We start from the raw sequence: 57671 nt of genomic DNA, 5'->3' as shown, positions 1-57671 counted from the left end.
GTGCGCCGGGCAGTTCAACGTCTGTGCATGTACGCGGGGTAACTTCGCTTAGCGGAACCAACGAACCCCTGTACGTTATTGATGGTGTGGCCATATCCGGCGACGCCCGCAATCTTTCTACAAGCGGAAGATCGCCACAGCTCAACTCCGTTAACAACGATCAATCGGCAGTGAGCCCTTTAGCGCTGCTAAACCCTAACGATATCGAATCGATAGACATCTTAAAAGATGCTTCGGCGAGCGCCATTTATGGTAACAGGGCATCTAACGGGGTTATCATCATCACTACTAAACGCGGCAAAAACGGCAGCGCCAGGATAGCGTATGATGGCTACGCCGGTTTCCAGGAGCAGGGCAAGTTTTTAAATATGATGAACCTGCAACAATACGCGGTATTGCAAAACGCGCTTGCTGACGCACAGGGGACGCAGAGAAGAGGCGAGTTTGCCAACCCGGATCTGTTGGCTGCCGGTACCAACTGGCAGGACGAGATATTCCGCACAGCGCCAATGCAAAGCCACCAGGTATCCCTATCGGGCGGTAAAGAAGGTGTAGATTACTATATATCAGGCGGGTATTTAAAGCAAACGGGTACTATCCTTGGCAACGATTTCAACCGCTTCAACTTCCGTACAAATGTTAACGGGCAGGTAAAGGATTGGTTTAAAATAGGCGCTGCTATACAAGGCAACCGCTCTATCCAAAATACCTCGATCGGCGATAACAACGGGGTTATTTACGGCGCATTATTGAGCGCGCCGGATCAGGCAGTACGTAATGCCGATGGCACATTTGCAGGGCCATTGCCCGAGGCAAACCAGCAAGGCGGCCAAATAAACCCCGTAGCACGTGCGCTGGATATTTATAACAACTTAATACGCAGTAATTTTAATGGTAGTTTATATGCCGATACCCGTTTTTACAGGGATCTTTCTTTACGGTCTGAGATCAACGGCGACTTTAACTGGTCAAACAACAAGGTATTCCAGCCATCGTACAGGTATGGGCCGCTGTTTGTTAACCCAACAGCAAAACTGAATGTGTACAACGCTAATTCCATTTACTGGGCCTGGAAAGAATACTTAAATTACAACCATACCTTCGGTACCAAACATGTGGTTACGGGCTTATTAGGTTATGAAGTAAACGAATCTACCTGGGGCGGTATTGATGCAGGCGTTCAAAACTTTTTAAGTAACGATTTAATAACCCTTAACCTGGGCGATGCCAAAACTGCAACCAACGGAGAATATGCCGGCAGTGCTTCGCTGGAGTCGGTATTTGCACGTGGTGTATACACCTACAACAACAAGTACAGCATAACGGCTACCATCCGCCGCGACAGGACCTCTAAATTTGCGCTGGGCCAGCAGGTTGGGTACTTCCCGGCGGCGGCAGTATCGTGGCGCCTTTCTGAAGAGCCTTTTTTAGCAAGCATCAAAAAAATTGCCGACAATGTTAAGATACGCGTTGGGTACGGCGAAATTGCCAACCAAAACGTGCCCAATTATCTGTACGGCTCGGCACTTACCGCAGTAACAACCGGTTTGGGTACCGGCTTTGCGGTAGACAAAGTACCTAACAACAACTTAACCTTTGAGCGCGCCGTGCAGAGCGACGTGGGCGTTGACTTTACATTATTTGGCCGGATTGACGGTAGCTTTGACTATTATATTAAAACATCCAAAGGCTTCTTATTCCAGCCAGCCTTGCCTGCATTCCTGTTAGGCCAATCGGCAGAATATTCGGGCACTGGTGTTATTGCACCTGCTTATGTTAACGGCGGTAAAGTAACCAACCGTGGATTTGATATAACCATCAATTCCCGCAATTTAGTTGGGAAGGATTTTAAATGGAATACCACCGTTATTTTCTCCAAATACAAAAACAGGGTAGAGTCTTTGGCAAACGGCATTCCGTTCATCAACAGAAGTGTTGGTGTTAGCTTCCTGAGCCTTCCGGTTACACACACCGTTGCGGGTGGGCCAATCGGCGAATTCTACGGCTACAAAGTTAAAGGCATTTTTAAAACCGACGAGCAATTGCGTAACGCGCCAGTTCAGTTTGGCCGCCCTGTAGCCAATACGCCAGCCGGTACTTTCCTTGGCGACATACAATACGAGGATTTAAACAATGATGGTAAAATAGATGAGGCCGACCAAACTGCGCTTGGCAGCGGTAACCCAACATTTACTTACGGTATCACCAATACCTTTTCGTACAAGTCGGTTGATTTTTCGTTTTTCCTGAACGGTTCATACGGTGCAAAGATATTTAACGTATTGAATTACTCTATCTCGGGTTTGTCGGGCTTATACCAAAACCAGTTGGCCTCGGTATCCAATTTCTGGAGCCCTACTAATCCTAATTCAGACATCCCGGCTCCAAGAGGCGGCGATAACCCCAACCTGAAAAACTCAGACCGGTTTATTGAAAGCGGTTCGTTCCTGCGCATTCAGAATGTGAGCATTGGCTATAGCCTGCCTTCAAAATGGATTAAAAAAGCCAAGCTTAATCGCCTAAGATTTTATGCCAGCGGGCAAAACCTGTACGTGTTTACGCCCTACAAAGGGCTCGACCCGGAGATTGGTGCTATAAATCAGGACGCATTTTTAACCGGCGTAGATGTAGGCAGATACCCCTCTCCGCGTACTATAACTTTTGGCATCAACGCTGAATTTTAACTTTTTAGAAAAATAGAAATGAAAAAATATATAAAATATTTATTAGGGCTAACAGTTGTAACCGGCCTTACAACCAGTAGCTGTAAAAAAGAATTTTTTAATAAGCCACCAAAAGACGCCATTACATTGGATAGCTATTACCAAACAAACGACCAGGTTTTGGCAAGCACCAATATATTGTACAGCGCAACCTGGTTTGGCTGGTGTGGTAAAGCGGGCTGGTCTATCACCGATTTGAGCGGCGGTAACGGCCGTACCTACTCTTCGGATGTGGTAAACTTTTCCAATTTTTCGGTTACGGATGCCAACTTTGAGCTTGGCGGTGCATGGAACTCATTATTTATTACCGTTGCGCAGGCTAATGCGTTGATAAACAATTTGCCGGCGAAAGTACCTGCAACCGTTGATAAAGCAGTGGTGAATAACGCCTTAGGAGAGGCTCGTTTATTTAGGGCGTTGGCTTATTTCCACCTGGTGCGTACATGGGGGCCTGTGCCTATCATCGAGAACAGCCTGGATTATGTAGATAACTACCAGATAAACGCCAACATAGTGCCCGATGTTTACAAATTTATTGTAAACGATTTGAAGTTTGCGGAAGAAAACCTCACCAAAATGGGCCCTCGTTCGGGCAAATCAACCGGGCGTGTTTCCAGCGGTTCGGCTTCAGCCTTATTAGCAAAAGTTTACCTGTACATGCAGGATTATACTAATGCCAAAGCACAGGCGGATAAAGTGATCAACAGCGGGGAGTTTAAATTATATGGGGCAGATGTTGCCGGTAAAACTTTTAACGATCTGTTCCTTACTGCCAATAACAACAACGAAGAATCAATTATTCAGTTGCAGTGGTCTGCCACCGGCGGCTACGGTAAAGGCAACCCGCAACAAGCTTCTTTTGCCTACAACTCCCTCATTACCGGTACGGGCGACGGATACGGCGTTTTAGCGCCAACCTTCGACCTGCAGGATATGTACGAGGCGGGCGATTTGCGCAGGAAAGCCACCATTATGCTTCCTGGCGACCATTACCCCGAGATCAATTCAGATAAAGGCGGTTACACGCTGCCTGCTGATGCCAACTCGCAGGGCACGCATGCACAGGTAAAAAAATATGTGGTAGGCACGCCGGCGGATAATGGCGGCGTAAGCGCAGCCCAATCGGCCCCTAACAATACTTACATGATGCGTTTGGCCGATGTGTACCTGATAAAAGCCGAAGCAGTAATGGCAGGTGCATCAACCAGTTCAGACCCCGAAGCGCTGGCTGCCATTAATAAAGTACGCAACAGGGCAGGCTTGGGGAATTTATCTGTCATCAAACGGTTTTACACCGTAGCCAATCCAAACCTCTCTAAATATGGTGCTACACCGTCATCGGCAGTGCCGCTAACCGTGTTGAGGGACGATATTATAGACGAGAGGCGCAGGGAGTTTGCCTTTGAAGATGATTTTTGGTTTGACATTGGCCGTGTGGACGGTTTCAATGTAACTACACACCCGCGGGGTATTCAAATGATAAAACAACAGGATAGGGGCACATCAGATAACAGCACGCCGCCTGTACGCTACGCCAACGAGTTTAACGCAAATGTAACCGATGCAAGCTTCAGGCTGCCTTACCCGGCTACCGAAGTTGCATCAAACCCTAAGTTGAAAGAAGCACCGGTTCCTTACGTCTTCAAATAACCATAACATGAAAAAGATCTTATATAAATCAAAATTTTACTGGCTGCTGCCGGTGATAATGATGTTTGTTATTGCATCATGCAAAAAAGATAACAACGCTAAAGGCGGAACGGGCGTACCAACTGTTGAGAAAGTGCGCCTGCTAAGCAAAAGCGATACCATACCCAATGTTGAGCATCGGTATACGCTCGATTCGAGCAATTATTATGCGGATATAAAAACCGTGCCGTTCGATTCTACCGTGGCCGCCGGCCGCTTAAACAACCAATATGCTATTATTGGTACCAATCTGGCCAGTACAACATTGGTACAATTTAACGGTGTTACGGCTTACTTTAACCCGGCTTTACTTACTGATAAAAGCATTATTGTAACTATACCGAGTACGGTTCCATTCATTGGCAGCAATAAACTTACGGTTACAACAACCCACGGCACGGTAGATTTTGATTTCCCGATAGTTCAGCCGCCGCCAACCATCACCTCGTTTACGCCACTTGCAGCGGGTGCCGGCGATATTGTAACCATTACAGGTACCGTGTTCGACGGGCTGAGCGCTGTTAAATTTGATGATGCCCCGGCTGAGATTGTTGGCACGCCAACAAAAACCGAGATAAAGGTAAAAGTACCCCCAGGTATTGTACAGGCATATATTTATGTAACCACCCCCGGCGGTACAACCAAATCCCCGGCATCATTCGGTTTTAAGTATGTGATATATGATGATGCATTGGCCTTTGGCTGGGGCGGTAACGGCGGCGGATACGATGGCTATAGCAGCACAAGAAAGTACAACAGTACAGATCACCCTAAACGTGGCGCAAACGCCATAGAGGTTACGGTTGATAACGGCTACGGCGCATTGCAGTTAGGTTACGGCGGCGCTACGCTCGATGCTAAAAAAGCCGGCTTCGCAGCCTTGAAGTTATCCATTTATGGCGGCGCAAATTTTAAAGCAGGCGATAGGGTGCAGATAGTGGTAAACAATGCTTACGGGCATGCCTTTGCTATAGAGGTGAAACCAGGTGTATATACCGATTACACCATTCCTCTGAGCGCATTGGGTGATGATATTGGCCCATTGAGCGAGATCACTTTCCAAACACTTGGTGTGGCCGCGCCGGCAACCTTCTATGTAGACGACCTTGGATTTATATAATTTGATTTAGCCATTAAGCCATCACCAGCTTTTGTATAACCTGGTGGTGGCTTTTTTTTAACCTTAAATGGAATAGCCATGAAAATTTATAAGCTAATCTGCTGTGGCTGGCTGCTGCTGCTTTGCCAAAGCGTATGGGCACAAAAAAACCTGGTGAGCAATGGAGGCTTTGAGGATGATTTAAACGACTGGAATGGTAGCGAAAATGCCAAAATTACACCTTGGGACCTCAAGGCGGGAAAAGGCAGCTGTGCCATCATTGTATCAACAAATGCAAACTGGGTAGGTATAAACCAGGCGGGCCGGGTACCCAAAAACGCGTTGGGCATGGAGTTTTCTGCATGGATAAAAACCAATAACGTTGTTAAAGGGCAAAACGAATGGATGGGTGCTATTTATAGTATTGAATTTTTAGACAGGTATGATAAAAAAATAGGCGACGGCGAAAACCTTGCCCGCCTTACCGGCGACAATGAATGGGCGCAATTTAAAAAAGCGGTAAAAGTACCCGCGGGTGCGGTGAGTTTTAAAATATTGCTGGCCATGGGGTACGCATCGGGTACTATGCTGGTGGATGAAGTTTCGGCCAAAGTATTGAATACTGAGGAAGTAACAAAACTGTAGGCAGTATAGTTGGGGAATAGTCGGGGCGGAAATTATGAAATTACATATGAGATATATTAAAGTATTAAGTGTTACGGCGGTAGTTGTTATTTGTATAATGCAAGCCTGCACAAAAGAAAAAAAACAGGTTGCCCCGGTAGATACAGGTGGCGCTGGCACAACCGGCGGCACTGATGGTTCTACCGTTATACTACCGCAAACCGATGCTGCACTGGCTGCAACGCAGGGCTTTTTTATGGATGCCTGGCAAACCAAAACATTTACAGCGCCCACTGCTGCTGTTAGCGCCGCTAAGCCGGCGGCAGGCAGCATTTTCGCCAATGTGGATTACAGCAAAGTAATAAGCAAAGTATCTAAATACATGTTTGGCAATAATACCAACCCATACATGGGGCAGTACGTAACCGAACCCGTTTTAATGAACAACATAACATCCCTGTCGCCTAATATCCTTCGCTTCCCGGGAGGCAGCTTGTCTGATATTTACTTTTGGGATGGCGTTACCCCGGCAGATGCACCCGCTGAATTATTAGATGCTACGGGGAAATCTTCCCCTGCCGGTTACTGGTACGGCAACAAAACAGACAGCTGGACCTTCTCGCTGGATAATTACTACAAAGTACTGCAGCAAACCAACAGCACAGGTATAATCACCGTTAATTACGGTTATGCCCGTTATGGTACAGGTACAAACCCTGCCGCGGCAGCTGCGCATTTAGCGGCGCAGTGGGTGCGCTATGATAAAGGCCGAACCAAATATTGGGAAATAGGGAATGAAAATTACGGAAGCTGGGAGGCCGGCAACCGCATTAATACTGTTGCCAATAAAGACGGCCAGCCCGAGCGGGTCACCGGCGCTGTTTACGGTACCCACTTTAAGATTTATGCCGATTCGATGCGTAAGGCAGCGGCTGAGGTTGGCAATACGGGTATAAAAATAGGTATTGTTTTAACCGAAGACGATGAAAGGAAAAACACTTCTGTTATCACTCAAAACTGGAATGCCGGTGCATTGGCACAGGCCGGCAACTCGCCCGATTTTTTTGTAGTGCACAACTACTATACGCCCTCGGGCCAAAATTCTACTGCTGATGTGATATTGGCAACACCGGCTTCGGTTACACCAAACATGGTATCATGGGTTAAAACATCAGCCAGCAATGCAGGCGTCACCTTAAAACCTATTGCGCTGGACGAATGGAATATTTTTGCAACCGGGTCGAAGCAAATGGTATCAAATGTAGCCGGTGTGCACGCTGCCTTAACGCTTGGCGAAACCATTAAAAACCAGTTTGGTATGGCTTGCCGATGGGACCTGGCCAACGGGTGGGAGAGCGGCAACGACCATGGACTGTTCAATACCGGGGATGAACCCGGCGCTGCCAAATGGAACGCACGGCCAGCTTTTTATTACCTGTATTTCTTCCAAAAATATTTTGGCGACCGTATGGTGAGTTCAACCGTTACCGGGAGTGCAGATATCATGAGCTATGCCTCATCTTTTACATCGGGCCAGGCAGGCACGGTGTTGGTCAACAAAGGCAGCGCCGACCATGCAGTTACCGTTAAGCTAAGCAACTTTGCGGCAGGCACAAAATATTATTATTATACCTTAAATGGCGGTACCGACAATGGCACCTTTTCGCAAAAGGTTTTTGTGAACGGTACAGGGCCTGCAGGTGCATCCGGAGGGCCGGCAAATTACAGCACTATGGCCGCCAGTAGTGCCGACATTGCAGGTGGCATAACCGTAAATGTCCCCGCACGCGGTGCGGTTTTTTTAATAGCCGACGGTAAATAAAATGGCTGTGGCAACATTTGTTCAGGCCTATTTATAAGGCATTCTTCAAAACAGGGACCCGTTAGCATGGGTAAGGCAGGCATGTGCTGCCATACAGAAATTAATAAGATAGTAAATGTCAATCCTCATTAATAGAAAAAACACGGCTGTATTGCTATGTGTGCTTTTTGCCAATTGTATCTCTCAACAAGTATTTGCCCAGGGCGGAGTAAAGCAGCTGCAGCTAAAACAGTTTCAATTGCAATCTTCAGCGATAGTGAGGGCCGATGGTAAAGCGCTTTCCGGCTCAGGTTATACTTCCAAAGCAAAATGGTACCCGGTAACGGTACCGTCTACCGTGCTAACCGGGCTGGTTGCCAATAAAGTATACCCGAGCCCATACCAGGCTTTGAATAACATGCTGATACCTGATGCATCCGACGAGTTTAACAAGCAATACGGCCTCGAAAAATATAGCCACATTCGCGGTGTTGGCAACCCATGGAAAAAACCTTACTGGTACCGCACTGCTTTTACCCTGCCGGTTGCAGATAAAGGCAAGGTATTTCAGCTGATATTTAAAGGAATAAATTACCGGGCCGAAGTTTGGCTCAACGGCCAGCGCATTGCAGATTCATCGCAAATGGTTGGCATGTTTGCCGAGCACTGCCTTAACGTGAGCAAGCAGGTAATGCCCGGTGGTAAAAACGTGCTTGCCGTGAAAATATATCCCTTAGACTATCCGGGGTTGCCATCAAAAGAACAACTGGCAGCTTTAGGCCCTTTTTATGATAATGGCGGGCCAACGGGCGATATTGGCAAAAATGTAACCATGCTATGTTCTGTAGGGTGGGACTGGATGCCTCCCGTTCGCGACAGGAACATGGGCATCTGGCAGCCGGTATGTTTGCGCACAACAGGTGCGGTAACCATTGGCAGGCCGAAATTAGTAACGGATTTGCCCGCCCTGCCTGATACCGGGAAGGCCACCCTTGCTTTGAATTTATCCTTGTCAAATTATAGCGGCATAGCCAGCAAAGGAAAGCTTAGTATATCCATAAGCCCTGAAAACTTTTCTGGCCCGGCGTTTAGGTTTTCTAAACCGGTAACAGTACAGGCGGGGGAATCGAAAGAGATAAAGCTGAATGCTGCGCAGATAAAAGAATTGACGATTGCCAAGCCCAAACTATGGTGGCCCAACGGATATGGCAGGGCCAATTTATACCGTATCCGTATGCAGTATAGTAACGCCGGGCATATTACAGATGATACCACGTTTGTTTTCGGGATCCGGACGGTAAGCTCTAAAGCGACCGAAGCAAATGGCTTTACCCGCCGGGAGTTTTTTGTTAACGGGCAGCGCGTGCACTTGAACGGCGGCGCATGGGTGCCCGATTTGATGGTGAACCGCGATTCTGCAAGGTATTATGATGAGCTGCACCTGTGCCGGACGGCAAATGTAAACCTGGTGCGTATATGGGGTGGCGGCGTTACCCCACCCGATTATTTTTGGAATGCCTGTGATAAATATGGACTGATGGTATGGTCGGACTTTTGGATCACAGGCGATACGCAGGGGGAATTTAAAGGTTCGCCCGAGTGGCCGCTGGAGGGTAACGTGTTTATCAATAATGTAAAGAGCACTATTTACCGTATTCGTAACCATCCAAGCCTATTAGTTTGGACCGGCGGCAACGAAGGCCATGCACGCAAAGAATTATATGATGCTATGCGTAGTAGTATCATCACGCTGGATGGCACCAGGCCTTATATCCCAAGTTCATCGGGTTTTGCCAAATTACCAGCCGGCTGGGATAGTGCCTGGCCCGATAATAAGCCTGCCGGCGTTTACAGCAGCGGCCCCTATGCCTGGCAGGATCCTAAGGTTTATTACAAATTAGCTGATGCAGGCCGCGATTGGGTTTTTAAAGACGAAACAGGCCTGCCTTCGCAACCGCCCTATAATACCCTGGCTAAAAACATCGCCGACACCACCTGGGACGAAAAACTGCCTTTTCCCCTTAATAATATGTGGGGGTACCACGATGCGGCAACCGGGGCAGCCAAATACGACGAATATTATAAAGACATGGCTACCCGGTATGGCAAACCCACCACCCGGTTGGATTTTTCCAATAAAATGCAGCTGATGAACGCCACCGGCTACCAGGGGATATTTGAAGCTGCAGGCCATAAACTAACCGAGACCGGCGGTGTGATGCTATGGAAATTAAATGCAGCCTTCCCCAGCGTGGTATGGCAAATATACGATTGGTACCTGCAACCCAATGCGGGCTATTACGCCATGCAAAATGCTGTAGAACCCATCCACATCCAGTTTAACCAAAGCGATTCTACGGTGGCTGTTATCAACCGCACGCATCACGCAACAGGCGCGCTTACCCTGCAAGCTGATATTTATGATATTAACTCAAAATTGCTTGCCCACCACGAAACAATGGCAACATTAACCGGAGAGGGGGTGCAAAACAGCATATCCGTTAAAGAGAAACTAAAAGCGGTTAATGAGTTTTGCTTTGTGGTATTAACGCTTAAGGGCCGGGGCAAAGCGGTAGTTTCACGTAACACCTACTGGTTTGCCCCTGGCAACGATTATACTGCCCTAAATAAAATGCCCAAAACAGCGCTTACCGCCACATTGATAAAAGGTGAAGCAGGAAAGCGCGAACACACCTGGACTTTGCAGATAACAAACAACAGCGAGCAGATTGCCTTTTTTATCCGCCCGCAACTGATGCTAAATGGTGATGAAGTAAGGCCGAGTTACTGGAGCGCCGGCTATTTTACGCTTGCCGCACACCAAAGCACCACCGTTACGGTTACAGCCCCCGTTTCGCAATTGGGGCGTAAAACGCCGCTTATGACCATTGAAGGTTGGAATGTAAATAAACAGGTAGTAAATTAGAATTGATTAACGTCAGGCGATGCCATTCCAATTTGATGGGTCGCACGCTCTACACATGGTGGTAGTTTCAGAACGTTGACCATCGACTACAAAGCGAAACAAAATTAAGCTTGCAATCACATCTTCACAAGATGGTGAAATTTAAAACCTTGATTATTAAAGCAATAATCCGTTGTGGTGGGTGGGGGTTTTTAAAACTACTCACCGAATTACGCTCCTTTTTAAGATTTATTTAAGGAGTTTTTTGAATAGTTTGATGCGTAACTACGGGAGAGGGAGAGAACAACTGCGGGTCAGCTGTGTGCTCTAAATCAGTATTTTATAATTTTTAAAGGTCACCGGATAGGTAACCGTCCAAAAAACCAAAAATCGCGCTTATTTATAAAAGTAGGCGACGTATGCGAGGCCGTTAAAAAACAACTGAAGAGGCCTTTAGTTATAAAATAACTACATCAGTCGCCACCAACTTAAACCTTAATCCTGGGTCTTTTTACTCTTGTAGGTGCAGTTTCGATATTGGCCGATGGTCTCGTGAATTTATTTTGAGATGTATTAGTGAATTTATACGGCGTCGGTCCGGTTTGTTGCTTTGACTTTACATTCTCTTCGGGGACGATATTAATAGTTAATACCCGTTCTCCGAGCATAGTGCCATTCAATGCTTGTATAATTTGATTAGCATCGTCCAGAGTGGCTGTTTCAATAAAAGCATATCCTTTACACTTTCGGGTTTGTTTATCGCGCACTATTTTTATGGTAACTACTTCACCATGGTAGCTTAAAATCTGTACCAGGTCAAGTTCGGTAATAGTCAACGGAAAACCGCCCAGGAAAATTTTTGTCATATGTGGGATTTAAAGTATTAATTTATTGTATTTGCATTCAAAAGAATCATATTTTAACCGAAATTGCTATCATACTAAACAATTGCCCCAAATATGTGCATAGTGAGTGCAAAAAAATTACTCGCCCTATAACCGATTGGTAGATTAACATCATGAGGTTTGGGTTAAGATTTAAGATGATCTTTTTGTAATCTGCCAGCTGTGCTTTGCATTTATACATAATGCTTATCAAAAATTGTATACCCTATGACCAAAAAATGGGTAGATGATTTGTACCTGACCTCGTTATCTTTATAGCCAATAAGTATCAAGTTGTGCTACCAATTATAAAAACTAAATCTAAACTTATGAGCGTAATTAATTACAAGCTGGTTTTTGTTAGCGCGTTTATATTGTCATCAGCATGTACCATAAATATTTAGCTGCCGTTTATGATTACTAAAATACACGCAACAGATTTTGGACATTAAAGCCCCGTAATATCATTTCTGTAACGCCGGTGCGGTAGACGGATTGGTGGTGATTAAAAAGACATTATGAAAAAAGTTGTGAAAAGGATACTGATTATAGAAGATGACCGGGAAATTTTAGAAGTGTTAAAAACGATATTAGAAGACCATCATTTTGAAGTGGTAGGCTTAGAGCGATCTGACGATATTTTGCAATTGGTAGAACAACACCATCCCGATTTAATCCTTACAGATTATTTGCTTTGGGGTATGAATGGCGGCAAAATTTGTAGCGTTATAAAAAGTCATAAATATACATCGCACATCAAGGTGGTACTATTAACGGGCTACCAGGATTTAGCCATGTCTTTCGGTAATTTTGGTTTTGATGCGTTTCTCAGCAAACCATTCGAAATAAAAAAATTACTAAAAACCATTAGCAGCTGTTTGGCAGCATAGCACATTTCTTTTATAAAAATAAAACGGCCGAGCAAATTTGTTGCCCGGCCGTTTTAATAAAATGGCTGCTTTTTACAATAGTATCTACTGCAGCGTTATCTTACGAATAGTATTGCGCGTATCTGAAACGAACAAAGCTGTTTCACTATTGGATAATGCTAGATTTGCTGCAACTACATCGGCTGCTGCGCCAACGCCATCTCTGCCATCGGCAGCCGATAATGGGCCGCAAATTGTGGTAATGGTGTTACCAACAATTTTCTTGATCTTGTTTCCTTCTGCAAGGTAAATGGTGTTACCGTCTTTAGTCACCGCTATGCCGCTTATGAAAACAAAACGTTCATTTTGGAAAAGCCTGGTGATTTTGCCATCATTAGTAATTTTAAAAAGTTGGGTGGCGGTACTAACATATTTTACGCCATTTGGCCCAGTTCCTATTCCTCGTAAAGATTCATTGGGCGCCAGTAGCGACGAAAAGTTCACAACATTTCGTTGGATAGTTGTGCCTGTGATTTTGCCGAGGCTAACATCGCTCACAAACCACATAACGCCCTTGCTGTCTTTCTCCAGGTCGAGGTTAGAATCACTGTTGGCGATTCGGTCATAAACATCTATGCCTTTTTCTTTATTGTAAATCCTTATGCCGTACCCTGTAGAAACAATATACAAGGTACCTCCCGGCGAGATACCAACAGCCTCGGGTAATAGTCCGCCGCCGGTGTCTGGATTATAGGATAATGGCTCGGTGTATACGTTGTTTTGCACCGTGATCTTCCTTATCGCACTGTTAAAAAAGTCTGCTACATAAATGCTCCCGTCACCATCTACCGTAATACCATGCGGTTTCCAGAATTTAGCTTTAAGCCCCGGGCCGTTTACGAGATGTGGATCGCTGCTTGATGGTTCAAAAATACCGGCAATAGTACGCACGGTATAAGGAGCAGTCGTTGCGTCGATAGTTGCTTTGCTTAAAGCTAATTCATCAAGGTTGCGTATATCCTTTACAGGGGTGGCTTCTTTTGTACATGAAGCTGCCAAACAGCCGGCTAACAAAATAATTGAAAAAGGTATTTTCATAGTAACAAATTTATTTTCATGCAATTACAGGATTTCTCTTCGTGGATTTGCCCTGAATTTGTGCTTGTATCCTAAATTGTGTAACGGTTTGAAATTGCCGCGTTTCGGGCATATTGTAGTATAACGATTGTGCCATTATACAAATCGGTATACAACTGAGTTTTTGGGAGATGATTGGCTCTCTATGTGCGCATGATTATTAAAACCGTAAAATCATGAAAAAAGCATTTTTTGGAGTAACTGCAGTGGTAATGTTGTTGCAATTTTATAACGCAGAGGGTGCTCCATTCGTAAAACCTCATGGCACCCATAAGGTGTCGAAGAAAAGTAAGCTATCCATTGATGGCCTTACTAAAAACGTACAATTTGCATTTTGTGAGGCAAGCGTGCCAATGATTGACTCAACGCAGTTAAATCAGCTTGCGCAGTTTCTTACAGAGAACAAATATGCAATATCGTTGCGCGGCCATGCAGATGCCATCGGGTCATACTTAGGCAATTGGAAAATGTCTGAAGCAAGGGCGGTAGCGATCAAAGAGTATTTAGTTAAAAAGGGAGTTTTAGAGGATCGGATTGTAACTACTGCATTTGGAAGCACTATCCCAATTGCCGATAACAAAACAAGTAATGGGCGTAAAAAGAATCGCCGGGTTGAAATGAGGTTAAAGGCAATAGGTGCTTAAGAGCCTGGGATTGTATTATAGACTGTTAAAAATAGCTATCTGGGTTGCCGATATGTCCTTTATATGCTGTTCAAAAAACTGAACAATATCATCAGGCTTTTGAAAAAACGGTTCTATGTAACCTGCTGCAATTAGCAGTACCGTTAAAGTACTAAGTAAATTACTTAAAAAAACTTTGTCGCCGGTATAATTTGCAGTGGTGTTTTCAGAACCAAATACAATTGACGAGAAGTATTGATAGATTTCGTTAACCTTTTTAAATGAGTTTTTTACTTGTAAAACCGCAGAACTATCACTAAGATAAGTTAAAGCTTCCTGTAGCGATACTTTATAGTCGTTATAAATGTGAGTGCCATTATTATCGAAATAACCAGGATTATCTTCTTTTAACTCATCAATTTCTCTTTCGATCTCACTTTTAGGCTTGTTAAATTCTCTACCATAAGTGGCAATACTTTCAATGCTGCTTTTTAGGTTTACGGTATTTATGCCTTTGATATTTAGAGATAGCATATCAAGATCTGATGCTTCCTCTATTAAATAAACAACCGTTGCCGCATCTGTGATGGATTTCTTTAGTGATATCAGATCCTGGCCTTCAATCTCGTCTATGGTTCCCAAAACCAATCCTAAAGACGAAAAGCCCTCACTTAAGCCGAAAAAAGAATTAAATAAATAAAGGTAAGGTTCGCCATACCCTGCTTTGTTGCTTGCATCTGCCAGATAGTTCTCAATTAAAAAATTATTAAATTGTGCAGTTTGCAGTCGCAGACTATTTATTAATTCGCTCATTCATTGTAATATGATGAAGCGAAGATAAAAACTTACTTTATTTTTTATTTTATAATTATACTAATTATAAATAAAAATTGTACAACCAATGAGAATAAATAGCAAAGGAATCACTATTTAGTAATACAAACTAATTATGAGACTAATTAGCGATAGCTTTTCCTAAGCCTTGTTTGTCTTCCTCTTGCATATTAAGCCTTTTTAAAAGTGCTTCGTTATAGCTTTCTAAAAGATTAAGATACTTATCTTTCCAGATCTCTTCCGCAATATTATTGGGCGGCATCACTGCTACTACAGCAAGTTTGCTTTGTTTGTAGCTGTATGCAAAGTCCTCCGGAGTAAATAACTCTGGAAATTCTTTGGAAAAATCGTGACGTATCACCCGACCTATTTTAAAGATAATATCACTTTTTAAAAATGGATTTTGAAAATAGTTATAGATAGATCTTCTGTTCACATCTAATTCCGTTGCTAGGTCCGTAATACTGTAACCATTCTTTCTCACCAAATATTCAACAATCTGTCCGTAGTGCTTTTCCATATGCTTATTTGTATTATTTACTAAACAAATTTCAAACCATTCATTTGGCTTGGGTGAATTTCACAGAAGGATAAAAAGTTTCTTTTAATGACAAGCTTAAAAAGCGCTGATTTTCAAGGCAAACGTTTGTTTAAACATTGATTTCTGCTTTTTTTGTCTTTATTTTCGTAATTTCAAATAATGTGTATTTATTACACAGCAGTATTCAAAACTGAACACAAATGAGTTGTATTTAGACACACTTACCTCACTTTTCATACAATTTTTAAATGCCTGTCAACAATCTTGTTGTATTCGTTCAACAGCGACAGGTATTTATCTTTCCAAAAATTTCCGTCGTTGCCCAGCAATTGTTTTTTCTTAGGCATATTAATCACACTGAATTCATCCCTTGAAAACATCTCCGGAAACTGTGTTGAAAAATCATGTCGTATTATGCACCCTATCCTGAATACAATATCCTTTTTAATCGTTTCGTGATTAAACCAATTGTAAAGTGTTCGCCGATTAACATTCATAGATTTAGCCAACTCGCTAATATTATAATCGTTTTTTCTTAGCGTGTATTCTATGATTTTGCCATGGTGTTTGTCCATATTAACTATTTAGTTCAGTAGATTTTTCAACTGTAAAAATACCAAATAGGGATATAAGAAAACGTTGATAGTGTAGAACGTACGCCTCTGCACACATTTTGGCCATCGTGTTTTATTAGCGTTAGCTACTTATTTCAGCCGTTATTAGCGCCATTAACCCATGGGTTAGCAGGATATCCGGTGTTTTCTCGTTAAATTGTAATGCGGATCTTGCTGCTTAAAATACTTTTGGTATTATTACGTGTTATTTTGTAACAAAAGTTGGCATTAAAACGTATAAAACTGTACCTATAATTACTCAAATGAAAAGATTATCAGTAGCCGTTAAAGCCCTTAGGCTTATTATCTTTAACAAAGACATCAGTCTTACGCTCAGATATGACAAAAAAAGTGAGCTCACCTTTGAAAAAGGGTGTTATGCTGACGCTACAGAATTTTTGGATAGCCTAAAAAAACGAGATAACTTTCCAGAATACATCCTCGATCAGTATAAAGAGGTTCTTACAGACTACAATTACAAGCACTAAACTTATATTGTTATAAGCAATCTTTTCATATTTTCTATTCTCCTTTAGCTAAAGCACTTGCAAATTGTCTTTTGCTACTCGCTCTTTGTTTCAGTCCGTATAACTCAACTATTACACAAACTTTGGGCAGTTTAAACAAAGCGTAATACGGCTGTTGTATATACGATATCTTCGTATAAACAAACAACCACCCATGAAACTCAATTACCTAACACATTCAACGCTCGTTATCGGATGTTTATTAACGGCATGTTCAAAAGAAAAATCTTTAGTAACACATCCCCAAGAAGCGCTAAGCGTAAATAATAACACTTCATTAGCTTCCGGCGCTTTAAAGCCGCTCACAGTAATCACTGTAGCAGGTAAAGTAAGTGAAGGTTTTTTTTACGATGGCCAGGGAACTGATGCGCGGCTAAACTCACCAGAGGGGATTGATCTGCTGGAAAACGGTACATTTTATATAGCGGAGAATACGGGAAACGGCACCCGAAAGGTAACGCCAGATTATTATGTAAGTACGGTAAATATACCGCCCAGCAAAAACGGAGAAAAACCCAGCGGTGCCATAAGGGTTAAAGTGCAAAAAGATGGAACGATCAATATCCTTACAAGGGTGGGTGCGTATCCGTTTTCCAATATCAGGGTGTTTATTGTAAAGCCAAACGGTGATGTGATTACGCCTGCTTTTAAAAATGACTATAGATACACTTATCTGGATTTGGAAAAGGACCCTTATGACGACAGGCTTTGGGTGAGCGGAATTGCAACAGATACGGTAAATAATAAGTCTTTTGGGATATTGGAGAGATTTACCGTAAGAAATGGGAAAATAGGTACAGAAACCTTTAAAACACCTATCGATTCTTTAACGGATGACAATAAAGTATCTCCGCAGATAACAGGTTTTTTCTGTGGATATAATGGCGTTAAGTATATAGTTATTAACGGCAATGCTATTTATAAACTTACTCCGTCGGGTGTTTTCACGCAAATATACAAAAGCTTACGGTTTGGCCACGAAACCACTATAACAGGCAGCCTTACCAGTATAGTTGCCACTAAGGACAGCCGTACCATTTATATTGCTGATGTAAGTACGATAAGAAGTATTAGTAATGGCGTCACCAGGACGCTGGTAGGGCCGCAGCCAGGCAGGCAGTATATGGATGGTACGGGCAACCAGGCCGACGTACATGCAAAACAACTGGCTTTATCAAAAGATGAAAGTGCCCTTTATTTTACAGACCGTAATGCGTTAAGGAAATTGATATTAAGGTAACTGCAAAAGCGAAAGATCAAAAGCTTAATATTGTGGCAATAGATTCATTACTGCATCGTCGATATAAATTGATGGTGCAGCAGTGATTTTACACAAGTTACCGGATAACACTGACAGAATTTAACGATTAAATAAAACGCCTTCTAATAAATTGCCTGAAGAAACCGTTACCTCTTTAAACAACAGTTCCTCTATCTCAAATTGCCCTTCAAGCCATTCTTTGGCATCTAACGCTGATTGCCATAAAGCGTTATCAGGATGCTGGTGAAACATTTCTGACACGGATAGGTAGGTCGAGTTGATCCACAAGTTAGACCGGTTATTCCTGATCACATCAAGCATAATAAGAACGAGCTTTTTGTTATCGTTTCCAAAGCAACTATAAGGCACACAAGTGTTTAAATTCCTTTCAAGCTTTGTTATCGCGTTTATGATTTCTTGGGGGTTGCGGGTCATGTCAACATTAAAAATTAGTTTAGTTTTATACGTCATTTTCTTTTTTTTGTTGCGTAAAAAAAATGAAAATTAACGTTTTGTAGAAGATATTAATAAGATGACGATTAAATCACTTTATTACAATAACCTTTGAAACTTTAGAGCCGGTTGCGTATTCCGCTCTGATTAAATAAAACCCAACTGCTTCGCTACCATCAATAGTAAAAGTAGTTTTGTAAGCGCCGCTGAAATCGGCGTTTGCCTTTAATGTTTTTAACTGCCGCCCGTTTCTGTTGTATAAGTATATATTGAACGCTTCGCCGGGCCTTAAATTTTTCAACGCGACAGAAACGGGTTCGCCATGATTAGGGTTTGGATAAACAGTTAGTACAGGAGAGAGGCTTTTATCAGCGTTTAGCTGCGGGGTTATGATATTGTATCGCGATTGCAGGCTGTCTGCCGCTCCAATATTGTCAATCTGTACATCTTTCACCGTGTCATCCATCGTTACTACTCTTAACTTCGCCATAATTGATCTATCAAACGCAGTTGTTGAATTCACCCTAAATGATAGCGAACTGTTTTTATTGATCAACAAGGGTTGTTTGGCAGAAGGTAATGGTAAGCCTGCAATTCTAAATTTGGTAGCTCCTTCTCCGGTAAGGTTTATGTTTTTAACTTTCAACGGTCCGTCTCCCTGGTTGGCTATTGTAATCCAATAGTTTTTGCTATCGTAATCGTTTACCGGGGTTTCTAAATTCGCAGCGACTGCCAGTTTGGCCATGGGAGGGAGGGGCTGCGATTGCGCTTTTAACAGCGTGATCTGGGATGTGAGGTTCGGGTTGTCATTCCAGTTGAATTCAACTACATACAGATTTCCGTTGGTAACATCTTCAACAATATCCAGGGGATTGGTAAATCCCGACATACCCACTAAACCGCTATTGCCCGAGCCCGTGGTTACTTTTGTAATATCATAGATATGGTCGTCGTTATCTAAATACGTAGTTTTGGTAATAGAACCGGGCTCCATAACCACAATATCGCCTCCGCCACTAAAACGGCACACCAATAATTTACCTTTTAAAACACCGTTGAAATTATTGCTTTTATATTCCAATGCTCCGTTTGGTGAGTGGTTTAGTCCAAAATCATACGCGGCCCGGTAGTTAGAATCGGGGTTAACGGAGGGGGAGTAAAGGGGGTTGTCGATATACCCCCGGTTGATCACATATTCGCCTCTTAACGGGTTAGGGTGACCAAAATACCCCGTTGGTTTATCGGGGTTTACGCGGAACAACCAATCGTCCTGTACTTTCACACCTTTAGTGCTTTCAACTATGGGGCCGTTATATAATGTGCCGTTTGGCCGCCTGGTGCCCGGTACTGATGCCGGGGAATTACCGCCCCCACCGGAGCCATTTGCTGGAATGTACAGCTGCCCGTTAGAATGCCAAACCAAATCAAATGCGTTGCGCACGCCCGAGGCATAAATAGTTAACGGCGATGCGGTTCCGTAAGGGTTATAAGTGCCGTCGGACAGGATGAGGGACACGGCAGGTGCAGCGTTAATAACTGCTTGGTTTGACGTAGTTTGTGCGTTTAATGGTAAAATTAGCGCGTTAAGTTTTTTTTTATCTAAACGTAAGACCGTTCCGGATAACAGTGTTTCCTCGCGTTGCCAGTCGGCATCATAATCGCCTGCCGAACTGTTGCTTCCCTGGCAGATATACAGCGCACCATCCGGCCCAAAATTTATGCTGTTTACCATATGATCCCTTGTAGAGCGAGGAAGTTTTGTAACCATTAACTGCTCATTTTGTAAGCTGTCGCCATCTAACCGTGAGATATTACCATCAAAAGACGGGGCGGCCTTTAATCCCCCGGAGGAATGGGATACCCACAGCATCAAATTTGCCGGTGTAGATTGTGGGTCGAAAGCCAGGCCGATGGCAGTGCGCGCTCCATACTTGTTTACCAGGGTAGAAATAGTTTGTTTTCCGGAAAGTGTACCATCGGCGTGGTTAACGGTATAGCGCTCTACTAACCCGTCGAGCCTAAGCGCATAAAGTTTACCATCAGGGCCAAACGTAAGAGAGGAATATTTTATATTCTGCGTACCAGATATGGGGATTTTTTTAAAGTGTGCATTTAAAAAAGTACTCGAGTCCACAACCGCGGCTCCCGTTGTGAAATTAGCTTCATAAGGCGTAAAGGCTGCGCCCGAATATGACTTAACACCCGATGTGACAACAAACTTATATGATGTATAAGGTTCCAAAGAACCCGACGGTGAAAAGCTGATGGCATCGCCGCCGCCCGTACCCTGAACAGTACCCTTAACCTGGTAAAAGGATGTGTCAATTTGTTTAAGTAGTTTAACGGTAGTATCCGTAATGGTTTGGTTATCAACACCGCCCTGGTAGCCGGCTACTGCCGGAATGTGTAAACTGTTAGCGGCAATGCTTACCGTATTCAGGCTTACCTCTTTAGCCCCGTTAGCAGGTGTTGTCGATAGCACATAAGGCCTGGCATCGTCAACTACATTCAGTTGTACAACTATTTCGGCACCGGTGAATGTGGGCGATGTAGCACGTATGGTAGCATAATAGATGCCCACATTAAAATCTTTAGCTAATGAATAATTGAAAATAATTTCAGGTTGTGTGCCGGTGGTCGCAACGTCGGTAGTTAGCCAGGCAGGGCTACTGGTAGGAAAGGTAATGCTAATCTGGTAGGAGCGTGCGAGGTTATTAGAACTACTCAACACCATCGGGAACGACAAGCTTTGACTAACATCTTTGTGAAGCGTTAAATTTTTATTTCCGGCCGCCCAAAATAAGTAAGGGGCGGGTGTAACCGGCATAATGTTGGCAAAATTGATCTTGGTATTGGTGCCGCCATCGGCATTGATAGTTAAATGCTCATCGGCTACGGTTACCCTGATGGTGTTTGATTTGAACCTGCCAATATCGCCCTGCTTACCAATAGGTTTAAAACCGGCTATGGCGTTTGTGCCTTCTATGTTAATGTAATGAATTTCGGGCGCGGTAGACACGTTGCCATCACCGGCTGATACCGTGGCATCATACGTGCCATTAGGTACTTCTAATTCCCAGTAGCCTTCTGTTTTTACGCCCTGAAATGTACCTGTAATACTATTAGCCTGCATGTGCAAAACTGTTGCCAATAAAATGTCTTCGGGAAGTGTGCGCAGCCGGCCGTTACCTACCAAACTTAATAAACTGCCGTCAGATCTTTTTCTCCAGCCATATCTCAATAACGCGCCCTGGCGCTGACCTTTCCGGTTGCCAAAAGCCTGGCCATAATCTATTACATAATCGCTTGGAGGTACCGTTTGGTCGTTTTGGAAATTAACATTAATGGTTTTGGGGATAATATTTTCTACCACATCCAGTGAGATTAGTAAGGTTGCCGGTTTATACCCGTTAGATGAATAGGTTACAAGCGCCTGGTAGTTACCCGCCGGCAAGTTGGAAGAAATATTTTGTGCGCCAAATTTCAAGCTATCTGTTGGGTTTGTTGGCAATGTAAGCCAATCTGCAGTGCTTTTTGTTAAGGTGAATGCAGATGTTGCCGGAGTAGAAAGCAACTTAACAGCTTGCGGTAAAATTTCTGCGCCTTTTAAAACGGTAAAGCTTAGGGTGTCTTTCGAGAATGCTAATTTCGGTTCGGGCGGTGTTTGAATTGCTTGCGAGACCGCCGATATATTAAAATCATCAAAAGTATACGTAACAGCACTCGTGCCGTTACGATACGTGGCAAATATCCCTGCATACAGCATACCTGATGCCAGCCCGGTGTTTTGGATGTTTACGGAGCGGCTTGCGTAGCCTACACTTCCTGTACTTTCATAATTAATGCCATCAATAGAATAAAAGCCTTCTGCAGTTTGTGCAGCAGAATCGATAACCAGCTTTAATAAAACTGCTTTTGTGCTTAAGCCGGTAATAGCGGCAGTTAACCGCTGGTCGGGATTGCTTGTGCCCGTCACCGTGCTGGTAACATCGTTCAGCTCCCTGCGCAACTCTACCTTATTTCCTGTAATTCCTAATTTAATATAGGTTTTATCATTTAGCCCATACCACAGCCCACCTTGTTGTGATTGCGTACCATTATAAGGATTGATAATTTTCACATCCAACTGCACTTTTCCAAATGGCTGAAGCTGTACACCCAGAACGTTAAGTTGGTTGTTATTGGTTTGGTAATCGATACCCTTATTTGCTACCAGTTGCAGGTACCCGCCTGCAACTGTTATTTTCGAAGGTTCGTAACCCGGTACTTGTTTAAAAGATGGCTGCCCATCGGCAGTAGGCCTTGTGCCGGTGTAAGTATTTACGGTTGTAAAACCAGTGCCTATCGCGTTCTTATCGGTAATAGTGCCCGGTACGGACGTGTCGAAAGACAAACCGAACGGCAGGCTCACTTTTAACGCACCGCAAGGTAATGGGCTTAATGGTGCACAACCAATAAACACTGGCGGAGCTATTGCGGCCACGCTAAAGTCGTCAAAAGTGTACGTTACGGGGGCGGTGCCATTGCGATAAGTAGCGAATATTCCTGCGTATAGCGTTCCGGATGCAATGCCCGTATTTTGGATGCTTAATGATGAGTTTGGATAGCCAGTGGCACCTGCGCTGCTAAAGTTTACACCATCGGTAGAATAAAAGCCCTCCGCCGTTTGCGCCGTCGAATCTATAACCAGCCTAAGAGTTACCGTTTTTGTGCTTAAGCCGGTGATTACCGATGTTACCCGCTGGTCGGGATTGGTTGTGCCGGACACCGTACTGCTTACGTCATTTATCTCCTTGCGTAACTCTACTTTGTTACCCGTAATGCCCAGTTTTAAAAAAGTTTTATCATTTAAGCCATACCAAAGGCCGCCCTGCTGCGATTGGGTATTGTTATAAGGATTAATAACTTTAAGTTCCAATTGGATTTTTCCGGTGGGCTGTACCTGTACTCCTATAACATTTAATTGGTTGTTATTGGACTGGAAATCTATCCCCTTATTCGCAACCAACTGAAGACGGCCTCCGTTAACGCTGATCTTTGATGGTTCATAACCTGGCACCTGTTTAACTAACGGCTGGCCATCTGTCGGCAGGCGTACACCTGTGTAAGTGTTTACAGTAGTAAAGCCGGTACCTAATCCGTTTTTGTCATTTATAGTTCCTGGTATCGGTGCATCGAATGATAAGCTGTAAGGCAGGGTAACTCTTAGAGCAGAGCACGGCAATGTACTTAATGGGCCGCACGTATCCTGGGTAACGAGGCTTCTTGCTGTGTGAAAGTCGTCACTTAGTGCTACAAAGCATCGTAGCATAAAAAGCAGAAAGAAAATATACCGTTTCATAAGTAATTAAAGCTAAACGCGGATAACGAAGAAGTATATCGGTTGTTCATGCTTTACCGAAAGGTAAATGCCTAATAAGTAGCACTGTAAAGTATAAATACACCAATATTTAATGCAATTTTAACGGTATTTTATGGCTACTTCAGGAGGAGTGGGAAACTCGTTACTGTTATGTATAAATGTGTGTATTATGGCGAAATGCAACGCTTGTATATCAGGAAGATAATTATTGAGACAAAGCTATATGTTTAGCTGGCAGCTTTTAAAATGCAGCGGTTTTGCTAATTACGTAAAATGTTTTGCAGGCATTAGCAGGTTTATTTTTGCGCCATTAAAGGCGCTACGCTTTTGTTATAAAGCTTAATATTTTCGATGTAGTATACATTGTCCTGGTAATCGTAATTTGTTCCTTTTTTCCCAAGGTAGTCGCTTCCTAATATATAGGCGTTGCTGATAACTTTCCCATGCTCATCAATGGCTTTCCAAACCCTTATACCAATTTTTTTACCATGGTTTCTTGTTCTATCCGTAAAACTTTCGCCAATCTTTACTGCAAAAGGGCCCGAGAGTTTATCCAGGTGTTCAGAGCCGGACAAGGCTAACGTGTAAGGCAAGAGCATTTGCCCGCTGTATTTATTCGTGTATTGCAATTGCCTGGTCAACCGTTCATTTAAATGATATATGGCTAAGGTATCTGAGTCTTCGGTAGTGCAGCACCCATGATAAGAAGCAATTTTTCTTATCCTCACAGGTTGGCCTGCGTTTGCAACTTCAAAGTAGTCTGCAGTTATTTCATCTGAGTGCTCGGTAGTTTTCTCGCCTTTTAGGCCATTGTCAAAGTAAGTAAAGCCAACTTTGGTTTTAAAATTCAGAGAGTTTAGGATCATTTGCAACCCGGGTTCCCAATCGTTTTCGTATCTGTACTCCCAAATTCCGTTTAAATGAATCGGACTAATGGTTGTCGCTTTATTGCTGGTTTCAAAATATACTAACCCACTAATAGTTGAACAGGTGCTACCGTGAGGAAGCTGGTAATTGAAAAACCGACCAAGAGCAACAGCTGAATGTTGAAATTTAAGGGCAGCTTTCCAAAAGGGGGATTGAATCCGCTTGTTTAGCACGTTCGCTGTAAACACAACGTTCAGGCTAACAGAATCACCTGGCGCAATCATCATAGGAAATACTTGCTTGCCGCTTTGGCTGCCTGGAAGCGCTACTGCCCACAATTCATCGTTTGAAAAAGTAGCCCGCGTTATGATTATCGTTTTATTTAAAGTGTTTTTAATCCGGATGGTAGTTGTATCGCGATCAATGATCGTATTTTGCCGGGCAGGGTTTTTTAATGGTGAGTCCGGGTCATAAGTGTATGAAAATACTGCCCTGTTATAAGCCGGGAAACCATCTGTGTTTTGAATTAATATTTGATCCTTTTGCAGTGGAATATGGGTAAGCGCGTTAACGGCTGAATTGTTCTCTGTGTTAAATCTTGAGTGGAATTGGCTATTAAAGTTATTGAAATTGATATTAAGCGCTATGCCGATGATGATATTGATGCAAATGAGAAAAAGCAATACAACGCCCCTTGCCAAATACGTTTTATTAATAATTATGGTAATGCCAAATAAGAACATAGTAGCAATACCAATAAAAACGGGCATGTAGATGTTTATAATAGCACCGAGTTCATCGTTTTGTAGAGGTACAGCTACAGCTATTGCTGCGGAAATAACGATACTAAGTATTAATGAAAGAAATTGAAAATAACCCCGGTTTCTTAGTGGGACAAGCAACGGCATGATAGATAAGATTAACGTTACCTTACAAGCAGGTAATGCCTCAAATTTATGCTTATCTTAATTTTTAAATCAATGATGTTGGGTTTTGTACCCTATTTGTGCAATAGTGTGCAAATTACCTCGCGACTAAGTGCCCTGGGCAGTATTGGAACTTTTTAAAGTAGCAGGTTCAATAGAATTTACCAGCAAATCGTTGTATTGCTCCAGCAGAGCTACATATTTGTTTTTGTAACGCTCGTTCTCCTCGGTATTATTTGTATTTTGGTTAATGCCCGTTGACGGAGTTACCCGAAGACAATTAAATTCTTCGGGTAAAAACATTTCGGGTATTTCGTCCGAAAAATCGTGTCTTAAAATACAGCCGATATGAAATATGATATCTTTTTTTAGGTGCCGCTGATTAAACCAATTGTATATCGATCTCCTGTTAACCTGGAGGTTTTTTGCAAGATCGCTTATGCTATAACCGTTTTTTCTTACCCTATATTCAACAAGTTGTCCGTAATGTTTTTCCATAAATATAAGTTAATAACACACGTAGCTGTATTCTAATAATTACCGTAAAATTATCACTACGGAAAAATACATTGCCGTATTAGTACGTTGCTTACGTATTATAAATACGGTATTTATAGGATAAGGGGTTTTTTTATGCCCAGCTATGGCAATTTTATGACATTTGATTGCTAAAATAGCAATTGAAGTGTTGCTTTATATGTAGCATGTTACAAACCGGTATTAGATGATCTTTAATTATTCAAAAAATGGAATTGAGGCGTTAGCCTTTATTCTCTGTAAAATATTTCTGTTTATGCGGCATAACGATTAAAAAAACTTCAACGCAATATTCCAGGCCGTTAACCTGTAAAACCATCCGTGTACACCCAATGATATGATCCTTATCGGTGTTGCTTTCTCATTTGCTTATACAATTTTACACTATTTCACAACCTGTTATACACTCTTGGGATAAAGGGTTTTTTGCGAAAAGTATGGTCTACTTTTATGAAAAATTAACAGATGAAAAATTTAAGAAACAATTTTAACACACTTCGCATAAACAGATCAGCAAAGTTTATCCAGTCAATTACCTTTAAAAGTATGTTGCTTTTTTCGGTGATTTTGTTACTCAGTACAGGATGTAAAAAAGATAAGGCCACTACTACTGATAGAGATTACGGATACGCTAAGCTAACTGTAGAATGTGCAGGGAAATGCCATATCAGCTATGGTACAGGAACAACGCTGAGTGAAATTGATGTGGATAAATCGCAGGCAGTTTATTATATCAGGTATCAACGTAATTATGATCTGATTCTTAACGTAACTCCAATTGATGTAGACCAGAATGTGATTATAAACGTGTACAGCCGCGAAGAAAAACAGATCTTCCGTAATAGCGCAGTAAAAAAGGTTGGCGAAACCTGGACTACAAAAGTTCTGATCCCATAGTCAAAAAATATTTAAACAACCAGGCAGATTGGATACGTTCAATCTGCTTTTTTTGTGCCTGATTTTACTAATATTAAAATCGAACAAACACTTTACGTAAACAGGCTTAATTGAATTTATATGGTGCCATAATCGGTTTGCCGATCTGATAGTGCACTTGTTAGGAAGAGAACGCGAGGGTGAGGGTGGAAGCGATCATTATTGAAATGCCGTGGGATAACCTATACTATTAAGAAATAACGGCAGAACGCCGGTTTGCCGGATTATCGTATTTATAAACGGTTTAAATTTACTGAGGATAGGTGAAGTTTATATATTTCGCTCGTATTGTTCTAAAAGCAATTGATTGTATTTCTCCAACAGATCGATATACCTGTCTTTCCAAACTCTTTCGCTTTCAGGTTCGTTATTCCAACCCTGGCTAAAGCCAACTTTTAACTTTTCGCTTGGGATAAAATCTTCAGCGGTAAAAAGTTCGGGGAATTCCACTGAAAAATCATGCTTGATGAACCCGCCTACACGATGAATTATTTCTGGTTTAAGATATTTTTGATTAAACCAATTGTAAACACATTTTCTATTAATATTTGCAAGCCGTGCAAGTTCACTTATGCTAAAGCCCTGCTTCCTGATAGTTAGTTCGACGATTTGACCGTAATGTTTATCCATAGTTGGGCGGTTAACACCTCCGTTTAAATTTATTTAGCAAGCAATCAGTTCCTTTGAATCAATCTTGACTGTTAAAGCACAATTCATGCTTTTAAGCACCATTACTACCGATTTTCCGTTTACCTGCTGCACTTCTCCGCGCTGGTTGCATAAAGGTCCGTCTGCTATAATAGCTTCATCACCAATTTGCAAGTCGTTTAACGGAATCGACTCAATATCTGAGTATTTCCGAACGATCTTCCGGATGCTCTCAATTTCATTGTCGCGCACAATTGCAGGTTTCCCGCAAAAAGTTACGTAGGTTATCACGCCCGATGTTTGGGTGATTTTTTCCAAATCGGTGTAATTTGCACGCACGAACAAATAAGAGTTAAAAAGGGGTATTTCTACCGTTTTATTCCTGTCGGCCCATTTCTTGCTGGTTTTTACCAACGGGCAGTATGATATTATATTTTGTTCTTTTAATAATTGGTCAACTTTCTTTTCCCAGCGCGACCGGGTATAAAGTACCATCCAATTATCGTTATTAGCGCTATTCATAAGTAGATGCAGATAGTGTAAATATTGTGAGGCTATCTATCAATAATAGATGTAACAGCCACACATTTTATCCAACTAAATTACGGCAAAAGGGTAAGCAAAATACCTGTAACAGCGCCTTGTATATCAATATGTGAAGTGTTGAGCAATGCAAAAATCTATATTTGTGCGTCTGCGCTAAATAACTGCTTCATTTAGCCATTTTTTTATTTAACCGTTCTCATTTCCGGTTGGTGTACTACTCACACCTATACAATCTTTCTCACAGTTGCACATAAACCGTACAACTACCTTTAACCAAGCTTAAAATGGGGCAAAATGAGTTAAAATTGTATCAAATAATCAACGCTTGTACGCAGTAAATAACTGTAAGCGAGAGGGCGAAGCTTTGCAAGCAGCATTAGCCACCACTTTTAATTTATCATGACATCTATTTTTAACTTTTTAAAAAAGTTCCTGTTTTTACCCTTTCTCATAATAGTAACAGTTACGTTTATTTTTTTCAGCGCGAATGCATTAAAAGGGAAAATAGCTGCCAGTGATAACATAAAAACGCCCGACCTATTTAATTTAGCTTCGGCGCCTCTGATAGAGAACATCCGTATAAACTTCCAGGACGAAAACACACAGGCGCCCCCCGGGTGGTTAAAAGATACCGGCGAACCATTTTCAGAGCATCCCGGTATTTATGAGGGATCAGGATTAACATTCGGCTGGAAAAATCAACTAACTAATCAACCTCTAAGCTTACAAGGCAACGGCAGGGCAAGGCTCGAGCCCGAAGACGTTTTGTTATCCACTTTTGTGCATATGCAGGCGAGCGATATAAGTGCTCTTAGGTACGGCCCGTTTGACGGCGTAAAAGCCAACGGTTACTGGGAACTGAAAGTACTAAATGGCGTGTATAAGGTAACCGTTGCAGCGGGCGACGGCGCAGTTACTAAAGCTAAGCAGGTAGATTGTTTAAATGTAGAAGGTGTTAAAGCCATCTCCAATTTTATACCGATAGGCAAATTACGAAGCCCTGGCCGGTTTAAAGAAGCTACTGTTACCGTTACGGTAACGGATGGTTTGCTAACCATTGATGCCAATGGCGGCACGAATACTAAAATATGTTATGTAAGCATAGTGCCGATTAGTGCCACCCCGTATTTGTATTTATTGTCCCCTCAGCAAAATCTCCTGATCGAAAAGCAAAGTAAAGCTAAACATATAGCTATTTTGAAATTGAATAATTCATTGCAGCAAAAAATTACTTACAGTATTTCGGCAACTTACTTAAACGGTAATAATAAATGGCTCTCATTTAGCGCAACTAAAACCAACAAAGATTCGGTTCAGATCGATTACTCATCCGGACGTAGTCTTCCTGTAGGGAATTACCCTGCAAAAATACAAGTATCATCTGATGGCTATGCGCCGGCAAGTATAGATATACTGCTCCGGGTGGTGGATAATACCAGGCCTTATGTAATAGCCGCCAACCCCATAAATGGCTCAACCATCACTTCTAATATAACTATAGCGGCAAATAGCCTTTTTATCCCAGCTGCCAAAGGATTTAAAGGAGGCACAGACAACGCAACAATCACTAATAAAACTGTTAGGCTTTTAAAGCTTGATAACGGAAAGGAAGTAAATGTACAGGGGAATGTACAAGGTACCGGTGGGGGAGATGCGATCAGTTTTACGCCATCGCAACCGCTGGAGCCTTACACAAACTACAAGTTCATTATTACCAATGGTGTGAAAACTTATAATGGCACACCATTCGTTCCATTTGAATCATCGTTTTCGACTGCTTTGGCCCCAATTGACTCAAGCAATATTATTAAGGCAGAATTTACTAAGATATCTGTGCCCGGCACACAAAATAAAAAATACACATCGCTTTTATTTGGCCCCGACGGTAAGTTTTATGCGCTTAAGATAGATGGTGGGATAGAGCGGTATAAAGTTGATCACCAAAGCGGGATGTTGAGTGGAATGCAGCCGATTAACACGTTGGTTAAAAAACGCGGTGAGTCGACAGCCATAGGCTTAACTTTCGATCCCAAATCAAGTCAGCAAAATTTAATTGCCTGGGTGTCTTATTCCTCGGCCGGACTAAACGCAGCGCCGGTATTTGACGGTAAAATTTCGAGGTTAAGCGGCTCGGAATTACAAAACGAAGAGCAAGTTATTGTAAATCTTCCACGATCCACAAGAGACCACATGGTTAACAGCATGGCTTTTGGCCCGGATGGTGCTTTGTATATTTCGCAAGGAAGCAATAGTTCGGCAGGTAATTATGATAAAGGCTGGCAACGGGAAGAGACTTTGCTGTCGGGAGCCATACTAAGGCTGGATATTAGCAAATTGAACACCGTGAAATTACCACTCGATGTAAAAACCAGCGATAAACAAAACCTGATAAACCATGCCTCAGCTGTAAATATAAAACTCACCGACGGAGGGTATAATCCATATGCGTACAACTCGCCCTTAACCATTTATGCATCGGGGATCCGCAATGCTTACGATATGGTTTGGCACAGCAATGGCCAATTATACATTCCGGCTAACGGCTCTGGTGGTGGAGGCAACTCACCGGCTTCGGTTGAGAAAACTAAGCGCCCGGATGGAAGCTATTATACTGGCCCCGCCGTGTCAGCTACAGAAAATGTGCCTGTACAACACGATTGGCTTTTCAGGGTAAATCCTAATAAAGGCATTGGTTATTACGGGCATCCAAACCCGTTGCGCGGAGAATATATTATAAACCGCGGTTTTGCTGATAATCCGATGTACAATCCAGCTGTAAAGCCGGATAAAAACTATCGCGGAGCAGCATTTGATTTTGGTTATAACAAATCACCGAACGGCGTAATTGAATATAAGAGCAACGCTTTTAATGGAGCCCTTAAAGGGAAACTGCTGGTTTGCAGGTTTAGCGGAGGGGGTGATATTATGGTGTTGGAGCCGGGCTCGATGAGTAAATTAAGTGATGCTAAATCACAAAACGGCAGCGAATATAATATTGTAAAATCTGCAACGGGTGCTGGCAACTATGGTTTGCAAGGAATGGTTGGATTTGCTAATCCATTAGATCTTACAGAGGATGTCACCAACGGCAATTTATACGTAAGCGAGTTTAATTGGAATGAAAACCCAAATCTAACATCGCAGATCACTCTTTTAAAGGTAGTGCAAAAACAACAGCGCAAGGTAAAAGCTGCGCAAAAGCGCATTACTCGTCCGTTAAAACGCAGGTAAGTACAGCGTTTTTCATCTTCTTCAGCTTAATTAATTATTATGATAGGGAAAAATTACAAAACCGGTACGGTTAACATGTACAAAGCTTTTTTTATGCTGTTCTTTTTGGGAATCGGTTCCAAGGTGGTCGGTAAGCCACTGGTGGCTAAAAGCATGGCTATGTACAACGTTGGCAGCAAAGCGATAGCAGACACCTGCAGCCCTATAAGCACGCTTGATTGTAATGCGATAAAAGTTGCCCTGCCATTTAATCTAAATTTTAACGCAGCTACCCCAGGTACTCTAAATGATAAAACAGGACAGGGTACTGGCTTCACAACTGTTAATACCTATTCGGGTACCAGACTGTCAGTTGATGGTGCACGAACTTATAGTGCTGTCCCCGGCTACGAACCGTCAAAAATTACTTTAACGGGCGGGCGTTTACAATTGGTTGCCAATAAAGGGATAGACTATCTTACTAATAATAACCAAATCAACATATTAGGCGTACAAGTTGCTCCCGTTAAAAAACTACAGATAGACGCTAAGATTGTTAACCCCTACAACGGTACGCAATCTCAGCAAGCGGGGATATGGTTTGGCTTAAATGATAAAACTTTCATTAAGCTGACTATTGCAGGTAATAAGGTAGAGCTAAGAAGAGAACTTAACGATATATCATCTACCGCTGCAGGTACGGGCAACCCCGACCAACGCGTTACTGCTGTAATTAGCGGCCTGAGCAGCCAAACAGTTAGTCTACGTATTGTAGTCGATTCGCTTAACAACACTGTTGAGGGTTTTTATTCTACCGACAATTCCACGTTCATTAATGTTGGTTCATCTTATCCTGCATCATCTATAAGTGTAGCAGACATGGGCATAACAAACACTGCAGCCTACACGGCAATTTACGCTTCATACCGTAACGGCACAGCCGCTGTAACTTATACTTTTGATGATTTTGCGGTAACTTCTTTAAACGTACCAGTTGTGCCTCCTACACAAGATGTTAATATAAACTTTCAAACTGCTGCAGCGGCTGTCCCGGCCGGGTATGTTGCCGATACCGGGTTGCCATATGATGCAACGCGTAAATTTGGGTGGATAAACCCTAATACAAAACAACCGGCAGACCTGCAGGCCAACATGCGCCTTAGAACAGGCACTGGTGATGTAAAACAGTTAAGCCTGGTACAAATGCAGGCTACAACCAGCCCGCAGGTGCCGGGTACCTGGGAATACATGGTAACCAACGGACAGTACCGTGTAACGGTTAGCGCGGGAGATTTTAGCTATTTCGACAGTAATAACCAGATTAATGTGGAAGGATTACCTGCCATTGCAGACTTTAGCCAAACATCAGCCAATAAATTCAGAACAGCCACTGCTGTGGTGCAGGTAACCGATGGTAAGCTAACGGTTGATGCCAGTGGCGGGGTAAATTCAAAAATGAATTACATTACGTTTGCCCCGGTAACGCCTGTAACAGACAATACCGCTCCAACGGCCACTGCAAGGCTTGCCGGCACTTTAAAATCAGCAGGCACGTATGACGACGAGGTGCAAGTGTTTCTATCAAGCACAGATGCGGGTGGATCAGGGTTAGAATCCTTACAATACTCGCTCAATTCCGGGAGTTTTATTGATTACAAAGCGCCGTTTATTTTAGGCACAGCCGGGAGCTACCAATTGGCTGTTAAAGCTACTGATGGTAATGGCAATACAGCTACCAATAGCTACAATTTTAGCGTAATTGCACAATCAAATTCGGGTGCTTATATGTCGTTAAAAAACCTGGATGCTTTCCCATCAAACGAACGCCTCGTGTTTTCATTGATACAAACGCCATGGAGGCGTACCAGCCCTGATACTACGCCATATAACGCTAACCACGATAGGGTTAAACTACGAATAAATAATAAGGGTACAGGCAAACTAAAGGTGAGTAATCTTAAGCTATCTAACCCCGTCGCATGGAAAATTGTGTCGGTAAATACCGATACCCTGGCAACAGTTCCTTTTTCGATAACGTCAGGCAATTTTACGGATGTTACTATCCAATTTGTTGCTAAAGATGCTGGTACCCGGTTGAAAGTACTTAACGATACCCTTACCATAGCCAGCACGGATAGTATTTCGCCGGTTAAAAAGGTAGTGCTGTGCGGTATTTGGCAAAAGGAAGGTGAAAGCACAAATGAACCGTATGCCCAACAGCTAATTAATGCATTTGGATTTGGTACAATAGTAGGTTACGCCCAAAACGACGGCAATGTAGATGGTACTACACGAGTTAGCAGTTCAAGCGAAATTAATGCAGACTACTTTGTGAGAGCTGATGCCTCTAAACCTGTAACCATTGTGCAGTTGGCTGCTTATCACGGCTGTTGCTCGGCAGTAGAATCTATTAAGTATTTCAACAAAGGTTCTACCTCCAACTTAACTATCTTCACTCACAATAATTTAGACGGACAATCAATCCTACCCAGGCTAATCGGTTCGAGCATAAACCTTGCCCGCGGCACTTTTAACCCAACAACCGAGTTTGGTTTCCGTGTAGGTACGTCATCAACCGATCGTACACAAAATGTTAACGGGTTAATAGGTATCAGGGTATTAAAGGCTTTGGATGCTGCAGGCAACATTATTCCAAACGCTTACTTTTTAAATGGCGATTACCTGGGCACTTCATATACAAATTACGATTACCAGGATAATATCTATTATATAGAAAATATGAGGCCCGATTCCGGAACGGTGAATTACTCCGAACTGGTATCGCTGCCTAATACCGCATTTACCTTCGATCCAACAGTAACGGGAAGCAGCAAAACGATAGCTGTTACTTTAAAAAATAATGGGAAATCGTACGCGGATAGCACCAGCGACCCGTCCATACAGATAAAAAGCGTAAAGATCACCGGGCCAAACGCCAGTGAATTTTCTACCCCGTCACTCGCAACAACAACAGTTGGTGTGGAGGGCAGTAAAGTTATCAACGTGAAATTCAGCCCGGCAACTATTGGAATAAAGAATGCAGTGCTGGTGGTAAACTACAATAGCGCTTTAGCACCGTTGCGTATTCCGCTTTATGGCATAGCCAATACAGCAAACGCTACGGTTAATGTGGTAAAGCGAATAAAAGGAGGTACCGATGCTAATGTAACTATAGGGAACGTAGTATGGGAAAACGATAAAAATTATCGCAAAGGATCTATTAAATTAGATATGCAGATTGCTGTAAGCCCGATAGCTTCTACAGATATCGATTCCCTTTATCAAACTTATTTATCAGCAGCAACCGACCTTGCGGAGACAAGGTACGAAATACCTGTAACCAATGGCAACTACCTGATACGGATGCATTTTGTAGAAAATTATTGGACAGATGCGGGCTTAAGAGTCTTCGGAATAAATATTGAAAATCAATTAGTACTGCCCAATTTCGACATATTTACCGAAGTAGCATACCGCACAGCATTAGTGAAAGATTTTGCAGCCACGGTTAGCGATGGCGTATTAACCATTAAATTTAACCCTACAGCTAATAGGGTAGCACTGGCGGCTTTAGAGTTATATCAGGCAACAAATGTTGCGCCTCCAACTGTAATGGCCTCCAACAAAAATAGCTTATTATCGGAAGTGCCAGACTCTGCTGCCCTGAGTAAGAAATTGGTTGTATACCCTAACCCAAATCTGGGTAGCCAGTTCAATTTAAGCATCTCAAACTTTCCTAAAGGCGAACAAGGCGTTATAACTGTTACCGATACTTTTGGTAAAACCGTTCAAACGCAAAAGTATATAACCGATGATTACGGAACTGCTTACCTGCAAATACAATTCAATCGTGTACTGGGGAGGGGCGTTTATATGATAAATGTTCGGTCGAATTCAGGAGCTATGTACTCAAAACTACTCGTTCAGTAAAATTGATGCACACATCTCAACACTTATTTCCCATTATTTTACATTAACGTACCAACCCCTTCAAATGCTAATTTTTAAGGCTTTTAATTGCAATATTTGATCATAATTAAAGCCATAGTTATCAAAATAAAATAAATAATCGGCAATAATTGGAATCATTTTATTTTAATAAATCGCTTATGTAAGCGGAGTGGCGAAGCTCCATAAACGAAACTAAGCAAGTCTTCATCTCAAATTAATAAATACTCACATCTACACCATGAAAAATATTTCCCTGCCGAAAGGCATTTTGTTCACAGCAGTTATTGCGCTATGCGCGCTTAATTCCTGTGTTAATACCAAGCGCCTTAAATACTTCCAGGATCTGCCGGAGTCAACCCAGGCAAAAGAAGTTGACATTGCAACCTACAGCGAAACTTTTATACAACCCGATGATATTTTAGCGATTAACATTAATACTATTGACCCAGCGGCCACCAACAGTATCAACAGCCGTAATGGTGGTTTTTCGAATGCTGGTACTCCGCAGTCAGGTATGATTACGCCGGTATCGGGTTACCTGGTAGATAAAATGGGCTTTGTAGATGTGCCGATACTCGGTAAAATAAAAGTAGGGGGGCTAACCACGCTGAAGGCCCGTGAAGTTATTGCGGGCAAGGCTATTGAGTCTTTTAAAAACCCGGTGGTAGACGTGAGGTTTTTGAACTTTAAAATCACTGTGATTGGTGAAGTCAACCGCCCGGCATCATACGTTGTTCCTAACGAGCAGGTGAGTTTACTTGATGCAATAGGCTTTGCCGGCGATTTAACTGTATACGGTCAGCGCGAAAACGTGTTGCTAATCAGAAAAGACGCCGCCGGTAAAAATGTCACCGTGAAATTAGATCTCACCAAAAAAGCAACGCTGAACTCGCCGTATTTCTACTTGAAGCAAAACGACGTTATCTACGTAGAGCCTAACAAAACCAAGGTGCTGAACAACGATAATAACCTTATCAAATACATTACCGCCGGTGCAACAATATTTACTGCAATTATACTGGGTATAAGATATTTATAATCATCCCAAAATATACTTCTAAAAATCAACTAAATATATCTTTATGGAAACTCGCCTGGTAAAAGAAAACGGCAACGCCATTAGTAATTTTCTTTTACAGATCAAATCGCATTGGTATCTATTCGCAATCAGTTTCATCGTGTTTTTGGGTTTGGCTTTTGCATATGTAACCTTTGCAACTAAACAATACTTGGTTACAAGTACCATATTGCTTCAACAGCATCCAACCACGCCCGACGCATCTTCTCAATACGCCAACGGCGGTGTATCATCTGCGTTAACTGTAACTGATAACATTAAAAACGAGGGAGATGTATTACGTTCGAGAAACCTGATGAAAGAAGTGGTGCGTAACATGCATCTGAATATACAATATTTTTATCGGAGCGGCTTACTTGCTACCGAGGCATTTGAGGAAACTCCTTTTATCGTAAATATTTCTAAAAACAAAGTCGATTCCTTACAGCTACGCAAGTACGTGATAAACGTGGTTGACGATAACACGATCAATATTGCAAACAGCGACGAGGATATAAACTTGAAAGTTCCTTTCGGTAAAATGGTTAGCCTGCCTCAATATAATATCGAGATCTCGAAAAGGCCGGGCGTTTTGCCGGTTAAGCAGGAATTCTCGGTAAATATTATGTCAGAAGACGACGCGGTTACAGGGCTACTGAATAATTATGATGCCGAGTTTACCGATAAGGCGACTACGACTGTTGAATTTACTTTATACTATCCAAATTCCAAAAAAGGTGAGACAATACTGCAGAATTTAATGAACCAGTACCTCGCCGATAATTTGGCGAATAGAAAACGCAACATAGATAGCACCATCAACTTTGTTAACAACCGTATTGCTGTTGTAGCAGAAGAACTGAGCGGGATTGAAAAAAATTATCAGGCTTTCCGGAGCGATAATAACATAACTGATATTGATGAGCAATCGAAAGTTTTGGTGGGCAACGCAAGTATATATGCAGACAGGTACCAGCAGCAGCAAGTACAACTTTCAATTATCCAAAGCCTAAAAAACAGGCTTAGCGACCCCGGCAACAAAGAAGTAATACCAAGTTCATTAAGCATTCAAAATACATCGTTTGCTACAGGTCTTGCGCAGTATAATAACCTGATTAATGAACGCGAAAAAAGCAAATTATCGTATACCGATTCTAACCCGGTAATTCAAAACATCGACCAGCAGATTCAACTTGCACGCCGCAATCTTTTGCAGAGTATTGATAGCTATGCAAAGGAAATTGAACTGACAAGCGCCGGATCTAATAACCAGAACAACATAGTTAATAATACAATAAAGGCTGTGCCTGGTAAACAACGTGCCCTGGGCGATTTTGCAAGGCAGCAGGAGTTAAAACAGCAGCTGTATGTTTACTTATTGCAAAAACGCGAAGAAACGGCAATGGCTAAAGCGGCAGATATGCCTTACTCTCGGGTTGTTGATAATGCAAAAAGCAGTAAGTCGCCCGCAAAGCCAATAAAGCCAATAATTTATGTGATGTCCTTCTTCCTTGGCTTTATTGTACCGCTGGGCTATGTAAACTCTAAGAGTTTATTTGCTAAAAAGATTAATTCGGAAGCTGACATCGAAAAACAAACAGATGTATTGGTTATTGGCAAGATTGGACATAATAATTCATCCGGGAAATATCTGGTTGATATAAACTCAAGGTCTCCTGTAACGGAGAGCTTCAGGACGCTGCGTACCAAATTGCGTGGCCTGCTTGATAACGACCAATCAAGCGTGATCATGATAACATCCAGTGTAGAAGGAGAGGGTAAAACGTTTTTAACGTCTAACCTGGGCAGCACGTTAGCCATGTCGGGTAAGAGCGTAGTCTTAGTGGAATTAGATTTGCGTAAACCGCGTTTATCCGGATTTTTAGGGTTAGATACAACCAAGGCAGGGTTTACTAATTATGTAATGGAGGAGCTGCCTATAAGTAAAATTATAAGGCCAAGCCAGTTCGATGAAAACTGCTTTGTGATATCCTCCGGACCGGTTGTGGCAAATGCAAGTGAACTACTGCTAAGTGACAGATTACCGGAGTTAATTGCAGAACTGCGCTCCAAATTCGATTTCGTTTTAATTGACAGCCCGCCTGTTGGGTTGGTATCTGATGCGCTGGTAATTCAAAAGCATGTTGATATGACCATTTTTGTTTGCAGGCACAACTACACTGATAAAAACCAAATGGAGATACTAAATGACATTAAAACCAAGGACAACGTAGATAATTTGTACCTCGTGATAAACGACGTTGATTTTTCCAGCTCGGGCTATTCCGGCTATGGCTATGGTATGGGTTACGGAGACAAAGTAAATTAAGACTGAAGTATCATCGCTACCATGATCGCCAATAATTTTTCCCTGCAGCAAACGGATAACACAGTAAGTAATTTCATTACCAGATACGTTAACTTTTTGATGTTGTTTTTCCCAATAACAGCGTTTTTATTAGTGCCCGTTATTCCGGGTACAACCATCATCACGGTATTAGCAGGGTTGATGTTCTTTTTTATCCCCTTATCAACGCTTAAGGAAAATAAGTACTTGTTTTATAGAGACCTATTTTACTTTTTATGTGTGGTAACGGTTTTAAGTTTTTGTTCGCAGTTTATTAATTTAGTTACCAACCTTAAGCTTATAAAACCGCTTATTTTAATTAACCATAACGATTTTACCAAGACTTTTTACCGTAAATCTCACCTTACGCAAACGCTGCCTTTATTAGTTGGCTTTGTAATATATGCGTACGTAAAGTACTTTTCTACGGATAAGATCATCGATTATATATATTGGGGTTTAAGGCTATTGTGCTTATACGGCCTATACGAGTTTTGCTTTTACATGCTAACCGGCCAAAACGGCGACTTTATGGTTAACCGCACTTTTGGCGAGGGTGAAAAATCGGCTTCGCTTTTTCAAACCGTTAATCTCGGCGGTATCAGTATGATGCGCTTTAAAAGTTATACCGGCGAACCATCCATGTTTGTATTTACGGTGTTCCCTTTTTGGGTGTTGAGCTTTGGGCTAAACAGAACATTTGATAAATTTTTACTGCTGGGCTGCCTCATTTTAACATTCTCTACAACCGCTTATGCATGTATGCTGCTGTTTGGAGGATTCTGGATCATTTACAGAAGGCAGTTCCAGTTGTTCTATTATTTAAGCATTGGCATTGTGTTATTGTGCTTTGTTTTACAGATGGATATGTTTCAGCACCTGCTGGATAGTATTTACAACTTCGTTTTTGCAGGTAAGTTGGAAGGCAGCGCATCTGCCAGGGACAGGAGCAATAGTTTTGCAACGCATGTATCATATTGGGCCAGCCTCAATGGCTTTAGCCAGGCTTTTGGGATAGGGTTTGGGTATGTACGCTCCACAGATTTTTTCTCTACCATAATTGTAAATAACGGGTTGGTAGGAATCGTTGTGTTCACAACGTTTGTCCTCAAAAACTTATGGCTTAAAATACCCGGTGAGTTAGTTTCAATCTGCTACAAAGCAGGCTTATTCCTGGTTTACCTCATCATGATGGCTACTGTGCCGGAATTTGCTTACCCTTCCTTATGGATCTATATAGCCTTAGGTTATGTGTTACAAAACGTAAAGAAACCGGCAGCAGACGAAGCGCCAACATATAATTACACCAGTTCTACCAAGCTATTAAGTAATGCGTAACACAGTACTTAGGGTTGGCATAGCCATCATAACATTATGTTTCTGCTGTAAGTGTAACGCACAGATGCCTGCCCGGCAGTTTATATGGGGGATAAACGGGCACCCGCTTACACAAGTAGCATACTATTATAATATTGATGCCCAAATTAGCCAGATAAATGATTTAAAGCTGAAGAGTTACCGGTTTGATGTTTTGCTGGATAGTAACGGCTATGCTAAAAAGGAACAGTTGTTTAACCAACTGCTTATCAAGCTAAAATCGAACGGTATAATGGCATTGCCAGTACTTATGCAAAGTGGTTTAAAAGGGCTCGACAATGCGGCAGTTTATCAAAAAAGCTACACGCAAGGGCAAAATTTTGCAGCGCGTTACGCAAAGTACATGCAAGTACTGGAGGTTAATAACGAAGCGGATAATAAAATGATGCTCCCGGGCGATCCAAGTGGTACAAAAAAAGGTGATTACAATATTCAGAAATCGCAAAAAATAATCGCCGCCATTAAAGGGTTTATCGATGGTGTAAAATCCGGTAATTCAACAATAAGAGTTACACTATCAGTTAGTTACATACATTATTACTATCTGCAGTTGCTGAAAGAGAACAACGTTGATTACGATATCATAGGTTGCCACTGGTACTCAAACATGGGCCCGATAGGCGCCGCAAAGCCAAATGGCGATGACGTGCTGGCTCAAATGAAAAACAGATTTAATAAGCCAATATGGGTGACGGAGTTTAACCATTCTAAAGGAACGGGTAAAGCAAGCTTTGCTAAACAGAGCCAATATATTGCAGAAAGTATACCTGATATGATATCCAGGGGCGTAACGGGGCTGTTTATATATGAACTATATGACCAACCATCCCTTATGCAAAAAGACCCCAATGAGGCATTTTACGGACTGGTGTTTAAAGACGATTCCGGAAAATATGTTATGAAAGATGCTTACCAGAGCTTCAGGCAGTTAATTCAAAATCTAAGGCCTTAAGCTCAACATTCGCAGATAGCCACTGACAGCTTTAGTTTAAATACTACTGTTCAGGCTTTGCCGCTCAAAAAACTCAACATCTACTTAAAAAAAACCAATTTATTAACCATGAAAATAGCAATTGTACACGACAATCTTGTGTGTAAAGGAGGTGCAGAACAGGTTGCCCTTAGCTTTCATAATGCTTTCCCGGAAGCGCCCGTTTACACATTAAGTTACGATTCGCAAAATACTTACCCTGAATTTAAGGATTGCGAAGTAAGGACCAGCTGGTTTGGCAAATTCATCCGCAGCGAGAAAAATTGTAAAAGATTTTATTTCCCTTTAGGGATTTTGGCAATGCAGCAATTAGATGTTAGCGGGTATGATATCGTATTGCAATCCACTACACATTGTGCTAAATATATCAAAACAAGCCCCAATACGCTTATCATCACCTATTGCCATAACCCGTTTCGTTTGGTTTGGAGTACTGAGTCTTATGAGAAAGTGTTTAATTCGGGCTTCGTTAAGAAATTTGTTTACAACAAAGTTTTAACTTTTTTAAAAGGTCTTGATAAAGACTTTGCTGATAAAACCAATTGGTTCATTACCAATTCCCGGGAAGTGCTGCCAAGAATAAAAGCGGCTTACCAACCAAAAAATGAGGTAACCATCATTAACCCATCGGTTAAATGTAATAAGTTCTTCCTTTCGGGCACCGCCGGCGAATATTATTTAGTTGTATCGCGTTTTGAACCTTACAAAAAGGTGGACATGGTGATTGATACTTTTATAGATATGCCAGATAAGAAATTGGTTGTAGTGGGGAAAGGATCGATGGAAACAGAGATCAAGAAAAAATCTGGTCCTAACATAACTTTTTTAAGCGGCCTTAACAGCGAAGAACTTGCAGGTGTATACGCAAACTGCAAGGCATTTATCTTTCCACAGTTAGAGGACTACGGGATAACACCTCTGGAAGCTAATGCTTCGGGCCGGCCGGTAATTGCTTACGGCAAAGGCGGCGTATTGGAAACTATGATACCCTATGAAGGCGACTCTTTTAGGTCGACAGCTGTGTTTTTTGAAGAGCAAACCAAAGAGTCGTTAACAGGTGCTGTTAAGAAATTTGAAATGCTGGATTTCGACCCTGAATTTATCCGCAAACATGCCGAATCATTCGATGAAGGCGCGTTTGTATCTAAGATCAGGCAATTCGTTCTTAGGAAATACTCGTTAGCTAAAGGGATACCTGCAGAAGTAGTAGATGTTTTAACACCAAAAGCGATTGTTGCATGAGGATTCTGATCACTAATACTTACTATTTCCCGGCCTTTGTTGGCGGAGCTGAAATATCTGTTAAACTCCTTGCTGAAGGTATGTTTGCAGCTGGTAATACAGTTTATGTGCTCACTACAGGTTTAGAGGATAGAGTTTACCGGGTTAATGGGGTAGTAGTAATTAGTATTAAGCAACAAAATATATTCAATAGCTACGAAAAGAGGGAACGTTCTCAAGTGAGCAAAGTGTTATGGCACTTGCTGGATTCCTTTAACTTTTCTTACCATAATAAAATAAAGGCAATACTCAAAAGGGTAGCGCCCGATATCGTGCATACAAATAGTATTCAAGGGTTTTCGCCATTTCTCTGGCGTACTATAAAGTCTTTAAATATTCCTTTGGTACACTCCATGCGCGACTATTACATGCTTTGCCATAAGTGCAATATGTATAATAACGGTAATTGCCAGTCGTTATGCGCGCCTTGTGGCTTAACCAATTCTGTAAAGAAGGGCTTTTTTAAATATCCGGATCACTTTATAGGTATCAGCAACTTCATCTTAGACAAGTATAATGCTTATAGTAAAGAGGTAAGCGATAATAGCAGTGTTATTTATAACGCGGTTGACACGAGTGAATCGTCGTTGAAAATCAATGCCACTTCACTCAAGGTTGTATTCGGCTATATTGGCCGTATTGACAAAGATAAGGGCGTTGAATACATGGTAGATGAATTGGCACTACTGTCGGCCAAATTACAGAATGGCATTAAACTGGTGCTTGCCGGGAAGGGGGAAGTTGACTTCGTCAACAAGCTTGAAGCCAAGCTTGTGGGGATTGAGCACGAGTTTTTAGGTGTTGTAAAGCCAGCAGATTTCTACAGTAGCATAGATGTTTTAATAGTACCGGCATTATGGAATGAACCATTTGGGCGAATTGTAATAGAGTCTCTGTCTAATATGGTGCCGGTATGTCAATCTGATAGGGGGGGATTAAAAGAACTTTACAGCCCGGACAGTTCATGGATATTTTCGCCTCAATCGGGTCATTTATTGGCACAGGTAACTCACATACTAAATAACCGGGATGAACTGGCTGAAAAGAAACTGAACTGCGTAAATGAAGCCGGTAAATTTTCTGTAGATAAATACATTGATAAGCACCAGGCCTTATACAAATTTATTACCGCTTGTGCAGCACCACAAGAAGAAGAAGAGGTTGAAAAGCATCTTGTTTAAACAACGCTTTGTAAGTGATAAGTACAATTTATTATAATTTTAAATGGAGAGTATCCTAAAAAAGCCAGTTATACAAACCGATAAAAAATTAGTTGCCAGTGGTATCATTTGGAATTTTGTTCAAATGATTATCAACCAGGCCTTTGCTTTTGGGCTTAAGCTTATTCTTGCTAAGCTACTATTTCCGAGTCAGTTTGGCCTTGTGGGTATGGCCGTAGTATTCACCGGTTTTGTACAGGTACTTAACGATTTAGGAGTGGGTGCCGCATTAGTGCAAAAAAAAGCCGAAGATCTGCGGAATGAACATTTCCATACGGCATTTTGGGTAGGTGTAATATGGTCGGTGTTCCTGTACCTCATCATGAGTTTAGGTGTTGCACAGCTTGCGGCAACTTTTTACCACGAGCCTATGCTGCGGCAGATCATCCCGGTTCTGAGTATTGGTATTTTGTTTAGCCCGGTTAACCTGGTGCATAAGGCACAGCTAACCAAGCAAATGAACTTTAAAAAACTTGCTTTTATAGACAATACGTCCAACATACTGGCGGGCACCATATCCCTGGTTATGGCATTGATGGGGGCCGGGGTTTGGTCGCTGGTATTCAACTCAGTTGCAACGGTATTATTTGCAATGCCGCTATTCTTTAATGCAACGAGGTGGAAACCCGCTTTCATTATGGAGAAGCAGGCCTTTAAAGATGTGTTTGGTTTCGGCGTATACACTACGGGGTCCAATATTTTAAACTACCTGTATAATAATATTGATTACCTTTTGATAGGGAAATTGTTAGGTGCATCTTCATTAGGTATCTACACGCTGGCGTTTGTTTTAACAGATACCTTCAGAGGAAGGCTAATGGCTGTGATAAATAACGTAATGTACCCCATTTACGGTAAAAAACAAGGCGACCCGGAATCTTTAAAACGATACTATTTAAAAGTTATCCTTTTTAACTGCCTGTGCATATTCCCTATCATGGTTTATTTCATTGTGTCCGGCGAGCAGTTTGTAGTAAAGATATTCGGGGCCAAATGGAGCGAAACCGTAGCGCCATTGCAAATATTATCATTATCAGTAATGCTGCACATATTAGTTAGTGGTAACACCGCCTTGTTAAGAGGGCTTGGTAAACCGGGGCTCGAGATGAAACAACAGATTTTAAAGGCGCTTATATTTTTACCATCATTGGCTATAGGTATTTACTACTATGGCATAACCGGCGCTGCCTGGGCTATTTTGTTAAATAAAGTGGTTGTAGTGCTTTTTGCACAGTACACGTTCAATTACCTAATTCCCATAAAAATTACTTTCAGAGAGTTTTTAATAGCGATAAAGGCGCCCGTTATTGCGGCAGTTATTACTGCTATTGTAACATATTTCTTTAAATGGATAGGAGTAAACTACCTCTTGATAGGAGCACTAACCTGCGGTTGTTACGGCGTAACCATTTGGCTGCTGATGAAAGAGGAATTAACGTCTTTATATAATGGCTTTAGAAAAGCTTAATTAAATTAATTAACAAATGGTATCGGTAATTATTCCCTGTCATAATTGCGAGAGTTTTATAGAACGCGCTATCTCCAGCGTTATCGCGCAGTCGTTTAAAGACGTTGAAATAATCCTTGTTGAAAACAATTCTACCGACAACACTTTTGATGCATTGATAGACCAGCAATGTAAGTACCCAGAATTGATCCAAGTTTTTAAGGAGGCAAAAAAAGGTGCCCCTGCTGCCCGTAATTATGGGCTAAAACATGCAAAAGGCGAATGGATACAATTTTTAGATGCCGACGATGAGCTGCTTCCCGACAAGATATCGAAGCAGCTGAGAATTGCAGCCGACACCAATGCCGACGTTGTTGCCGGAGAATGCTTGCTTAAATACCATAACAATAATACCGAAGTTACCAGGCGTACCGATAGCAACATTTGGAAAGGGCTGATCACCTCTAACCTCGGTATCACCAGTTCAAACCTGTGGCGCACCACTGCGCTTTTGCAGGTAAAAGGCTGGGACGAACACCTAACCTCATCTCAGGAGTACGACCTCTTGTTCAGGCTATTGAAAAATAGAGCCAACATATCCATAGATAGAAGTTTGAATACCATTATTCATTTTTCGGCTAATTCGGTATCAAAAACAACTGATAAAGAAAAACTAAAGCAAATTTTGAACAACCGCATTCAACTGCGGATGCGCATTAAAAATGAATTAAGGTACCGCTCCTTACTTACACCCCAATTACATTCCGCAATTGACAATTACGTTTATACAGAAATCACAAATAACTACGCCAGTTTCCCCGCATATGCAAACAGTTTGCTACAGCAATATAATTTGCGTGTTAGCCTGCTTAAGCAGATGAAGTTTAAAACTAAATTGTACTTAAAACAATTGAAATAGGCTTCACCGCCATTACATCTACATTTAATTAATTTATATGACCCCGAAATTTGTTTCGATCATCATACCCACTTATAAAGATTGGGCCAGGCTGTCTTTATGCCTTCAATCTTTAGCCAATCAAACCTACGATGCCAATTTTTTCGAAATTATCGTAGTGAATAATTATACAGCCGACAAGGTACCGGAAGACTACTTCATCCCCAAAAACTGTAAAATAGTAGTTGAGAGCCGGCCTGGCTCGTACGTTGCCCGTAACACTGGAATTAAGCTGTCTGTTGGCGAAATTATTGGCTTTACGGATTCAGACTGCATACCCGACCAGGATTGGATTAGCAACGCTGTAACAGCTTTTGAAGAGGACGATAACTTTGCCCGCATTGCTGGAAAAATAAGATTATACTATAAATCGGACAAGCTTACCAACGCGGAGCTTTACGAAACGGTTTATGCATTTAACCAGGATATTTATGTGGAACAGGATGGTACTGGTGTAACCGCCAATATGTTCTCTTTTAAGCACGTTTTCAACGAAGTAGGCATGTTTAGGGAGGATCTCTTATCCGGTGGTGACTATGAATGGGCGGTAAGGGCGCGCAACGCAAACCACAAAATTCAATACGCTAATAAGGTTATCGTGAGTCATCCGGCGAGGCATCACCTGGCAGAATTGGTGAAAAAAGCTAAACGCGTTGGAGGTGGCCAGGCTAACTTTAGTAAAGCCACAGGAAGTTTTTTTCAATCGGCGGTAAAGTTCATTTATGACCTTCGGCCGCCTATTAAAAGCATCCCGTTGATATTATCAAAAGGGAAACAAATGCATGTAACGCAGAAGCTGTTAGTTTTTTACATCAGGTACTATCTATCCGTTATTACTGCCCGCGAAAAATTTATGGTCAGCCTGGGTAAATCGGCCGAACGAGAATAAAAAATCAACTAAATATTTAATCATCTAATATAAATACTATGAAAATTGCAGTTATCGGTACAGGCTATGTTGGCCTTGTTACCGGCACTTGTTTAGCCGAAACCGGGAACGACGTAATTTGCGTTGATATAAACCAGCAAAAGGTTGAGATGCTGAGAAACGGCGAATCTCCTATTTATGAACCGGGGCTTCAAACCTTGCTTCATCGCAACATCGCTGAAGGCAGACTTAATTTTACTTCGAATTTAGCGGAAGCCGTGAAAGAAGCGGCAGTTATATTTTTAGCGTTACCAACGCCTCCGGGCGGCGACGGCTCTGCCGACCTAAGCTATGTGCTGGGAGCATCAAGGGATATCGCATTGATCACGTCTTCCTATAAAGTAATCGTTACAAAATCAACAGTGCCGGTGGGTACAGCTGATAAAGTAAAGGCAATGTTTGAACAGTATTCGGATATCCAGGTTGCCGTTGTTTCTAACCCGGAGTTCTTACGCGAAGGCGTAGCCATAGAAGACTTTATGAAACCTGACCGGATTGTGATTGGCACTACGGACGACCGGGCCAAAAAGATTTTGACAGAACTGTATACTCCATACGTTCGCCAGGGTAATCCTATCATTTTTATGGATGAACGGTCATCTGAATTAACAAAATATGCCGCAAACTCCTTCCTGGCCACAAAAATTTCCTTTATGAACGAGGTGGCCAATTTATGCGAAAAGGTTGGCGCCAATGTGGATATGGTAAGACTTGGAATTGGTGCGGATGAACGTATCGGCAAAAGGTTTTTGTTTTCTGGCATAGGTTACGGCGGTAGTTGCTTCCCTAAAGATGTACAGGCGCTGGCTAAATCTGCTCAGGAAAATGAGTACGACTTTAAGATATTAAACTCTGTAATGGAGGTTAACGCCTTACAAAAAACTGTTCTTGTTGATAAGATTAAAAAGTATTACGACGGAGAACTAAGCGGTAAAACATTTGCGTTATGGGGACTGGCTTTTAAACCTGAGACTGATGATATACGCGAAGCACCGGCTTTAGAAATTATAGAAGCCTTGCTACAGCACGGTGCAAACGTAGTGGCCTATGATCCTGAAGCAATGGCCAATGTAAAAGATTTACTAGGCGATAAAGTAGCATTTGCAGACAACCAATACGACGCCTTGCGCGGCGCGGACGCATTGCTGATATTAACCGAATGGAGCGTTTTCAGGAACCCCGATTTTGTCAAAGTTGGTGCTTTGTTGAAAAGCAAGGTGATATTTGACGGGAGGAATTTATTCGGGCTGGAGCAAATGGTTGAACATGGTTTTTATTACAATAGTGTAGGCCGTAAAGCCATCAGCGAGCTAAAAATCGAAAGCGCTCTTTAGGCGCACGAAAAAGGTTCACACATTTTCTCAATAAAGGTCCAACAGTACGTGTTGGGCCTTTTTATGAATAAAATGGATGTATAATTGCACATGATTACGGTATCAATAAAAATGTATTTAATAAAGTTTTGAGCATTTTATTAAAAAATTATTTTAAAACAAGCTACTTGTATAACATACTCGAAATTATTTAGTCCCATCTGCCCATGAAAACACGCTACCTTTATATGGTCTATTTGGCAATGTCCGTTATAGATATTGTCATCACCAACTTCTCATTTATCACAGCATTTAGCCACAACAGCTTTGGAATAAACAATTTTACAAGCCAGCTCATTGTTGCTAATTACCTTTGGATATTTACAGCAATTTACTTTGGCTTGTATAACCGAAAGTTTGTACATAGTCGCCAAAATAGTTTTGCGTTAACTTTAAAGAGCTTTGTCCTTTTTGCAATCCTGTTCTCCCCGTACATTCTTATTTCAAAAGGCGCCGACTCTGCATTGAGTTCGACGTTTATGTTTTATACAATTATGCTGCTTTGTATGATGGTAAACAGCTACCTGTATTTTTTATCTGAAACGCTGTTTAAAAAACATTTTAAAATCGCACGTTCTGTAGCAGTAATAGGGAATAATGCCGTTGCGCTAAAGCTGGCAAATTTCTTTAAAGAGCAGGATAGTCATTTTGCTTTTGAAGGTTTTCTGGATCAGGATAACGCTTCTTACCTAGATAGTAACGGACTCGTGCTACCGTCCATCATAAGCCAGATAAAATCTGCCTCTGCCAGCGGTATCAAGGAAATTTATTTATCGCTTTCTCCTGATAGGATCTATGAATATGACCTGCTTCAACGCGAAGCAGAAAAAGAATGTCTCCGATTGAAATTGATACCTGATATGTCAGCGTCAATGTTAAATCATTTAAAAGTTAGCTACATGGGCGAGTTTGCAGTGTTAAGTCATCGTAATGAACCTCTTGAAGATATAGGTAACAGGGTTAAGAAAAGGCTGTTTGATATTGTGTTTAGTTCGCTGGTTATTGTGTTTTTACTCAGTTGGCTATACCCGGTTATTGGGTTACTTATAAAGTTACAAAGCCCGGGCCCAATTTTATTTAAGCAATTACGTAGCGGTAAAGACAATAAGGACTTTGTTTGCTACAAATTCCGAAGCATGAAAGTAAATGCCGGTGAACGGCAGGCTACCAAGGATGATGACCGTATTACAAAGATAGGCCGTTTTTTAAGGAAGACCAGCCTCGACGAACTTCCACAGTTTTTTAACGTGTTTTTAGGAGAAATGAGCGTAATAGGGCCAAGACCGCACATTTTAACCCATACGAACGAGTACAGCCAAATCATCAACCAGTATATGGTAAGGCATTTTTTAAAGTCGGGCATTACCGGTTGGGCACAGGTTAGCGGTTATAGGGGAGAGACGAAAGATCCTTTACTAATGCAAAAACGTGTGGAGTATGACATCTGGTATTTAGAGAACTGGTCGATGTCTCTTGATTTGAAGATAGTGTTCATGACGATTTTCCAGGTGCTCAAAGGTGATAAAAATGCCTATTAGCATATAATTCATAATTTGATTTTTAACTATAATTTTAAGATATGTTAATCGATAAAATAAGAAACGTAAGGTATGCCGGGAAGCAACCTGCAATATTGGTTATCGGCGATCTAATGATCGATCATTACCTCCACGGAAAGGCCAATCGGCTTTCGCCAGAGGCGCCTGTGCCAGTTGTTAATCTAAAATCGGAGTATTTTACTTTAGGTGGTGCTGGCAACGTAGTTCAGAATTTGGTATCGCTGGGTGCGGTGGTAGCGGTTAGCGGCGCTATAGGTGATGATATTGCCGGAGCGCAAGTGATAAGCATTTTGAACAATGAAGGTGTTAGTACTGACGGCATACTAACAGACAAAGACCGTACAACTACTGTAAAAACAAGAATATTAGTTGATGGGCATCAACTGGCCAGGCTTGATAAAGAGTGCACACATAATCTTGACATAGTTGCAGAGAATAATCTGATGGAGCAGTTGTCTAGGCTTATTGAAAGCGCTGATGTTGTGGTATTGTCTGACTATAACAAAGGCTTTTTATCCTCAACGCTTACCCGCCGTATTATCACCGTTGCTAAAAGTTTTGATAAAAAAGTAATAATTGATCCCAAGGGGAATAATTATACCAAATACAGCAATGCCTTTATCATAAAACCCAACAGAAGTGAACTGGCTGTTGCTGCAAAACTGGAAAATATAGAGACAACTGAAGCCTTACAGGTTGCGGCAAACATTATCTTAGAACAAACGGAAGTTGAAAATTTAATAGTGACTCTGTCTGAAGAGGGTATGATGATCTTTGGCAAACAAGGGGCTACCGCTTTACCGGTTAAGGCTACCGAAGTTTATGACGTTACAGGTGCGGGTGATACCGTGCTGGCCACTGTATCCTATTTCGTCGCTTTAGGTTTAAATGTTGTGGATGCGTGCGAAATTGCTAATCATGCGGCAGCTATTGTAATTCGCCAAATAGGTAGCGCTACCACTACAATAGACGAAATTATTATTGAAATTGAAAACGAAATGCACAAACTGCAGGCCGTAAACTAAATATATTATGGTATTACAAGAACTCAACGACCATCTAACAGCTATACAAGATCTGATAGCAAACACATCATCCCAAATAGAACAAAGCTGCCAGGTTATACAGGATGTTATTAAGAACAATAATAAAATTTATCTTGCCGGCAATGGCGGTAGTGCGGCCGATGCGCAACATATTGCAGCAGAAATGACCGGCAGGTTTGTTAAGGAACGCAGGCCTTTGCCGGGTATGGCGTTAACAACTGATACTTCGGCGCTTACAGCAATTGCCAATGATTATGGTTACGAATTTGTTTTTTCCAGGCAGTTAGAAGCCTTTGCACAACACGGAGATCTTTTCATCGGTATATCTACCAGCGGAAATAGTATCTCCATTTTGAATGCTTTAGAAACAGCAAAAATTGCCGGATGTAGGACTATCGGCTTAACAGGCCGAGGAGGGGGCAGGATGAATACCATGTGCGATATTAACATTGTTGTACCTTCAGAAGTTACGGCGCGTGTGCAAGAAATGCATATTTTGATAGGGCATATTTTATGTAAAGCGGTTGACGATTTGTTTGCATAAATAAAAGAGAATGATCATCGAAGCAATGGAATATATCCAAAACAAAATCTATCATTCGTCTGATATTTCGCCTACCATTAAAAGCTGGAAAAGCGGTAACAAAACAATAGTTTTTACAAATGGCGTTTTTGATATACTTCATATTGGCCATATAACCTATTTGGCAGAAGCTTTTGAACTTGGCGATAAACTGGTTATCGGTTTAAACGCTGATGCATCTGTAAAGCGCTTAAAAGGAGAAAATCGACCCATAAACAATCAGGATAACAGGGCTAAATTACTTGCCGCTTTATTTTTTGTTGACGCTGTTGTAGTTTTTGATGAAGATACCCCTAAGGAACTGATCACCATTATATTACCTGATGTGTTAGTTAAAGGTGCAGATTATAGTATAGAAAATATTGTTGGTGCAAGCGAGGTATTGGCAAACGGTGGCTCTGTAAAAACTATAGATTTTGTTAACGGACACTCTTCAACCTCGCTGATAGAAAAAATGAGAGCCGTGTAAGCCCGATTAGCTTTAATAGCCCGGGCGCAAAAATTAGTCTTATAAAAACATGAAAGAAATTGTATACAGATTTAGCCCTAATATATCTGCAAAAAAAATAAGGGTTATTAAACTGACTGATAAACTGCTTTCGGGTATTTTTAGAAAAGGTGATAAAAAGGTTATCGATAACCAAGTAATTAAAGAAGTTACCATTGTACAACTTGCACATATCGGCGATCTTATTTTGATGCTCCCCGCCTTGAAGAAGCTAAAGGTACTATCCAATTACAAGATTAATCTCGTTGTAAACAGTCAAAATTTTGCGATTGCCAGCAAATTGAAATTTGTTGATTCGGTTACCGTTGCTGATGCTCCCTGGTTTGCAAGAGGTAAAAAAGGGAGTTACTTTGGTTTTCTCAAGCAACTTCGAAAAATTAAAACAGACTTTATATTTGACGTTCGCGGAGATCTTCGGAACAACTTATTTATCAAATTATTTACCCGGCATAAAGTTTTTGCTGGTTATAATGTAGGCGGGGGAGGAGCCCTGTTAGATGAAGTTTTTCCGTTTGACCATACCGGCCACAGTACGGGACTCACAAAACCGCTTTTTAATTACCTGAACTTACCTGATTTTGATTTTTCTAATTTTTGGGAGGCTGACGACATTCCTTATGAAATTGTAAATAACCATGTCTTCCCGGATAATTTTATGGTGATGCATTTAGGTGCCGGTGCCGAATCCAGACGCTGGCCTGTGCAAAGTTTTATTGAAACACTTAAGGTTGTAAGCAAGGATATACCTGTTTATGTATTAGGAACTAAGCAAGATGCAACACAGGAAGAAATTGCCGCAATTATTGCGATGCCGAATGTGGTGAACTGCGTTGGGGCATATTCCATACCGCAATCTATATACATACTAAAACGATCGAGCTTGTTTATGGGCCTCGAATCCGGCTTTTCGCATATAGCAGCCATGCTGAGGAAAAAGTCGTTCATTTTATTTAGCGGAACCTCTAATATAAATGTATGGAAGCCGTATAGTTTTACCGAAGGCCAGGTAACTTTATTAAACCATGTGGTTGAATGTGATTTGGTAACAGGTTGTGGCAAATTTACCTGCGATAATAACATATGCATGAAACATATTTACCCTTTCGAGGTGAGTAGCCTTATTCAATCACATTTGCAAAATACTGCATCTGTTGCCTGATAATACTCCGAAAGGAGTGAATAACTAAATTATCAACTAACTAAAACCATATACTTAAACTAAAAGCTGTCTCTTCCCCGAGACAGCTTTTTTTATGAAGCGCCCGTTTTTTGCAGATCGATTCATAAAAAATGCCGGCCTGGTTTAATTTCAGGTCGGCATTTTTAAAAGTTTTACTTGTAGATTTTAGTTGGGTTTTACAGCAGCTATTTTGCGCAAGGCGTTATTATCTTGGTCTGTTATAAACAGGCAACTGTCATTGACCGATATCCCGGCAGGATTAGAAAATTGCGCTGTTTTAATGTCGCCATCGGTGAAACCGGCAGTAGTAATTTTAGCCAGCGTTGTTTGTACGCCGTTGGTAGCAAAATGGATAATAGTATTATTAGAGAAAACCAGAAACACGTTTACAGCAGACGACGGATTAAGATCCTTGTCTATTTTTGCAAGCGCCATATCCATAATAGTTAATGCTTTGTTCTGCTGTGTAAAATAGGTATTCACTTGCCCTTTCTTAGTCACCCGGCGAATAGTTTGCCCGGTGGCTTTAGCGCCGTCACCATCTATTACCCACAAAAACCCGTCAGAGGCAAGTCTTATATTAGTAGGGGTGCTGAAATGGGCATCTTGCCCAATGCCATCCTTCAGGCCGAATGTTGCAATTTTACCTGCCAATGTAGTAACAATACCATCGGTATTTACCTGTAGTATCCTGCTATTACCGGTGTCAGCTATGTACAAAGTTCCGTCACCTGCTATTGCCAGATCCTGCGCTGAATTAATATCAGCATTTATTTTTACGGTGGTAATAGTGCCGCCCGGGGCGATTTTCGCTATCTTATTTTCCCTGGTTAGCATCACATAAACGTTTCCTTTGGAATCGGATTTAATGCCGACCGGGTTTTTAACGTTTTTTAAAACCGTAGTCACGATGCCCGTCGTTGTAACTTTAAACACTTTGCCCTCAATGGCGGAGGTGATGTACATGGTGCCATCAGCAGTAGTACATATCCTTGAAGGATGTGGTAATGTGTTTATGCCTTGTACGTAAGTGGATACGAATAAATGCGGCTTTTTAACATCATCAACTGTAGGCGAATTATGCGAACCACTATTGTCAGGGTAAATAGGAGCATCTAATTTACAACCTTGTAAACTAATTAAACCTGCAATAAAACTTATATACAGGGGGTTTTTAATAAATATTTTGTGCATTAATTATGATTACTTAATATTAATTTCCTTAGCTTTTTAGCTATAATCATAAAGCTATATAATGTTTAACATTAAAGTATTATGCCGATTTAGGTTGTCCTTTTTGTGTGTAATTATTCACTAAAGCGAATAATTTTTTCACACAAATGCACAGGGCCATGATTGTTATGCAGCGTTGAATGTTCTAAATGGGTTTTTGGGAGACAATATCAAACGCTCGTGTACATCTAACTGCTCGCCTATGGCGTTGATATCCTTTTGAGATATGGAAAATTTACTGTAAGAAATTAAATGGTATTGTTGATCGCCACATTTACTTACTGTGCCCACCCAAAAATTATCCTTGTAAATATAAAAATAGGCTATAGAAGATTGCCTGAATTTGACGGTAAGCTTTTGAAGCTCATTTTTGATAATACAATTAATAGTAAAGTTTTTCATGATGGATAAGTATGCTTAAAAATAAGCAATTCCTTAGCCAATCGCTGTCCGGGACCTCGCTACACGGTAGCTTCGTTACCGTAATTGTGCAATTTGCACGTTATTTCACATCGGTGAATTTCCCGCATTTAAACGAGGAGGTGTGTGAATATTTAAAGCGTGTTGTTTTAGTCGTTTAACAATAACATCTTTCAGCGCCTGGCAGGGGGTCAGCTGAGCCATAAATGCCCATGCGCCGCTTTCGTTTATTACTATATAACTTAGGCCCCTGCACTTCAGCTGATATATTACAGCATTGTTATTTTGTACAATTTGATAGACCTGGAAGGGCAACTTCAACCCCAAATAATTTATGGTTAACCGGTAGGGCTTTAGTGATCTCATATTACTAAAATACCAATCACCGCCATTAAAGTCGGGTCGTGCGAGCCACAGTTTGGTATACAATCTTGCTGTAATAATGTCGCGATAGCTCAGGATGGACAATAATCCGGTCTTTTAAGGGTTAATTTTCCATGTTTAATTACCTGAGTTTTATTCTTTCTATTTAAAAAAATACAATTTTTCTATCCTGTTGAAATTATATTTCGAAAATATTAGGCGTTAGATTGTTTTGAGATAAAAAAATATCAATTTTTGAAAATTTCACACAAAAAGCACACAATTGTTTTAAGTATTTTAATTATTGATAAATATTTAAAATAAATATATCTTTATTGCAATATTTTATACCAAAGTGCATTGGTGTTTTTAATTATTTAAAAAAATAATTAATTATTTGCAACATTGTCTTTACAAATACCGTTAAAAGGTTAACTATTGACTAAACACCCAAACAACTTATGCTAAAATCAACTTTACAAAAAACTGCGCTGCTAACTTGCCTTGTTGCTGTAACCTTTGCTTCCTGCAAAAAAGAACTTGATGTAGAACCGGCCACCGAAACCGTGGGCTTTGGAACAAAGGCTGCAGATTTAATGCTTGCTACAACCACACCGGTATCTAAATTATCTGGTAGTGCCCTTGCCCTTGGTATTAACGGTCATATGGGCGATGCACCGTATCTGGCAACTTCACCGGCTAAACAAATTCAAATGTTGAAAGACAGGGGGATGACGTGGTACAGGCTTAACGTACAAACAAAATCTGATGGTAGTGCATCTTCTTCGGACTTATTAGACGCTTTACAAGCTGCGGCTACCAACGGCGGAGTGAAAATTTTACCAATGCTGTATTTACGCACGTTAGACTACGCTGATTCGCAAGCCGAATCTTATCAGAAAGGTAAAACATTGGGTGGTAATTTTGCTGCTAAATACGGGGCGTATTTTACTTATTATAATTTAGGGAATGACCTGGAATTGCCCTTGTTAATGTCTCAAAAAACCGGGCAAAGCCAAAACGATTATTACCGCGATAAATTTAATGTTGTAGCTGCGTACTTAAAGGGTATGGACGATGGCATTAAGGCTAAAGATTCTGATGCTAAAACCATGATCTCTGCGGGCTGGTTGCATTATGGTTTTTTAAGAATGTGCGAATGGTATGGCGTTAAGTTTGACGTTGTTGCCTATAACTGGTACTCTGATATGGAAGGCGCTGCTGCTAAAGGCCCCGGAATTCCTGATATCACTCTAAAATTGTCGGCGTTGTTTCCAACAAAACCTATTTGGTTTACCGAATTTAATTATCGGTATAAAGCAACAAGCTTAACCAATGAGGCTGACCAAAACGCTTTTGTAACTAAATTTGTGGCAAAGTGTAAACTCAATCCCCAAGTTAAAGTAGCCATGGTTTATGAATTATTTGATGAGCCTTACAAAAGCACCCAGGAGGGAGCATATGGCATATTAAAATGGACCACTAAATACTCCCTTCATGCTGATAAAGTTCTATCAAAAACTTTTTTGTCTAATGTTTTAAAGTAGTTAACTACAATTAACAATAGTACAAGCACAATTAGCGTGCCAGAAGTGTTTGCTTGCAACGCATTTTTGGCACGTTAATTATTTATTGTAAATTAATTAGAAAAAGCCTTTAAGCTGCGATAGCGAGGGGGCTTTTGTTATAAGATAGTGTTAAGATGCTGAAACAAATGCCGTGCGCTCTGGTTTAACTTATGATTCGCTCATACTCTCTATAACTATCGCTTTGAATAATATTTCAAGTTTAAAATCACGCCCGGATGCAACTGATAATCCTGGTGACCTTAAAATGGGTCATGTTGAAAATCTTATTGCCACTAAAAATTCAATCAGCGAATCGGAGGAGCAGATTTTGCTTTTTTCTAACCTTTTCAATCTCGCACCCTTTCCCTATTTTTTGTTAGATAGGGATGGTATAATTGATCAGGTTAATATCAAAGGTGCAGGTTTATTCGGAGTAAGCAGCGAAAGTATAATCGGAAAAAAATTTTCTGCGTTTATAACATCTGAATATATAAGAGATTTCGACGGGTTTTTAGACCGATTATCTCAAAACCAGGTTGCCAACAATTGCGAATTAAAATTTGTGCTGCCCGATAAAAAAGTTTTGCACGCCTGTACTGAAGGCGCAAGCTTAAAACAAAACGGGCGGATAACTTATTATTTGGTTTTAAAGAACCTTACTGATA

Annotated in this window: 43 protein-coding genes (2 of these 43 only partly in view); 31 read left to right on the top strand and 12 right to left on the bottom strand. The window is 41.5% G+C overall.

The window, feature by feature from the left end; genetic code table 11:
• The 6 genes from IDJ77_RS04690 to IDJ77_RS04665 form a co-directional block, all read left to right on the top strand.
• Window positions 1-2684, top strand: the 3' portion of a protein-coding gene (locus IDJ77_RS04690; protein ID WP_191187772.1) for a SusC/RagA family TonB-linked outer membrane protein. 481 nt of this gene lie to the left of the window's left edge; only the last 2684 of its 3165 coding nucleotides appear in the window; its start codon lies off the left edge, out of view; its stop codon occupies window positions 2682-2684.
• An 18-nt stretch (window positions 2685-2702) separates the two neighbouring features.
• Window positions 2703-4373 carry a RagB/SusD family nutrient uptake outer membrane protein gene (locus IDJ77_RS04685; RefSeq protein WP_191187771.1) on the top strand — a complete coding sequence of 557 codons (1671 nt, stop codon included), beginning with the start codon at window positions 2703-2705 and terminating at the stop codon, window positions 4371-4373.
• 7 nt (window positions 4374-4380) lie between these two features.
• The gene (locus tag IDJ77_RS04680) at window positions 4381-5532 is read left to right on the top strand and encodes an IPT/TIG domain-containing protein (protein WP_191187770.1); all 1152 of its coding nucleotides are present in this window, start codon (window positions 4381-4383) and stop codon (window positions 5530-5532) included.
• Between the two features lie 78 nt (window positions 5533-5610).
• On the top strand, window positions 5611-6156 hold the full coding sequence (locus tag IDJ77_RS04675; protein WP_191187769.1) for a hypothetical protein: 546 nt from the start codon (window positions 5611-5613) through the stop codon (window positions 6154-6156).
• A 46-nt stretch (window positions 6157-6202) separates the two neighbouring features.
• Window positions 6203-7957, top strand: coding sequence for an alpha-L-arabinofuranosidase (locus tag IDJ77_RS04670; protein ID WP_191187768.1), 1755 nt, complete (start codon window positions 6203-6205; stop codon window positions 7955-7957).
• A 115-nt stretch (window positions 7958-8072) separates the two neighbouring features.
• The gene (locus IDJ77_RS04665) at window positions 8073-10862 is read left to right on the top strand and encodes a glycoside hydrolase family 2 protein (protein ID WP_191187767.1); all 2790 of its coding nucleotides are present in this window, start codon (window positions 8073-8075) and stop codon (window positions 10860-10862) included.
• Between the two features lie 467 nt (window positions 10863-11329).
• Here IDJ77_RS04665 and IDJ77_RS04660 read toward each other — a convergent pair whose 3' ends face one another.
• Entirely contained in the window at window positions 11330-11707 is a 378-nt protein-coding gene (locus tag IDJ77_RS04660; RefSeq protein WP_191187766.1) for an RNA recognition motif domain-containing protein, read from the bottom strand.
• Between the two features lie 536 nt (window positions 11708-12243).
• Between IDJ77_RS04660 and IDJ77_RS04655 the strand changes: the two genes are divergently transcribed.
• Window positions 12244-12615 (top strand): response regulator, encoded by a 372-nt coding sequence (locus IDJ77_RS04655; protein WP_191187765.1) that lies wholly within the window; start codon window positions 12244-12246, stop codon window positions 12613-12615.
• Between the two features lie 84 nt (window positions 12616-12699).
• Here IDJ77_RS04655 and IDJ77_RS04650 read toward each other — a convergent pair whose 3' ends face one another.
• On the bottom strand, window positions 12700-13692 hold the full coding sequence (locus IDJ77_RS04650; RefSeq protein WP_191187764.1) for an NHL repeat-containing protein: 993 nt from the start codon (window positions 13690-13692) through the stop codon (window positions 12700-12702).
• Window positions 13693-13907: 215 nt separating this feature from the next.
• Here IDJ77_RS04650 and IDJ77_RS04645 point away from each other — a divergent pair, with 215 nt between their 5' ends.
• The gene (locus IDJ77_RS04645; RefSeq protein ID WP_191187763.1) at window positions 13908-14375 is read left to right on the top strand and encodes an OmpA family protein; all 468 of its coding nucleotides are present in this window, start codon (window positions 13908-13910) and stop codon (window positions 14373-14375) included.
• A 15-nt stretch (window positions 14376-14390) separates the two neighbouring features.
• Here IDJ77_RS04645 and IDJ77_RS04640 read toward each other — a convergent pair whose 3' ends face one another.
• Both IDJ77_RS04640 and IDJ77_RS04635 read right to left on the bottom strand, forming a co-directional pair.
• On the bottom strand, window positions 14391-15167 hold the full coding sequence (locus IDJ77_RS04640; RefSeq protein ID WP_191187762.1) for a hypothetical protein: 777 nt from the start codon (window positions 15165-15167) through the stop codon (window positions 14391-14393).
• 142 nt (window positions 15168-15309) lie between these two features.
• On the bottom strand, window positions 15310-15708 hold the full coding sequence (locus IDJ77_RS04635; RefSeq protein ID WP_191187761.1) for a hypothetical protein: 399 nt from the start codon (window positions 15706-15708) through the stop codon (window positions 15310-15312).
• An 898-nt stretch (window positions 15709-16606) separates the two neighbouring features.
• Between IDJ77_RS04635 and IDJ77_RS04625 the strand changes: the two genes are divergently transcribed.
• Complete coding sequence (locus IDJ77_RS04625) at window positions 16607-16831, top strand: hypothetical protein (RefSeq protein WP_191187759.1); 225 nt, start codon at window positions 16607-16609, stop codon at window positions 16829-16831.
• A 193-nt stretch (window positions 16832-17024) separates the two neighbouring features.
• On the top strand, window positions 17025-18110 hold the full coding sequence (locus IDJ77_RS04620; protein ID WP_191187758.1) for a hypothetical protein: 1086 nt from the start codon (window positions 17025-17027) through the stop codon (window positions 18108-18110).
• 120 nt (window positions 18111-18230) lie between these two features.
• Here IDJ77_RS04620 and IDJ77_RS04615 read toward each other — a convergent pair whose 3' ends face one another.
• The 3 genes from IDJ77_RS04615 to IDJ77_RS04605 form a co-directional block, all read right to left on the bottom strand.
• Window positions 18231-18602 carry a hypothetical protein gene (locus IDJ77_RS04615; RefSeq protein WP_191187757.1) on the bottom strand — a complete coding sequence of 124 codons (372 nt, stop codon included), beginning with the start codon at window positions 18600-18602 and terminating at the stop codon, window positions 18231-18233.
• 73 nt (window positions 18603-18675) lie between these two features.
• Window positions 18676-23808, bottom strand: coding sequence for an Ig-like domain-containing protein (locus IDJ77_RS04610; protein WP_191187756.1), 5133 nt, complete (start codon window positions 23806-23808; stop codon window positions 18676-18678).
• 434 nt (window positions 23809-24242) lie between these two features.
• Window positions 24243-25151, bottom strand: a complete 909-nt coding sequence (locus IDJ77_RS04605) for a hypothetical protein (protein ID WP_191187755.1) — start codon at window positions 25149-25151, stop codon at window positions 24243-24245.
• A 264-nt stretch (window positions 25152-25415) separates the two neighbouring features.
• Between IDJ77_RS04605 and IDJ77_RS27820 the strand changes: the two genes are divergently transcribed.
• A complete protein-coding gene (locus IDJ77_RS27820) occupies window positions 25416-25550 on the top strand; it encodes a hypothetical protein (RefSeq protein WP_262892790.1) in 135 nt (44 codons plus the stop codon).
• A 297-nt stretch (window positions 25551-25847) separates the two neighbouring features.
• Here the strand turns inward: IDJ77_RS27820 and IDJ77_RS04600 are convergent, their stop codons facing one another.
• On the bottom strand, window positions 25848-26237 hold the full coding sequence (locus IDJ77_RS04600; protein ID WP_191187754.1) for a hypothetical protein: 390 nt from the start codon (window positions 26235-26237) through the stop codon (window positions 25848-25850).
• Between the two features lie 504 nt (window positions 26238-26741).
• On the opposite strand from IDJ77_RS04600, the gene IDJ77_RS04595 reads away from it, so the two are divergent.
• A complete protein-coding gene (locus tag IDJ77_RS04595) occupies window positions 26742-27173 on the top strand; it encodes a hypothetical protein (protein ID WP_191187753.1) in 432 nt (143 codons plus the stop codon).
• Window positions 27174-27482: 309 nt separating this feature from the next.
• Here the strand turns inward: IDJ77_RS04595 and IDJ77_RS04590 are convergent, their stop codons facing one another.
• Both IDJ77_RS04590 and IDJ77_RS04585 read right to left on the bottom strand, forming a co-directional pair.
• Complete coding sequence (locus IDJ77_RS04590; RefSeq protein WP_191187752.1) at window positions 27483-27842, bottom strand: helix-turn-helix domain-containing protein; 360 nt, start codon at window positions 27840-27842, stop codon at window positions 27483-27485.
• A 33-nt stretch (window positions 27843-27875) separates the two neighbouring features.
• On the bottom strand, window positions 27876-28382 hold the full coding sequence (locus IDJ77_RS04585) for a UpxY family transcription antiterminator (protein ID WP_191187751.1): 507 nt from the start codon (window positions 28380-28382) through the stop codon (window positions 27876-27878).
• A 423-nt stretch (window positions 28383-28805) separates the two neighbouring features.
• Here IDJ77_RS04585 and IDJ77_RS04580 point away from each other — a divergent pair, with 423 nt between their 5' ends.
• The 17 genes from IDJ77_RS04580 (at window position 28806) to IDJ77_RS04500 (ending at window position 53401) form a co-directional block, all read left to right on the top strand.
• Window positions 28806-31637: an Ig-like domain-containing protein gene (locus tag IDJ77_RS04580; RefSeq protein ID WP_191187750.1), complete on the top strand. Its 2832-nt coding sequence runs from the start codon at window positions 28806-28808 to the stop codon at window positions 31635-31637.
• A gap of 39 nt (window positions 31638-31676) precedes the next feature.
• The gene (locus IDJ77_RS04575; protein ID WP_191187749.1) at window positions 31677-35546 is read left to right on the top strand and encodes a malectin domain-containing carbohydrate-binding protein; all 3870 of its coding nucleotides are present in this window, start codon (window positions 31677-31679) and stop codon (window positions 35544-35546) included.
• Between the two features lie 259 nt (window positions 35547-35805).
• Entirely contained in the window at window positions 35806-36606 is an 801-nt protein-coding gene (locus tag IDJ77_RS04570) for a polysaccharide biosynthesis/export family protein (RefSeq protein ID WP_191187748.1), read from the top strand.
• A gap of 43 nt (window positions 36607-36649) precedes the next feature.
• The gene (locus IDJ77_RS04565; RefSeq protein WP_191187747.1) at window positions 36650-38953 is read left to right on the top strand and encodes a GumC family protein; all 2304 of its coding nucleotides are present in this window, start codon (window positions 36650-36652) and stop codon (window positions 38951-38953) included.
• A gap of 21 nt (window positions 38954-38974) precedes the next feature.
• Window positions 38975-40309: a hypothetical protein gene (locus IDJ77_RS04560; protein WP_191187746.1), complete on the top strand. Its 1335-nt coding sequence runs from the start codon at window positions 38975-38977 to the stop codon at window positions 40307-40309.
• Window positions 40302-41300: a glycosyl hydrolase gene (locus IDJ77_RS04555; RefSeq protein ID WP_191187745.1), complete on the top strand. Its 999-nt coding sequence runs from the start codon at window positions 40302-40304 to the stop codon at window positions 41298-41300. Before IDJ77_RS04560 ends, IDJ77_RS04555 begins: the two co-directional genes overlap by 8 nt.
• A 108-nt stretch (window positions 41301-41408) precedes the next feature.
• On the top strand, window positions 41409-42581 hold the full coding sequence (locus tag IDJ77_RS04550) for a glycosyltransferase (protein WP_191187744.1): 1173 nt from the start codon (window positions 41409-41411) through the stop codon (window positions 42579-42581).
• Window positions 42578-43801, top strand: coding sequence for a glycosyltransferase family 4 protein (locus tag IDJ77_RS04545; protein WP_191187743.1), 1224 nt, complete (start codon window positions 42578-42580; stop codon window positions 43799-43801). The genes IDJ77_RS04550 and IDJ77_RS04545 overlap by 4 nt, the downstream gene beginning before the upstream one ends.
• A 43-nt stretch (window positions 43802-43844) precedes the next feature.
• On the top strand, window positions 43845-45308 hold the full coding sequence (locus IDJ77_RS04540) for a lipopolysaccharide biosynthesis protein (protein ID WP_224750960.1): 1464 nt from the start codon (window positions 43845-43847) through the stop codon (window positions 45306-45308).
• 16 nt (window positions 45309-45324) lie between these two features.
• Window positions 45325-46206, top strand: a complete 882-nt coding sequence (locus IDJ77_RS04535) for a glycosyltransferase family 2 protein (protein ID WP_191187742.1) — start codon at window positions 45325-45327, stop codon at window positions 46204-46206.
• A 37-nt stretch (window positions 46207-46243) separates the two neighbouring features.
• Window positions 46244-47134 (top strand): glycosyltransferase, encoded by an 891-nt coding sequence (locus IDJ77_RS04530; RefSeq protein ID WP_191187741.1) that lies wholly within the window; start codon window positions 46244-46246, stop codon window positions 47132-47134.
• A 38-nt stretch (window positions 47135-47172) separates the two neighbouring features.
• Window positions 47173-48507, top strand: coding sequence for a UDP-glucose dehydrogenase family protein (locus IDJ77_RS04525; RefSeq protein ID WP_191187740.1), 1335 nt, complete (start codon window positions 47173-47175; stop codon window positions 48505-48507).
• A 206-nt stretch (window positions 48508-48713) separates the two neighbouring features.
• Complete coding sequence (locus tag IDJ77_RS04520; RefSeq protein ID WP_191187739.1) at window positions 48714-50084, top strand: exopolysaccharide biosynthesis polyprenyl glycosylphosphotransferase; 1371 nt, start codon at window positions 48714-48716, stop codon at window positions 50082-50084.
• A gap of 41 nt (window positions 50085-50125) precedes the next feature.
• Entirely contained in the window at window positions 50126-51130 is a 1005-nt protein-coding gene (locus tag IDJ77_RS04515; protein WP_224750959.1) for a bifunctional heptose 7-phosphate kinase/heptose 1-phosphate adenyltransferase, read from the top strand.
• 7 nt (window positions 51131-51137) lie between these two features.
• A complete protein-coding gene (locus IDJ77_RS04510; protein ID WP_191187737.1) occupies window positions 51138-51695 on the top strand; it encodes a D-sedoheptulose 7-phosphate isomerase in 558 nt (185 codons plus the stop codon).
• Window positions 51696-51705: 10 nt separating this feature from the next.
• The gene (gene rfaE2, locus IDJ77_RS04505; protein WP_224750958.1) at window positions 51706-52203 is read left to right on the top strand and encodes a D-glycero-beta-D-manno-heptose 1-phosphate adenylyltransferase; all 498 of its coding nucleotides are present in this window, start codon (window positions 51706-51708) and stop codon (window positions 52201-52203) included.
• A 49-nt stretch (window positions 52204-52252) separates the two neighbouring features.
• Entirely contained in the window at window positions 52253-53401 is a 1149-nt protein-coding gene (locus IDJ77_RS04500) for a glycosyltransferase family 9 protein (RefSeq protein WP_191187736.1), read from the top strand.
• A gap of 186 nt (window positions 53402-53587) precedes the next feature.
• Here the strand turns inward: IDJ77_RS04500 and IDJ77_RS04495 are convergent, their stop codons facing one another.
• Both IDJ77_RS04495 and IDJ77_RS04490 read right to left on the bottom strand, forming a co-directional pair.
• The gene (locus IDJ77_RS04495; RefSeq protein WP_191187735.1) at window positions 53588-54616 is read right to left on the bottom strand and encodes an NHL repeat-containing protein; all 1029 of its coding nucleotides are present in this window, start codon (window positions 54614-54616) and stop codon (window positions 53588-53590) included.
• 165 nt (window positions 54617-54781) lie between these two features.
• On the bottom strand, window positions 54782-55057 hold the full coding sequence (locus tag IDJ77_RS04490) for a hypothetical protein (RefSeq protein ID WP_191187734.1): 276 nt from the start codon (window positions 55055-55057) through the stop codon (window positions 54782-54784).
• A gap of 842 nt (window positions 55058-55899) precedes the next feature.
• On the opposite strand from IDJ77_RS04490, the gene IDJ77_RS04485 reads away from it, so the two are divergent.
• Together IDJ77_RS04485 and IDJ77_RS04480 are read left to right on the top strand one after the other, a co-directional pair.
• Complete coding sequence (locus IDJ77_RS04485; protein WP_191187733.1) at window positions 55900-56985, top strand: glycosyl hydrolase; 1086 nt, start codon at window positions 55900-55902, stop codon at window positions 56983-56985.
• Window positions 56986-57208: 223 nt separating this feature from the next.
• Window positions 57209-57671 carry the 5' end (the start) of a PAS domain-containing sensor histidine kinase gene (locus IDJ77_RS04480; RefSeq protein ID WP_191187732.1) on the top strand. The gene runs 1046 nt beyond the window's last position, so 463 of the gene's 1509 nt are visible here — the first part of the coding sequence; the start codon lies at window positions 57209-57211; its stop codon lies off the right edge, out of view.

This window comes from Mucilaginibacter pankratovii (assembly GCF_014773265.1).
GTDB classification, from domain to species: Bacteria; Bacteroidota; Bacteroidia; order Sphingobacteriales; family Sphingobacteriaceae; genus Mucilaginibacter; species Mucilaginibacter pankratovii.
Note: the sequence above shows the minus strand (reverse complement) of the source record. Positions and strands in the feature narration are given on the sequence as shown.

Excerpts from the sequence above, each read along its gene's own strand:
- IDJ77_RS04685 (WP_191187771.1), top strand. The coding sequence starts at position 2,703 with ATGAAAAAATATATAAAATATTTATTAGGGCTAACAGTTGTAACCGGC.
- IDJ77_RS04680 (WP_191187770.1), top strand. The coding sequence starts at position 4,381 with ATGAAAAAGATCTTATATAAATCAAAATTTTACTGGCTGCTGCCGGTG.
- IDJ77_RS04675 (WP_191187769.1), top strand. The coding sequence starts at position 5,611 with ATGAAAATTTATAAGCTAATCTGCTGTGGCTGGCTGCTGCTGCTTTGC.
- IDJ77_RS04670 (WP_191187768.1), top strand. The coding sequence starts at position 6,203 with ATGAGATATATTAAAGTATTAAGTGTTACGGCGGTAGTTGTTATTTGT.
- IDJ77_RS04665 (WP_191187767.1), top strand. The coding sequence starts at position 8,073 with ATGTCAATCCTCATTAATAGAAAAAACACGGCTGTATTGCTATGTGTG.
- IDJ77_RS04660 (WP_191187766.1), bottom strand. The coding sequence starts at position 11,707 with ATGACAAAAATTTTCCTGGGCGGTTTTCCGTTGACTATTACCGAACTT.
- IDJ77_RS04655 (WP_191187765.1), top strand. The coding sequence starts at position 12,244 with ATGAAAAAAGTTGTGAAAAGGATACTGATTATAGAAGATGACCGGGAA.
- IDJ77_RS04650 (WP_191187764.1), bottom strand. The coding sequence starts at position 13,692 with ATGAAAATACCTTTTTCAATTATTTTGTTAGCCGGCTGTTTGGCAGCT.
- IDJ77_RS04645 (WP_191187763.1), top strand. The coding sequence starts at position 13,908 with ATGAAAAAAGCATTTTTTGGAGTAACTGCAGTGGTAATGTTGTTGCAA.
- IDJ77_RS04640 (WP_191187762.1), bottom strand. The coding sequence starts at position 15,167 with ATGAGCGAATTAATAAATAGTCTGCGACTGCAAACTGCACAATTTAAT.
- IDJ77_RS04635 (WP_191187761.1), bottom strand. The coding sequence starts at position 15,708 with ATGGAAAAGCACTACGGACAGATTGTTGAATATTTGGTGAGAAAGAAT.
- IDJ77_RS04625 (WP_191187759.1), top strand. The coding sequence starts at position 16,607 with ATGAAAAGATTATCAGTAGCCGTTAAAGCCCTTAGGCTTATTATCTTT.
- IDJ77_RS04620 (WP_191187758.1), top strand. The coding sequence starts at position 17,025 with ATGAAACTCAATTACCTAACACATTCAACGCTCGTTATCGGATGTTTA.
- IDJ77_RS04615 (WP_191187757.1), bottom strand. The coding sequence starts at position 18,602 with ATGACGTATAAAACTAAACTAATTTTTAATGTTGACATGACCCGCAAC.
- IDJ77_RS04600 (WP_191187754.1), bottom strand. The coding sequence starts at position 26,237 with ATGGAAAAACATTACGGACAACTTGTTGAATATAGGGTAAGAAAAAAC.
- IDJ77_RS04595 (WP_191187753.1), top strand. The coding sequence starts at position 26,742 with ATGAAAAATTTAAGAAACAATTTTAACACACTTCGCATAAACAGATCA.
- IDJ77_RS04590 (WP_191187752.1), bottom strand. The coding sequence starts at position 27,842 with ATGGATAAACATTACGGTCAAATCGTCGAACTAACTATCAGGAAGCAG.
- IDJ77_RS04585 (WP_191187751.1), bottom strand. The coding sequence starts at position 28,382 with ATGAATAGCGCTAATAACGATAATTGGATGGTACTTTATACCCGGTCG.
- IDJ77_RS04580 (WP_191187750.1), top strand. The coding sequence starts at position 28,806 with ATGACATCTATTTTTAACTTTTTAAAAAAGTTCCTGTTTTTACCCTTT.
- IDJ77_RS04575 (WP_191187749.1), top strand. The coding sequence starts at position 31,677 with ATGATAGGGAAAAATTACAAAACCGGTACGGTTAACATGTACAAAGCT.
- IDJ77_RS04570 (WP_191187748.1), top strand. The coding sequence starts at position 35,806 with ATGAAAAATATTTCCCTGCCGAAAGGCATTTTGTTCACAGCAGTTATT.
- IDJ77_RS04565 (WP_191187747.1), top strand. The coding sequence starts at position 36,650 with ATGGAAACTCGCCTGGTAAAAGAAAACGGCAACGCCATTAGTAATTTT.
- IDJ77_RS04560 (WP_191187746.1), top strand. The coding sequence starts at position 38,975 with ATGATCGCCAATAATTTTTCCCTGCAGCAAACGGATAACACAGTAAGT.
- IDJ77_RS04555 (WP_191187745.1), top strand. The coding sequence starts at position 40,302 with ATGCGTAACACAGTACTTAGGGTTGGCATAGCCATCATAACATTATGT.
- IDJ77_RS04550 (WP_191187744.1), top strand. The coding sequence starts at position 41,409 with ATGAAAATAGCAATTGTACACGACAATCTTGTGTGTAAAGGAGGTGCA.
- IDJ77_RS04545 (WP_191187743.1), top strand. The coding sequence starts at position 42,578 with ATGAGGATTCTGATCACTAATACTTACTATTTCCCGGCCTTTGTTGGC.
- IDJ77_RS04540 (WP_224750960.1), top strand. The coding sequence starts at position 43,845 with ATGGAGAGTATCCTAAAAAAGCCAGTTATACAAACCGATAAAAAATTA.
- IDJ77_RS04535 (WP_191187742.1), top strand. The coding sequence starts at position 45,325 with ATGGTATCGGTAATTATTCCCTGTCATAATTGCGAGAGTTTTATAGAA.
- IDJ77_RS04530 (WP_191187741.1), top strand. The coding sequence starts at position 46,244 with ATGACCCCGAAATTTGTTTCGATCATCATACCCACTTATAAAGATTGG.
- IDJ77_RS04525 (WP_191187740.1), top strand. The coding sequence starts at position 47,173 with ATGAAAATTGCAGTTATCGGTACAGGCTATGTTGGCCTTGTTACCGGC.
- IDJ77_RS04520 (WP_191187739.1), top strand. The coding sequence starts at position 48,714 with ATGAAAACACGCTACCTTTATATGGTCTATTTGGCAATGTCCGTTATA.
- IDJ77_RS04515 (WP_224750959.1), top strand. The coding sequence starts at position 50,126 with ATGTTAATCGATAAAATAAGAAACGTAAGGTATGCCGGGAAGCAACCT.
- IDJ77_RS04510 (WP_191187737.1), top strand. The coding sequence starts at position 51,138 with ATGGTATTACAAGAACTCAACGACCATCTAACAGCTATACAAGATCTG.
- rfaE2 (WP_224750958.1), top strand. The coding sequence starts at position 51,706 with ATGATCATCGAAGCAATGGAATATATCCAAAACAAAATCTATCATTCG.
- IDJ77_RS04500 (WP_191187736.1), top strand. The coding sequence starts at position 52,253 with ATGAAAGAAATTGTATACAGATTTAGCCCTAATATATCTGCAAAAAAA.
- IDJ77_RS04495 (WP_191187735.1), bottom strand. The coding sequence starts at position 54,616 with ATGCACAAAATATTTATTAAAAACCCCCTGTATATAAGTTTTATTGCA.
- IDJ77_RS04490 (WP_191187734.1), bottom strand. The coding sequence starts at position 55,057 with ATGAAAAACTTTACTATTAATTGTATTATCAAAAATGAGCTTCAAAAG.
- IDJ77_RS04485 (WP_191187733.1), top strand. The coding sequence starts at position 55,900 with ATGCTAAAATCAACTTTACAAAAAACTGCGCTGCTAACTTGCCTTGTT.